The organism is Pseudomonas sp. MOIL14HWK12:I2, from assembly GCF_000510745.1.
Taxonomy (GTDB): domain Bacteria; phylum Pseudomonadota; class Gammaproteobacteria; order Pseudomonadales; family Pseudomonadaceae; genus Chryseomonas; species Chryseomonas oryzihabitans.
In genome coordinates this window covers 224,109-279,697 of the sequence record NZ_KI783313.1, presented here as the reverse complement: position 1 = coordinate 279,697, position 55,589 = coordinate 224,109, and the positions used below count along the sequence as shown (strand labels likewise).

General features: G+C 62.0%; 49 protein-coding genes and 3 pseudogenes (2 of these 52 cut by a window edge). 28 read left to right on the top strand and 24 right to left on the bottom strand.

Going from position 1 to position 55,589, the window contains the following annotated elements:
- Positions 1 to 761, bottom strand: the 5' portion of a protein-coding gene (locus PSK12I2_RS0117575) for a GPO family capsid scaffolding protein (protein WP_027599392.1). The gene continues 85 nt to the left of window position 1, outside the view; 761 of the gene's 846 nt are visible here — the first part of the coding sequence; it begins with the start codon at positions 759 to 761; its stop codon lies off the left edge, out of view.
- 154 nt (positions 762 to 915) lie between these two features.
- Here PSK12I2_RS0117575 and PSK12I2_RS0117570 point away from each other — a divergent pair, with 154 nt between their 5' ends.
- Positions 916 to 2,703, top strand: coding sequence for a terminase ATPase subunit family protein (locus PSK12I2_RS0117570; RefSeq protein ID WP_037007823.1), 1,788 nt, complete (start codon positions 916 to 918; stop codon positions 2,701 to 2,703).
- Positions 2,703 to 3,716 carry a phage portal protein gene (locus PSK12I2_RS0117565; protein ID WP_027599390.1) on the top strand — a complete coding sequence of 338 codons (1,014 nt, stop codon included), beginning with the start codon at positions 2,703 to 2,705 and terminating at the stop codon, positions 3,714 to 3,716. Before PSK12I2_RS0117570 ends, PSK12I2_RS0117565 begins: the two co-directional genes overlap by 1 nt.
- Positions 3,717 to 3,812: 96 nt before the next feature.
- Here the strand turns inward: PSK12I2_RS0117565 and PSK12I2_RS24675 are convergent, their stop codons facing one another.
- A complete protein-coding gene (locus tag PSK12I2_RS24675; RefSeq protein ID WP_084222113.1) occupies positions 3,813 to 4,715 on the bottom strand; it encodes an HNH endonuclease in 903 nt (300 codons plus the stop codon).
- Positions 4,716 to 6,180: 1,465 nt separating this feature from the next.
- Positions 6,181 to 6,501, bottom strand: coding sequence for a phage baseplate assembly protein V (locus PSK12I2_RS25300; RefSeq protein ID WP_256203996.1), 321 nt, complete (start codon positions 6,499 to 6,501; stop codon positions 6,181 to 6,183).
- Positions 6,502 to 6,623: 122 nt separating this feature from the next.
- On the opposite strand from PSK12I2_RS25300, the gene PSK12I2_RS24670 reads away from it, so the two are divergent.
- Positions 6,624 to 7,643, top strand: a complete 1,020-nt coding sequence (locus tag PSK12I2_RS24670) for a DUF4062 domain-containing protein (protein WP_084222112.1) — start codon at positions 6,624 to 6,626, stop codon at positions 7,641 to 7,643.
- Here the strand turns inward: PSK12I2_RS24670 and PSK12I2_RS25610 are convergent.
- From PSK12I2_RS25610 to PSK12I2_RS24060, 4 genes are all read right to left on the bottom strand, one after another.
- Positions 7,596 to 8,399 (bottom strand): phage virion morphogenesis protein, encoded by an 804-nt coding sequence (locus PSK12I2_RS25610; protein ID WP_371100680.1) that lies wholly within the window; start codon positions 8,397 to 8,399, stop codon positions 7,596 to 7,598. The two genes, PSK12I2_RS24670 and PSK12I2_RS25610, sit on opposite strands and share 48 nt — an antisense overlap.
- 124 nt (positions 8,400 to 8,523) lie before the next feature.
- On the bottom strand, positions 8,524 to 9,582 hold the full coding sequence (locus tag PSK12I2_RS24915; RefSeq protein ID WP_156930159.1) for a hypothetical protein: 1,059 nt from the start codon (positions 9,580 to 9,582) through the stop codon (positions 8,524 to 8,526).
- Complete coding sequence (locus PSK12I2_RS0117540) at positions 9,579 to 10,064, bottom strand: phage virion morphogenesis protein (protein ID WP_051398748.1); 486 nt, start codon at positions 10,062 to 10,064, stop codon at positions 9,579 to 9,581. Before PSK12I2_RS0117540 ends, PSK12I2_RS24915 begins: the two co-directional genes overlap by 4 nt.
- Positions 10,018 to 10,356: a phage tail protein gene (locus PSK12I2_RS24060; protein ID WP_256203995.1), complete on the bottom strand. Its 339-nt coding sequence runs from the start codon at positions 10,354 to 10,356 to the stop codon at positions 10,018 to 10,020. The genes PSK12I2_RS0117540 and PSK12I2_RS24060 overlap by 47 nt, the downstream gene beginning before the upstream one ends.
- Before the next feature lie 20 nt (positions 10,357 to 10,376).
- On the opposite strand from PSK12I2_RS24060, the pseudogene PSK12I2_RS24055 reads away from it, so the two are divergent.
- Positions 10,377 to 11,108, top strand: a pseudogene (locus PSK12I2_RS24055) (phage portal protein); the annotation flags it as partial.
- Between the two features lie 5 nt (positions 11,109 to 11,113).
- Here PSK12I2_RS24055 and PSK12I2_RS24665 read toward each other — a convergent pair.
- On the bottom strand, positions 11,114 to 12,031 hold the full coding sequence (locus PSK12I2_RS24665; RefSeq protein WP_084222111.1) for a DUF4238 domain-containing protein: 918 nt from the start codon (positions 12,029 to 12,031) through the stop codon (positions 11,114 to 11,116).
- An 89-nt stretch (positions 12,032 to 12,120) separates the two neighbouring features.
- The gene (locus tag PSK12I2_RS24910; protein ID WP_156930158.1) at positions 12,121 to 12,825 is read right to left on the bottom strand and encodes a hypothetical protein; all 705 of its coding nucleotides are present in this window, start codon (positions 12,823 to 12,825) and stop codon (positions 12,121 to 12,123) included.
- A gap of 1,566 nt (positions 12,826 to 14,391) precedes the next feature.
- Here PSK12I2_RS24910 and PSK12I2_RS24405 point away from each other — a divergent pair.
- On the top strand, positions 14,392 to 17,301 hold the full coding sequence (locus tag PSK12I2_RS24405) for a PAS domain-containing protein (protein ID WP_177324654.1): 2,910 nt from the start codon (positions 14,392 to 14,394) through the stop codon (positions 17,299 to 17,301).
- Positions 17,302 to 17,325: 24 nt separating this feature from the next.
- Here the strand turns inward: PSK12I2_RS24405 and PSK12I2_RS0117520 are convergent, their stop codons facing one another.
- Together PSK12I2_RS0117520 and PSK12I2_RS0117515 are read right to left on the bottom strand one after the other, a co-directional pair.
- Positions 17,326 to 17,745, bottom strand: a complete 420-nt coding sequence (locus PSK12I2_RS0117520) for a response regulator (protein WP_255211793.1) — start codon at positions 17,743 to 17,745, stop codon at positions 17,326 to 17,328.
- 31 nt (positions 17,746 to 17,776) lie between these two features.
- Positions 17,777 to 18,142, bottom strand: a complete 366-nt coding sequence (locus tag PSK12I2_RS0117515) for a response regulator (RefSeq protein ID WP_027599386.1) — start codon at positions 18,140 to 18,142, stop codon at positions 17,777 to 17,779.
- A gap of 122 nt (positions 18,143 to 18,264) precedes the next feature.
- On the opposite strand from PSK12I2_RS0117515, the gene PSK12I2_RS0117510 reads away from it, so the two are divergent.
- The 3 genes from PSK12I2_RS0117510 to PSK12I2_RS0117500 all read left to right on the top strand — a co-directional run bounded on the left by PSK12I2_RS0117510 (position 18,265) and on the right by PSK12I2_RS0117500 (position 20,437).
- Entirely contained in the window at positions 18,265 to 18,591 is a 327-nt protein-coding gene (locus tag PSK12I2_RS0117510; protein ID WP_027599385.1) for a hypothetical protein, read from the top strand.
- A 158-nt stretch (positions 18,592 to 18,749) separates the two neighbouring features.
- Positions 18,750 to 19,178: a hypothetical protein gene (locus PSK12I2_RS0117505; protein WP_027599384.1), complete on the top strand. Its 429-nt coding sequence runs from the start codon at positions 18,750 to 18,752 to the stop codon at positions 19,176 to 19,178.
- Positions 19,175 to 20,437, top strand: coding sequence for a Y-family DNA polymerase (locus tag PSK12I2_RS0117500; protein WP_027599383.1), 1,263 nt, complete (start codon positions 19,175 to 19,177; stop codon positions 20,435 to 20,437). The genes PSK12I2_RS0117505 and PSK12I2_RS0117500 overlap by 4 nt, the downstream gene beginning before the upstream one ends.
- Positions 20,438 to 20,452: 15 nt before the next feature.
- Here PSK12I2_RS0117500 and PSK12I2_RS24660 read toward each other — a convergent pair whose 3' ends face one another.
- From PSK12I2_RS24660 to PSK12I2_RS0117475, 6 genes and pseudogenes are all read right to left on the bottom strand, one after another.
- Positions 20,453 to 22,231: an NACHT domain-containing NTPase gene (locus PSK12I2_RS24660; RefSeq protein WP_084222110.1), complete on the bottom strand. Its 1,779-nt coding sequence runs from the start codon at positions 22,229 to 22,231 to the stop codon at positions 20,453 to 20,455.
- A 9-nt stretch (positions 22,232 to 22,240) separates the two neighbouring features.
- Positions 22,241 to 22,822 (bottom strand): annotated as a pseudogene (locus PSK12I2_RS24045) (phage late control D family protein); the annotation flags it as partial.
- Positions 22,823 to 22,848: 26 nt separating this feature from the next.
- Positions 22,849 to 23,349: a signal peptidase II gene (gene lspA / locus PSK12I2_RS24040; protein WP_037007821.1), complete on the bottom strand. Its 501-nt coding sequence runs from the start codon at positions 23,347 to 23,349 to the stop codon at positions 22,849 to 22,851.
- A 238-nt stretch (positions 23,350 to 23,587) separates the two neighbouring features.
- Complete coding sequence (locus tag PSK12I2_RS0117485) at positions 23,588 to 24,151, bottom strand: fasciclin domain-containing protein (protein WP_027599382.1); 564 nt, start codon at positions 24,149 to 24,151, stop codon at positions 23,588 to 23,590.
- 74 nt (positions 24,152 to 24,225) lie between these two features.
- Positions 24,226 to 24,930: an anti-sigma factor domain-containing protein gene (locus PSK12I2_RS0117480; protein ID WP_027599381.1), complete on the bottom strand. Its 705-nt coding sequence runs from the start codon at positions 24,928 to 24,930 to the stop codon at positions 24,226 to 24,228.
- A complete protein-coding gene (locus PSK12I2_RS0117475) occupies positions 24,927 to 25,502 on the bottom strand; it encodes a sigma-70 family RNA polymerase sigma factor (protein WP_152643654.1) in 576 nt (191 codons plus the stop codon). The genes PSK12I2_RS0117480 and PSK12I2_RS0117475 overlap by 4 nt, the downstream gene beginning before the upstream one ends.
- Before the next feature lie 345 nt (positions 25,503 to 25,847).
- On the opposite strand from PSK12I2_RS0117475, the gene PSK12I2_RS0117470 reads away from it, so the two are divergent.
- The 14 genes and pseudogenes from PSK12I2_RS0117470 to PSK12I2_RS0117410 all read left to right on the top strand — a co-directional run bounded on the left by PSK12I2_RS0117470 (position 25,848) and on the right by PSK12I2_RS0117410 (position 39,632).
- On the top strand, positions 25,848 to 26,588 hold the full coding sequence (locus PSK12I2_RS0117470; protein ID WP_027599379.1) for a response regulator: 741 nt from the start codon (positions 25,848 to 25,850) through the stop codon (positions 26,586 to 26,588).
- 2 nt (positions 26,589 to 26,590) lie between these two features.
- Positions 26,591 to 27,649 carry a HAMP domain-containing sensor histidine kinase gene (locus PSK12I2_RS0117465; protein WP_027599378.1) on the top strand — a complete coding sequence of 353 codons (1,059 nt, stop codon included), beginning with the start codon at positions 26,591 to 26,593 and terminating at the stop codon, positions 27,647 to 27,649.
- Positions 27,650 to 27,750: 101 nt separating this feature from the next.
- Positions 27,751 to 28,353 carry an EF-hand domain-containing protein gene (locus tag PSK12I2_RS0117460; RefSeq protein WP_027599377.1) on the top strand — a complete coding sequence of 201 codons (603 nt, stop codon included), beginning with the start codon at positions 27,751 to 27,753 and terminating at the stop codon, positions 28,351 to 28,353.
- A 309-nt stretch (positions 28,354 to 28,662) separates the two neighbouring features.
- A complete protein-coding gene (locus PSK12I2_RS0117455; RefSeq protein WP_051398745.1) occupies positions 28,663 to 30,204 on the top strand; it encodes an ABC transporter substrate-binding protein in 1,542 nt (513 codons plus the stop codon).
- Positions 30,201 to 31,136, top strand: coding sequence for an ABC transporter permease (locus PSK12I2_RS0117450; protein ID WP_027599375.1), 936 nt, complete (start codon positions 30,201 to 30,203; stop codon positions 31,134 to 31,136). The genes PSK12I2_RS0117455 and PSK12I2_RS0117450 overlap by 4 nt, the downstream gene beginning before the upstream one ends.
- The gene (locus tag PSK12I2_RS0117445) at positions 31,133 to 31,954 is read left to right on the top strand and encodes an ABC transporter permease (protein ID WP_027599374.1); all 822 of its coding nucleotides are present in this window, start codon (positions 31,133 to 31,135) and stop codon (positions 31,952 to 31,954) included. The genes PSK12I2_RS0117450 and PSK12I2_RS0117445 overlap by 4 nt, the downstream gene beginning before the upstream one ends.
- Entirely contained in the window at positions 31,951 to 33,423 is a 1,473-nt protein-coding gene (locus PSK12I2_RS0117440; RefSeq protein ID WP_027599373.1) for an ABC transporter ATP-binding protein, read from the top strand. Before PSK12I2_RS0117445 ends, PSK12I2_RS0117440 begins: the two co-directional genes overlap by 4 nt.
- A 963-nt stretch (positions 33,424 to 34,386) precedes the next feature.
- Positions 34,387 to 35,694, top strand: a complete 1,308-nt coding sequence (locus PSK12I2_RS0117435; RefSeq protein WP_256203994.1) for an OprD family porin — start codon at positions 34,387 to 34,389, stop codon at positions 35,692 to 35,694.
- A 127-nt stretch (positions 35,695 to 35,821) separates the two neighbouring features.
- A pseudogene (locus PSK12I2_RS25605) lies at positions 35,822 to 36,592 on the top strand (MCP four helix bundle domain-containing protein); the annotation flags it as partial.
- Positions 36,584 to 37,447 (top strand): methyl-accepting chemotaxis protein, encoded by an 864-nt coding sequence (locus PSK12I2_RS25600; RefSeq protein ID WP_371100805.1) that lies wholly within the window; start codon positions 36,584 to 36,586, stop codon positions 37,445 to 37,447. The pseudogene PSK12I2_RS25605 and the gene PSK12I2_RS25600, both read left to right, overlap by 9 nt.
- Before the next feature lie 278 nt (positions 37,448 to 37,725).
- Positions 37,726 to 37,938 carry a hypothetical protein gene (locus PSK12I2_RS0117425; RefSeq protein ID WP_037007817.1) on the top strand — a complete coding sequence of 71 codons (213 nt, stop codon included), beginning with the start codon at positions 37,726 to 37,728 and terminating at the stop codon, positions 37,936 to 37,938.
- A 107-nt stretch (positions 37,939 to 38,045) separates the two neighbouring features.
- Positions 38,046 to 38,429, top strand: a complete 384-nt coding sequence (locus PSK12I2_RS0117420; protein ID WP_085982650.1) for a response regulator — start codon at positions 38,046 to 38,048, stop codon at positions 38,427 to 38,429.
- Between the two features lie 94 nt (positions 38,430 to 38,523).
- A complete protein-coding gene (locus PSK12I2_RS0117415) occupies positions 38,524 to 38,769 on the top strand; it encodes a hypothetical protein (protein WP_027599369.1) in 246 nt (81 codons plus the stop codon).
- Entirely contained in the window at positions 38,769 to 39,632 is an 864-nt protein-coding gene (locus tag PSK12I2_RS0117410) for a formate/nitrite transporter family protein (RefSeq protein WP_037007038.1), read from the top strand. Before PSK12I2_RS0117415 ends, PSK12I2_RS0117410 begins: the two co-directional genes overlap by 1 nt.
- 56 nt (positions 39,633 to 39,688) lie before the next feature.
- Here PSK12I2_RS0117410 and fabI read toward each other — a convergent pair whose 3' ends face one another.
- The 3 genes from fabI to gloB form a co-directional block, all read right to left on the bottom strand.
- Complete coding sequence (fabI, locus tag PSK12I2_RS0117405; protein ID WP_027599367.1) at positions 39,689 to 40,489, bottom strand: enoyl-ACP reductase FabI; 801 nt, start codon at positions 40,487 to 40,489, stop codon at positions 39,689 to 39,691.
- A 194-nt stretch (positions 40,490 to 40,683) separates the two neighbouring features.
- Positions 40,684 to 42,318 carry a lytic transglycosylase domain-containing protein gene (locus PSK12I2_RS0117400; RefSeq protein ID WP_027599366.1) on the bottom strand — a complete coding sequence of 545 codons (1,635 nt, stop codon included), beginning with the start codon at positions 42,316 to 42,318 and terminating at the stop codon, positions 40,684 to 40,686.
- A 145-nt stretch (positions 42,319 to 42,463) separates the two neighbouring features.
- Positions 42,464 to 43,243, bottom strand: coding sequence for a hydroxyacylglutathione hydrolase (gloB, locus tag PSK12I2_RS0117395; RefSeq protein ID WP_027599365.1), 780 nt, complete (start codon positions 43,241 to 43,243; stop codon positions 42,464 to 42,466).
- An 83-nt stretch (positions 43,244 to 43,326) separates the two neighbouring features.
- Between gloB and PSK12I2_RS0117390 the strand changes: the two genes are divergently transcribed.
- The 5 genes from PSK12I2_RS0117390 to nudC all read left to right on the top strand — a co-directional run bounded on the left by PSK12I2_RS0117390 (position 43,327) and on the right by nudC (position 48,252).
- Positions 43,327 to 44,103, top strand: a complete 777-nt coding sequence (locus PSK12I2_RS0117390; RefSeq protein WP_007161712.1) for a methyltransferase domain-containing protein — start codon at positions 43,327 to 43,329, stop codon at positions 44,101 to 44,103.
- Positions 44,096 to 44,560 carry a ribonuclease HI gene (gene rnhA, locus PSK12I2_RS0117385; protein ID WP_007161713.1) on the top strand — a complete coding sequence of 155 codons (465 nt, stop codon included), beginning with the start codon at positions 44,096 to 44,098 and terminating at the stop codon, positions 44,558 to 44,560. Before PSK12I2_RS0117390 ends, rnhA begins: the two co-directional genes overlap by 8 nt.
- 18 nt (positions 44,561 to 44,578) lie before the next feature.
- Positions 44,579 to 45,313 carry a DNA polymerase III subunit epsilon gene (dnaQ, locus tag PSK12I2_RS0117380; RefSeq protein WP_027599364.1) on the top strand — a complete coding sequence of 245 codons (735 nt, stop codon included), beginning with the start codon at positions 44,579 to 44,581 and terminating at the stop codon, positions 45,311 to 45,313.
- 414 nt (positions 45,314 to 45,727) lie between these two features.
- The gene (locus PSK12I2_RS0117375; RefSeq protein WP_027599363.1) at positions 45,728 to 47,428 is read left to right on the top strand and encodes a hypothetical protein; all 1,701 of its coding nucleotides are present in this window, start codon (positions 45,728 to 45,730) and stop codon (positions 47,426 to 47,428) included.
- Entirely contained in the window at positions 47,425 to 48,252 is an 828-nt protein-coding gene (gene nudC, locus PSK12I2_RS0117370; protein ID WP_027599362.1) for an NAD(+) diphosphatase, read from the top strand. The genes PSK12I2_RS0117375 and nudC overlap by 4 nt, the downstream gene beginning before the upstream one ends.
- Here nudC and PSK12I2_RS0117365 read toward each other — a convergent pair.
- Both PSK12I2_RS0117365 and pobA read right to left on the bottom strand, forming a co-directional pair.
- On the bottom strand, positions 48,220 to 48,996 hold the full coding sequence (locus PSK12I2_RS0117365) for a TSUP family transporter (RefSeq protein ID WP_027599361.1): 777 nt from the start codon (positions 48,994 to 48,996) through the stop codon (positions 48,220 to 48,222). The genes nudC and PSK12I2_RS0117365 overlap by 33 nt on opposite strands.
- A gap of 78 nt (positions 48,997 to 49,074) precedes the next feature.
- Positions 49,075 to 50,259, bottom strand: a complete 1,185-nt coding sequence (gene pobA / locus PSK12I2_RS0117360) for a 4-hydroxybenzoate 3-monooxygenase (protein ID WP_027599360.1) — start codon at positions 50,257 to 50,259, stop codon at positions 49,075 to 49,077.
- A 146-nt stretch (positions 50,260 to 50,405) separates the two neighbouring features.
- Here pobA and PSK12I2_RS0117355 point away from each other — a divergent pair, with 146 nt between their 5' ends.
- Positions 50,406 to 51,290, top strand: coding sequence for a helix-turn-helix domain-containing protein (locus PSK12I2_RS0117355; RefSeq protein WP_037007914.1), 885 nt, complete (start codon positions 50,406 to 50,408; stop codon positions 51,288 to 51,290).
- On the opposite strand, the gene PSK12I2_RS0117350 is transcribed toward PSK12I2_RS0117355, so the two are convergent.
- On the bottom strand, positions 51,250 to 54,321 hold the full coding sequence (locus PSK12I2_RS0117350) for a hybrid sensor histidine kinase/response regulator (RefSeq protein ID WP_027599358.1): 3,072 nt from the start codon (positions 54,319 to 54,321) through the stop codon (positions 51,250 to 51,252). The genes PSK12I2_RS0117355 and PSK12I2_RS0117350 overlap by 41 nt on opposite strands.
- A gap of 42 nt (positions 54,322 to 54,363) precedes the next feature.
- On the bottom strand, positions 54,364 to 55,589 hold the 3' portion of the coding sequence (locus PSK12I2_RS0117345; RefSeq protein WP_027599357.1) for a 3-phosphoshikimate 1-carboxyvinyltransferase. It continues 43 nt past the right edge of the window; only the last 1,226 of its 1,269 coding nucleotides appear in the window; its start codon lies off the right edge, out of view — the gene reads right to left on this strand; it ends in the stop codon at positions 54,364 to 54,366.

Below are 55,589 nucleotides of genomic sequence, written 5' to 3'. Positions count from 1 at the left end.
AGCTGCAGGGCGGCGAAGTCGGTCTGTAGCTGCTGGTGCTTGCCGGCCAGGTCGGTGAGGGCGGCCTCGGCGCGGGTGAAGCGCTCGTCCTGCTCACGAACGTGCTCGGCCACGGCGGTGACCGCGGCGCCGAACTGGGCGAACTCGCCTTCGGTCTGCGCCTCCTTGCCCTTGAGCAGCTCCTGGACCTTGGCGAAGAGCAGGGCGCCCAGGCCGGGCTTGTCCTCGACCTCGTCGAAGGTGAGGGCGGTTTCCTCGGCCACGGTGAAGAGGTTGTCCGCGTGCAGCTTGCGGCTGGCATAGGGGTTGGCCGCCGGATTGGCTGCGGCGAAAGACAGCACGTCGGTACCCAGGCTCGCCGGGCTGTCGGTGATGCCCAGGCCGACCAAGTAGGCGGCGCCGGTGTCGGCGAACTTGGGCGAGATCTCGATCGAGGTGTAGATCTTCTGCTTGGCCTTGTTCATGGCCACCAGGTCGGCGGTGGGCTCGATCTGGGCGAACAGGGCCAGCTTCTTCTGGCCGTTGATCTCGACTTCCTCGGCCTTCACCGCCACCACGTCGCCGTAGGCCTTGAAGGGGCTGTCCGCCACGCTGCTGCGGATGTGCTCCATCCAGATGCGGGCGCCGTAGGTCTTGGGGTTGTAGCTGGCCGCGGCCTGCTCGATCCAGGCGCGCTCGATCTGGCGGCCATCGCTGGTGGCGCCCTCGACGGCGACACGGAAGAAGGGAGAGCGAAGTTTCGGGGTCTTGGGGTCGGCCATGCCGGGGATCCTCAAAGGCTTAGCGGGAGTGCTTGGGCGATGAGGGGCATGGTCGGGACGCGCGCGCGTCCCAGCAACGAGGGACCGTTGTAGCGGCGCGCTGTACAAATTCGCGCGCTATGGAGGAGGGAGCCGGGCCGGCAGTCTGGCGGCCATGAAAAGCCTACCTGAATCCAACTCCCTGCCTATCCTGTCCACCGACCTGCTGATGGACGTGCGCCGCCGCGCCAAGCATCTCTACTGGATGGGCTGGCGGGTGACAGAGATCGCCGTGGCGATCGAGGAGAAGGAAAAGACCGTCCACAGCTGGAAGGCCAGGGACGAGTGGGATCGGGCCGACAACGTCGAGCGGATCGGCGGGGCGCTGGAAGCGCGCCTGGTGCAGCTGATCCTCAAGGACGCCAAGTCCGGCGGCGACTTCAAGGAGATCGACCTGCTGCACCGCCAGTTGGAACGCCAGGCAAGGATCCAACGCTTCCAGGGCGGCGGTACCGAGGCCGAGCTCAACCCGAAGCTCGACAACCGCAACGCCGGCCCCAAGAAAAAGGCCGCTCGCAACGAATTCACCGAGGAGCAGATCGAGGCACTTGAAAGCGCCTTCCGCGATCAGTGCTTCGGGTACCAGCTCGACTGGTACCGCGCGAGCCAGCAGCGGACCCGCGCCATCCTCAAGAGCCGGCAGATCGGCGCCACCTTCTACTTCGCCCGCGAGGCCTTCCTGGACGCCCTGATCACCGGACGCAACCAGATCTTCCTGTCGGCCAGCAAGAACCAGGCGCATATCTTCAAAGCGTACATTCAGGCCTTTGCGCGGGAGATCTGCGGTGTCGAGGTGACAGGGGATCCGATCATCTTGGCCAACGGCGCCGAGCTGCATTTCCTGGGTACCAATGCCCGCACCGCCCAGGGCTACCACGGCAATTTCTACTTCGACGAATTCTTCTGGACCTTCCGCTTCGAGGAGCTGAACAAGGTGGCCAGCGGCATGGCCATGCAGAAGCAGTACCGCCGCACCTACTTCTCGACACCGAGCTCCATGGCCCACGAGGCCTACATCTTTTGGACCGGCGAGCGCTTCAACAAGGGCAAACCTGTCGCCCAGCACCTGAAACTGGACGTCTCCCACGACGCCCTGCAGCAGGGCCGGCTATGCGAGGACCGGATCTGGCGGCAGATCGTCACCATCCTGGACGCCGAGGCGCGGGGCTGCGACCTGTTCGACCTGGAGGAGCTCAAGCTCGAATATTCGGCCGAGGCCTTTCAGAACCTGCTGATGTGCCAGTTCGTCGACGACGGCGCCAGCATCTTCCCGCTGGCGATGCTGCAGCCGTGCATGGTGGACAGCTGGGTCGAATGGGCCGAGGACTACAAGCCCTTCGCGGCCCGGCCCCTGGGCGATCGCCCGGTCTGGGTCGGCTATGACCCCGCCGAGACCGGTGACACCGCCGGCCTGGTGGTGGTCGCTCCGCCGGCGGTAGCGGGTGGCAAGTTTCGCGTGCTTGAGCGCCACCAATTCCGCGGCATGGACTTCGCGGCCCAGGCCGAGGCTGTCCGACAGGTGTGCCAGCGCTACTGGGTGAGCTACATCGGCATCGATGTCACCGGTATGGGCAGCGGCGTGGCCCAGCTGGTGCGCCAGTTCTTCCCGGGGCTGACCACCTTCAGCTACTCGCCCGAGGTGAAGACCCGCCTGGTGCTCAAGGCCTACGACGTGATCAAGAACGGCCGGCTCGAATTCGACGCCGGCTGGACCGACGTCGCCCAGTCGCTCATGGCCATTCGCAAGACCACCACCGCCAGCGGCCGGCAGTTCACCTACACGGCCGGACGCAACGACACCACGGGCCACGCGGATCTCGCGTGGGCCCTCTTTCATGCCCTGCACAACGAGCCGCTGGAAGGGCAGACCGCCCGCAATACCGGCGTCATGGAGATCTACTGATGAGCGATTCCACCGCCCTGGTCAGCCCGGCCGTCCACGCGCCTGGCGTAGAGGCCTTTACCTTCGGCGACCCGGCGCCAGTGCTCGACGGCCGCGAGGTCTTCGACTACTTGGAGTGCTGGTTCAACGGCCGCTACTACGACCCGCCGCTTTCCCTCGATGGCCTAGCCAAGGCCACCCGAGCGAGCGTCTATCTGGACTCAGGGCTCAAGTTCAAGCGCAACCTTCTGGCCCGCACCTTCATCCCGCATCCGCTGCTGAGCCGCGCGGCCTTCGAGCAGTTGGCCTTGGACTACCTTTGGTGCGGCAACGCTTACCTAGAGCGTCGCCAGTCACGCCTGGGCACGCCGATCAGCCTGCAGCCGCCGCTGGCTAAGTACATGCGGCGAGGGGAGGAGGGCCGCTTCTTCCAGGTCAGGGGCTGGCAGGACGAGCACGAATTCGCCCCTGGCACCATCTGCCACCTCCGCGAGGCCGACATAAACCAGGAGATCTACGGTATGCCCGAGTGGCTGGCAGCCATGCAGTCGGCGCTCCTCAACGAGTCGGCCACGCTGTTCCGCCGCAAGTATTACAACAACGGCAGCCACGCCGGCTTCATCTTCTATATGACCGATGCGGCGCAGAAGGAGGAGGACATCGACTCCCTGCGCACCGCGCTGCGCTCGGCCAAGGGCCCGGGCAACTTCCGCAACCTTTTCGTCTACGCGCCCAACGGCAAGAAAGACGGCATCCAGCTGATCCCCGTCAGCGAGGTAGCGGCGAAGGACGAATTCAACTCGATCAAGAGCATCACCCGCGACGACATGCTCGCCGGCCTGCGCATTCCGCCGCAGTTGATGGGTATCGTGCCGCAGAACGCCGGTGGGTTCGGATCGATCAAGGAGGCGGCGGAGGTGTACGCCGCCAATGAGCTGGAGCCACTGCAGGCGCGGCTGGCCCAGGTCAATGAGTGGTTGGGGGAGGAGGTGATCCGCTTCCGGCCATACGAACTCACGCAACTCCCTCGGTAGAGGGAGCCCATTTACGTAGTCATGGTTTGCTGAGCAGGTGGTAGGTTTTTCCCTTCCGCAAATATAGATTTCCTACGTCTACACATCACGTGGCAACTAGCCTTCGAAGCTATATTTTTGCCGATGCCTTTTCAGATAGGCTTTCGTTTTATCTGAAAGGGTGCCTAGAGAATCGTCGCTCGACAGGCCAAATACTCGTCTGGCATTTTCATTTAGCTGATCGCTTATCAGGATTTTCCCGCTATCGGAAAATGATATCAGGCCTTTGTCAAAGAGTTTGTCGATATGCGTGGCCAGGAGCAGTCCGTTGTGAACATCTAGTCTTTCCTCGTTGGAGCTGGCCGACCACGGAACGATATGTGACGCAATCAATAAGCCAGGCATATCCAGGCCGGTAAGACAGCATTTGCCATCCCATTGAGCGACCAAGTTATCTCTGAATCGCCCTTGGCCTATGCGGGCTAGAACGATGCTTTCTCGTGTGGTTTCGCCTACCGGCTCAGCGCTCCCGTCATCAACGATCTTGTCGATGAAATGTCCGAGTGTGTTCGTGGCCTCGAGCAGAAATTGACCCGCTTCATTGCTAAGCTTCGACATGTATATCTGGTTGAGACCACCACTTGTATTAAATAGTGGTGGATCGCAGTAATCATTAAATTGATCAATGAACTGATCCGCAATTTCGGCTTTGAGTACAGGTCGGGCATTGAGATCAAACGTCACATCTACCCGGTTACCTTCGTCGTTCCATTCTTTGAACTCTCTATTGGCAGGGCGAGCAGTGATATAAGCATCGCTTGCGGCTACGGCTACCTTCGAAAGGAAGCGGTTGTAAGCGCAAAAAATTACGTCTCCCTTCTTTATCTCGGACACTACCTCCCAATGACGTAAGGTCCTAGTCCTTCCTGATTCAGATTTCGACTGGGTTGGGGCCCAAAGAAAGCTGCCCTGTAGAGCTTCGTTGAATGTCTTTCCGACATTCACCCAAAAGAAGTTCATCTGATAACGGTCCTCGGTTGCCGTGGGCTGTCCAATCCAGCCCTTTCGTTTCACGGTAGCAGTTCATTTGGGCCATGCTCGATTTTTGAGCGGGCACGCCATCACCTGTGATTTTCACTCGCTGCGACGAGCGCCTACGCTGCTAAAGGACTCGTTGCGCGTGGACCAGGGTGAGAGCCGGCCAAGCCCAGCGCGCGCCGTCGTCCCCCCGCCACGCCTGCGGGCTAAATGTCTCCCTTTTTCTGCAGCCCTGCACCTGGGCCCGCCCTGCGCAGCCACTGGCGCTGTATCGGTTTCTGCAGACCTGAAAAACCCTGCGAATCCCTGCACCACCAGCCCATTTCCGCCGACGTGATCCGGCCCAATTCCTATACGGGGTGGTGAGAGGCGTTACTTCCGTTACTTGGAGTGCGACAAGTCATTGGGAGCCCGCGTCGTTGCTGGCTTTGAGACTGATTTCTCGACCGTTACTCAGCCGTTACCACTGCCGTTACTTTTTCTCAAACCATTGATCTAGAGGGGTTTTCAATTTCTCAAAAGTAACAGTGAAAATTGTTACTTAGGAACGGTGAAGTAACGGAAAAGTAACAGCAGCCGGACTGGCTGGAAGCCTTGCAGGACGGGCCTTGGCACGCTGAAAAGCGTCCAGGTAACGGAAGTAACGCCATCCCCTTGCCCGAACATAAATTCGGGATCCAGCCCAATAGACGCGCAAAAGGTCCGTCGCTCGCACAGAGGCTTTCTCACATTCGTAAACGCTCACACACCCGCGCTCAGGCGTTGGCTGACGCAATGAAGAACAGGCCGGATAGGCAGCTGAGAGAGGGAAAAAGGCGGGGAAAGGAGAGGCGTTGCTACAAATTTGCTACGAGCCGAAGTGGGAGGCTCTGGAGATCGCGCCAGACGGGCGTTTCAGCTTCAGTCGGCCCGATCCATCATGGGCGCCACGGAAAAGCGGCGGGACGGCTCAGGGCGCGTGGTTGCTGGGTTTGAGGCGGTTTTGGCAAGCATTCGGAGACTTCGTTTGTAGCATTGTTCTGCCCGGTTTCAGCGTGCTTTTCCTGGCTTGGTGCTGAGTTTAAGCACTCGGAAAAATCGTGCAGCGCTCGGTGGCAGACGGGAAGGATGGCACGGCGAGAAGGCGCCAGGGCGTGAATGTTTATGCCCTGATCCGACTGCGCCGCGAGCGGGAAACAGTCTAGCAAGAATCCCGGGTGCTGCGCGGGCGGCGACGGTCCTGGCTCTTGTAGCGAACAGCTGAAGCGACTAATGCGATGGGAGCCCCAGATTTCTAGCAGCACGACTGCGCGCCGATTGGCGTTGGCTATCGCCTTGCCCAACACGCTTACGCTGCTGATCTATTCCTTGGTGGTTGAGCGAGGTGCCGACGTTGACACCGCCGGCGGGTAGGATGGCGCGTGAGCTATGGACCAAGCTGTCGTATTCAGCGACGGCACCGTCCGGGTTAGGTGCGGCGCTGCAGATCGCCACGACCGCCGTTGGCAGGAATGAGCGCGCTGAATAGGCCGGTGACGACGATGTCCTGGGCGGTCTGGCCGCTGGGGCTGAGGACCAGGACCTGCTCGCCCATGGGGGGCGGATCCCAGTCACGGGTGGTGCCGGCGCGCCCGGCGGTAAAGGGCAGCCAGCCGGTCAGCAGCTCGCCACTCTGAACCCGAATCCGGGCAGGATGCTTGTCTGGGAGACTGCCATGGTCGACCTCGGCAACGGTGCCGAGGCGGATCAGGTTCTTGATGAGGCGGGAGAGGGCGGCGATGTCGGTCATGCCGCGGAGAGTGACTATAATCTTCAGCTGGAGCACTGCCCCATATTTGTACAGGCTCAAGGTACATGTTTGGCTGAGCAGTCGTTAACTTAGATTTGGCTGTTGTTTTGATCTGGAGCGTTATGGAAAAGCGATATCAGGTTTTTGTTAGCTCTACATATGCAGACCTCAAAGATGAGCGAACAAAACTAATCCAGGCTTTGATGGAAATGGACTGCATTCCCGCAGGTATGGAGCTGTTTCCCGCTTTCGATGAGGAGCAATTTGAGTTTATCAAAAGGATTATAGATGATTGTGATTATTATGTCTTGATGATTGGAGGTAGATACGGGAGTACAACTCCTGAAGGCTTAAGTTTTACGGAAAAAGAATATGATTATGCTGTTGAAAAAGGGATCAAGGTGATTGCCCTTATTCATGAGTCTCCCGAAAGCATAGCCTCGGGGAAGACTGAGCAAGATCCAGTATTGCAAGGCCGGCTAAAAGAGTTTAGAGAGAAGGTAAAAAAAGGAAGATTAGTTAAGTTTTGGAGCGCTGCTGATCAGCTTCCGGGTATATTAGTTCTAAGCCTAATGAAAACTATAAAGACCTATCCTGCCTTAGGTTGGGTGCGCGGCGGGATAAGCACCTCAAAGGAATTGCTTGAAGAGATTAATGAGCTTCGTAAAGAGAATGAAATTTTGAAAAACAGGGTTTTGTCTGTGTCGAATAGTACCATTCCGACTATTTCTGATCTGGCGACACTCGAGCATATATATATAGTGAGGGTTACCTTTAGAACTAGCATGGGAGCCCCAAGGCTTGATTTTTCCCTTGATCTTCCGTTTTCCAAGTACTTTTCCTTAATAGCGCCTCATTTGATGGAGCATCCGACAGACTCAACGGTCAAGTCTACGCTGTCTCGGAGACTGGTTTCTGTTTATAATGCAAAGGCTAACGTCCATACCGCGTCTATTAATGATGAGGATTATCAAACGCTGAAGTTGCAATTCAAGGCGTTTGATTTGGTGGATTTGAATTATACTACGTCAGGGTCTGGTGATAAAACGCTAGTTTGGACTCTAACTGATAAAGGTCTCTCTACATTGATGTCATTAAAGGTTGTTCGGAACGCCTTGGCTGACGATCAAGTCATTGAATAAATCATTGAGAGAGAATAAGTCCCTCCTACTTAGTCCAAGTATCTCTCGCTTCGCATATCGTATGACCGGCAAGTTTCTTTCTGCTTGGTCCGGTAAGCCGTACTGGTGGACGCGGGCGATACGGGAGACGCGCCCGGCGAAGCCGATCACCGCTTGCTGCGGCGAACCCTTGGCCTTGAGGTAGCGGCCCATCTTGAGCTTTTCGAACATGCGCCGCTTGATCCGTCTCTTCTTGTCGCGCAGATCCCGCGGTTTGCGCGCCTCGAACGGTGAGCCATCCGGGTTCACCTGGGTGCGGATCCGCTGGTGCTGACTGCGGCGCAGCTGCAGGGCGGGCTTGCGAGCTAATTGTGCCTGGCCGCGACAATTAAGCTTCTGCAATAGCGTCGATAGCCAGGTTTCCAGCGCCTTGAGGTCAGCCACGGCTGACGCCAGTATTCGACGACGGCGCCGTCCGGCGCGATCGCCGTTGGCTGGGATAAGGGCGCTGAAAGGGCCGCAAATCACGACGCCCTGGGCGATCTGGCCGCTGGGTCTGAGGACCAGGGGCTGCTCGCCCACGGTGGGCGGATCCCAGTTGCGGGTGGTGCCAGTACGCAGAGCGCTCCAGGGCAGCCAGCCGGTTAGCAGGTCGCCGCTCTGAACCCGAGCGTGGGTAGGACGCTTGTCTCGGAGACTGCAATGGTCAACCTCGGCAACGATGCCGAGGCGGATCAGGTCCTCGATGAGGCGGGAAAGGGCTGCGATGTTTGTCATGCCGCGCAGGATGGCTTTCGTGCAACGGAGATGCAGCTAAAAGAAGGTGTGGCTGCATATGTTACAGATAGGTTGTAAAAAGCATCATTATGTTAATGATCTTAACAGAAGCTGTGCTCCTACTTCAGAAGTCAGCCTCTATGTATCGACCTAATACTTTGTCAAGGAGCGTTTGGATAGCCTTGAGAGGAAGTTTCTCTATGCTTATGTCATTGCCATGAATCAATCGATCTCTGATGTCCTTAATGCGGTCGAACTCAATGCGATCGTTTACCGAGAGATTTAGCAAAGATGCTAGGATGGCGAACTTGTCATTTGCTTTTAATCTGTTATCGCTTAGCGTTTTTAGTCTGCCTATAAAGTATTCGACATGACTGTCATCGGATCTTAATTTCTGCTCATATAATTTTTTTTCTAGTTTCTTGGAGTTCTTGTTTATAAGTATTTCCAGGCTGTTCCACGCGGCTATGAATGCCATCAGCTGATCGGCATCTTTGTCGAAAGATTTTGATAGTAGCCTTGCTGTATTGGCGAGCTCTTGATGGGTTGTAAGTTTTTGTGCAAACCTCGTTATGTCTTTAATGTGCTCGTCTGTAAACGGAATTAAGGTGAATCCTCCTAATGTAAAATCAAATGGAAAAACGTGCAGCGGTCTACCTTCCCTATAAATTACGGTTGTTTGATACACCAGCTTATGTCCCTGGTATCTCGGAATTGCTAGCGATATAGATGACAGCAATCCATCAATGAATGGCTTATGTCTTCTCTCAATCTCTTTGTAGGGGATGGAAGTGTCTAGGGTGAGGTCAAAGTCCTCAAAAGACGCCATTCGCATGGCTGCTTCAATGGATATTTCGCCGTCGAACTCAAATGATACGCAACATACCCCTTTTTTGCTGTCTTTGTCTTTTTTTATTTGGATGTCATTTTTTATTAGTTGATCTTTAGATATGGGCCCCTTGTCTATGTATGGGCCGTAAAAAAGAACGTCTCGGATCGCCTCGCTCCAATAAACGTAGTCTGGGACTTGATCTAGTGTGGCATGTAGATATGATTTGGTATTTTGATTGGTTAGTATGGGGGCTACATTTGAAGAAAAAGGCAGCGCGCCGCCAATAATGTCATAACAAAAAAAATGCTTGTATGGGAACGTTATCTGGGTTTCTGGCTTGCTACTCATCATTTGAAAAGTTCCATAATCTCTAATCGCAAAAACAGTAAGTCGCTGTCGGTAAGACCAAGCAGCTTGCGCGCAGCGTACCTCACCTGCGGCGCGCCGCGTTCAGCCCGGTCGGCCAAACCGTATTGATGGATGCGTGCGATTCTTGAAACTCGGCCAGCGAAGCCGATCACGGCCTCCTGCGGCGTACCCTTAGCCTTGAGATACTGAGCCATCCTAAGCTTCTCGAACATCCGCCCCTTGATCCGGACCTTCTTGCCACGCAAATACCGCGGTTTGCGTGGTGCATAGGGCGAACCGTCCGGGTTCACCTGGGCGCGGATCCGCTGCTGCTGGCTGCGGCGCAGCTGCTGCGCAGCCTTGCGGGCCAGTTGGGCCCGGCCGCGGCCGTCCAGCTTTTGCAGCAGCGGCGAGAGCCAGGTCTCCAGCGCCTCAAGGTCAGCCACGGCTGCGGCCTGGCTGCGGTGTTTCCAGAGCCAGGGCATCGCCGGCGGATCCGGATTGCCATTCGGCCAGGAGCTCGTCACCGGCGAAGACCTGCCACTTGGGCGGCTCCTGGTACTCGGTGTACTGCAGCTCCGGCGCGTGACTGAGCTGGTAAGTGCCATCGGGCTGATGCTTGACGACCACGCGCTCGGTGAGCGGCAGGGTGATGGCCAGATCTACCTTGGAGTTGTCCAGGATGTCGGCCTCGAAGCCGATGCCCTGGGCGGACTTGTCCAGGTTGACCAGGAGCTCGGACTGGTTCGTCCGGACCCAGGCCAGCAGCGGTAGCATCACGGCATCCGGGTGGCCGGTTTGAGCAACTGGCCCTGGACTACCTTTGGTGCGGCAACGCCTACCTGGAGCGCCGCCAATCGCGCCTGGGCACGCCGATCAGCCTGCAGCCGCCGCTGGCCAAGTATATGCGGCGAGGGGAGGAGGGCCGCTTCTTCCAGGTCAGGGGCTGGCAGGACGAACATGAGTTCGCCCCGGGTACCATCTGCCACCTCCGCGAGGCCGATATCAATCAGGAGATCTACGGCATGCCCGAGTGGCTCGCCGCCATGCAGTCGGCGCTCCTCAACGAGTCGGCCACGCTGTTCCGCCGCAAGTACTACAACAACGGCAGCCACGCCGGCTTCATCTTCTACATGACCGATGCCGCGCAGAAGGAAGAGGACATCGAATCCCTGCGCACCGCGCTGCGCTCGGCCAAGGGCCCGGGCAACTTCCGCAACCTCTTCGTCTACGCGCCCAACGGCAAAAAGGATGGTATCCAGCTAATCCCGGTCAGCGAGGTGGCGGCGAAGGACGAATTCAACTCGATCAAGAGCATCACCCGCGACGACATGCTCGCGGGCCTGCGGATCCCGCCGCAACTGATGGGGATCGTGCCCCAGAACGCAGGTGGTTTCGGCTCGATCAGGGACGCCGCCCAGGTGTATGCCGCCAACGAACTGGAGCCGCTGCAAGCGCGGTTAGTTCAAGTAAACGAATGGATAGGTCAGGAGGTAATTCGGTTCTGTAAGTACGAGATTTTGCCGTGATCGCATCAATCAAACTCGGAATATATAACGAGCTCTTCTCGGCTTTTCGCGAAAATTTTTTCATGTGAATCTTTTGCAATTTTGCGATTTAATTCGCCTGCCCAGCCTTCATCTACTGAAACTTCGATAGCAGCGTTGTTCTTGGATATAAGTATGGCAACTTTTGGAGATATTGGATAATAAAACTCTATATCTTTAGGTAGGTCGTTGTCATCCTTTTCCTCAGAAAGATTTATGACAGGCTGGTCGCCAGTTATAAAAGGAGTGGTCGAATTATTGATAAGAAATGCCGGTTTGTATATGGCTCTGTCGCGATAAAGTGAAGCTCCGATGTTTGTTGAGAAGATTGCTCTTAGCGCTCCCAGCGCTCTGTCTGCAAAACCAGGAATGGTACTTATATGGAACTGGGTAAGGCGGACTTTCATGTTTTTTGTCCTTAGATATTGCGTGGCTAGAAAAAATACGAAGTCACTGTAGTATTCTTTCGATGAGAAGATTTTTTTGTCTAGTGCAAGTAATCGTTCTATTATTGGGTCGGCTGTTTCCTCGATTTGAGAATGCAGGCTTTCCTCGATGCAGGTAATCAAATGATCGATTGTTGGCTGGTATATTTCTTCTTTCAATCCGAGATCATTGAATAGCTGGCGAGCTTTGAACGGTCGCTGGAATGCCTCTAGCCATCTAAGGTTGATTTCTTTTTGCTCTTTGGGTATGTATGAGGCAAGTATTAGAGCTTCAAGATTTTTTACATCGTCAGTTGTAAGTTCTTTAAGCTTGTAAAAGTCTCGCTCTTGTCCGATATTCATTAAAGCCGCAGGGAATATGGAGCCATGTCTACGGCACCATATTTTTCCTCCGCTCGTCCATGCTTTAAGATAGCGGCGCCAAACATAATGATGTCGCCTGGGTGTAAGGTTGGTCATTTTGATGCTCAGCTAGCATTGATTAAATTCATTTTATAAGTCGTTTATTCATATGATGGAAATAATCGAGGTTAGTGTGCGGAGTTCGTTTAGGCCTCATCGATGGAGGACTTGGGCTTGGCTTTTAGGCGCTTTTCCAGAATCAGCACAACTCCTGGGAACAACCAGCTTTTGTTCACATACTTGCATTCGCCTATAGAGGGAAACACATAGGCGAAGGAAGTTTCTTTTTTTCGCGGGCTACGAAAGTCTCTAGTCTGATATAACCATCTTGCGACACGCTCGCGGACCTTTATAGCACAGATGCCCGAGTCCATTCCCTCAGGACAAAGATCGGTTAATCTTATTGTGGGGAGCGCGAACGTAGCGGCATATCGAATGTCACCTTCACGACTTGTCAGATGGCCTACATCATCCCAGGCTTTGTCCATCGCTTTGTGTAGATGAAGCAATGGTTTCGCCTTATCTCCCGTACGCTGACGACACTGCTTCGCTTCGAAGGCAAAGGTTCGAATCGTATCATCTGTTCTAAATGCTATGTGCAGATCACAGCGGCCGTGCCGGAGCTGATCTCCTTCCACTCCCTCCACGAATGCTTTAGGGCGCTTCGAAGTACTGTACTCTTCCAATGCGACGGCTCGCCTTGTCTCCCACGCTGCAGCGGCCAAGACGCTCAAGCTAGCTCGTTCGTTGTACCACCAGCAGTTGTCGCCCTCCTGAAAGCTGCAATAGCGCAAAACCGTCTTGATCCATGAGCGCAGCAGAAGGTCAATGTGCACATCCCCATCGAACACGTGCACTCTTGTCAAATTAACAGCTTCCACAAGCACACCTATTAAGATCCTTTCGGACCTATTTCGGCTTGAATGTCCTTTACTGTAGGAATGATTCTGCCGAGGTGGATTCGAGCGCGCGCCGTCGTCCCCCCGCCACGCCTGCGGGCTAAATGTCTCCCTTTTTCTGCAGTCCTGCACCTGGGCCCGCCCCGCGCAGCCACTGGCCCTGCACCGGTTTCTGCAGACCCGAAAAACCCTGCAAATCCCTGCACCACCAGCCCATTTCCTCGGACGTGATCCGGCCCGATTCCTAGACGGGGTGGTGAGAGGCGTTACTTCCGTTACTTGGAGTACGAGAGGGCAGTGGGAGCCCGCGTCTTTGCTGGCTTTGAGGCTAATTTCTCGACCGTTACTCAGCCGTTACCACTGCCGTTACTTTTTCTCAAACCATTGATTTAGAGGGATTTTCAGTTTTTCAAAAGTAACAGTGAAAATTGTTACTTAGGAACGGTGAAGTAACGGAAAAGTAACGGCAGCCGGATTCGCTGGAAGCCTTGCAGGACGGGCCTTGGCGCGGTGAAAAGCGTCCAGGTAACGGAAGTAACGCCATCCCCTTGCCCGAACATAAATCCGGGATCCAGCCCAATAGACGCGCAAAAGCTCCGTCGCTCGCACAGAGGCTTTCGCACATTCGTAAACGCTCATACACCCGCTCTCATGCGTTGGCTGATGCAATGAAGAACAGGCCGGATTGACGGCTGAGAGAGGGAAAAAGGCGGGGAAAGGAGAGGGCGTTGCTACAAAGTTGCTACGAGCCGAAGCGGAAGGCTCTGGAGGCCGCGCCAGATGGGCGTTTCAGCTTCAGTCGGCCCGATCCATCATGGGCGCCACGGAGAAGCGGCGGGACGGCTCAGGGCGCGTGGTTGCTGGGTTTGACGCGGTTTCGGCAAGCATTCGGAAACTTCGTTTGTAGCACCGTTCTGCCCGGTTTCAGCGTGCTTTTCCTGGCTTGGTATTGAATCTAAGCACTCGGAAAAAACGTGTAGCGCTCGGCGGAATACGGGAAGGATGGCACGGCGAGAAAGGGCCAGGGCGTGATTGTTTATGCCCTGATCCGACTGCGCCGCGAGAGGGAAACAGTCTAGCAAGAATCCCGGGTGCTGCGCGGGCGGCGACGGTCCTGGCTTGGCCAGAGAGCGGTTGAAGTGACTAACGGGGTGGGAGAGAGCTATGACTGCAGGTTTGCACTGTCACTAGGGCCGTCTTGCCCGTCTGAGGTGATTTCCTTTGGGCTCGATCGGGTCACCGTTGTTGACGCCGCTCGTGCCGGTCATGGCTGTAGCGCGCCGGTGCGACAGCAGCGAGGGGATGCGCAAGGAGGTTTCCAGGCTTGGTCATGGATGGCTCCGTCAGACGTCCTGGCGCATGGCGGCCCTACTGTTATGTGGGACTCCAGCGCCTCGCTGTCGCAGTGCGGCTTCGCCATTCGTATGACGTTTTTGCCTCCTGTCGTCTCGGACAGGAAATGAACAGGCTGCTGCTTGATAATCCGCGCGTCATCCCTCCCTGCCCATGCCCCTGTTAATGAACAGCCGAACCAACACCTCTGATCAGACCCTTATCGCGCTTACCATTGAAAACGATCGCCTGCGGCAGGAGCTGGCCGCGGCTGAGCAGTTCAAGGCCGACTCGGCCTTTCTTCGCAGCATCCTGGCCGCTTCGGGGGACTGTATTAAGGTCCTCGATCTCCAGGGGCGCGTCGCCTACATGAGCGACGGCGGGCAGGCGCTGATGGAGGTCAGTGACTTCAATTCGATCAAGGGCTGCCCTTGGCCGAACTTCTGGGAGGGTGAGGGGCACGAGGATGCTAGGCGGGCGCTACAGGCGGGGCGTGAAGGGCGGACGGGGCGCTTTCAAGGCGAGGCCAAGACGTTCAAGGGCAACGCGAAATGGTGGGATGTTCAGGTCACACCCATCTTCGATGAGGCTGGTCAGCCCCGGCGGATCCTGTCCGTGTCACGCGATATCACCCAGGCCAAGCTGAACGAGCTGGAGGTGGCTGAGCAGGAGGCGAACTACCGCAACCTCTACAACGCCATTGCCATCGGCTTCTGCATCGTCGAGGTCCGCTGCAACGACCAGGGCGCACCGGAGGACTATCGTTTCCTCAAGGTGAACAAGGCGTTCGGCGAGATCACGGGCCTGACCGATATCACCGGGCGTTGGATGGGTGAACTGGCGCCTCAGGGTGAGTCTCCCTGGGCCGAGCGGTACGCCGAGATGTTGGCTACCGGTAAGGCCGTGCATTTCGAGCACCTAGCCTCGTCACTGAATAATCGGCACTACGACGTCTATGCCTATCCCCTGGGGCAGCAGGCACCCAACCAGGTTGCCGTGCTGTTTTCCGATATCACTGCACGGAAGCACCGCGATGCTCAACGTGCCGCGCTGATCGAGCTGAGCACTCGGCAACATGACTTCGACAGTGCCGCCGATATCGCTTATCTCGCGGCGGAGATCACTGGTCGTACCTTGGGGGTGAGCCGAGTCGGCTATGGGGTCATCCAGCCGGGTGGGCTGACGCTGGTCATTGAGCGCGATTGGACGGCGCCGGGGATTCCCTCCGGCGCCGGTCTACATTTTCTGAACAGCTACGGCGAGGCCTTAACCGGGCTCGACGAGGGTAAGGCGATCGTGGTCAACGATGTCGCCGTTGACCCCCGCACCCGGCGCGGTGCTGCGGCCTTTGCTGAGGTAGCCGTGTCGGCACTGGCCAACATACTGCTCTTCGACGGGGGCAAGCTGGAAGCCGTCTTGTTCGTCAACAATGATCGGCCACGCGTCTGGTCTGAGGACGAGCTGAATTTCATCTCAGACGTGGCAAAGCTCGCCCAAGCGACCATAGAAAGACGGCGATCAAAGCGGCAACTCCGTCAGCTCGCAACGTCGCTGGAGGGGCAGGTCGCCGAGCGGACCCGTGACCGTGATCGTCTCTGGCGGCTCTCTGGCGATCTCATGCTGGTAGCCGACGCTGAGGGACGCATCATCAGATCGAATCCGGCCTGGAGCGAGATCCTTGGCTGGTTGCCAGAGGAGCTCATAGACGTGAGCTTTTTCGACCTTATTCATCCTGACGACATCGCTCATACAGAGCAGGGTGCAATAGATGTAATTGAGCACGGTATGCGATTCACCGGGTTCGAGAATCGCTATCGCCGCAAGGGCGGTGACTACCGGTGGATCTCCTGGACCGCACAGGCCGGGGAGGGCGTCATTATTGCGGTGGGACGCGATATCACCGAAGACAAGGAGCAGGCGGTGGCCTTGGCCGCTGCCGAGGACGCCTTGCGCCAGAGCCAGAAGATGGAAGCAGTGGGCCAGCTCACCGGCGGCCTGGCACACGATTTCAACAACCTGCTGGCGGCCATCAATGGCGCCATGGAGCTGCTAAGAATGCGGCTCAACCAGGGACGGCTGAAAGACCTGGATCGCTATATTGGCGCGGCCCTGGGCGCCTCCAGCAAGGCGGCTGCCTTGACGCATCGCCTCCTGGCATTCTCGCGCCGGCAGGCGCTCGATCCGCGGTCGACGGACGTCAATGCACTGGTGGCGGATATGGCTGACCTCATCAGCCGCACGGTGGGTCCGGAGATCGAACTCGTGGTCGTCGCCGAACCCGAGCTCTGGCATGCGCGGATCGATCCGCCCCAACTGGAGAACGCGCTGCTCAATCTCTGCATCAACGCGCGGGACGCGATGCCTGGCGGGGGCCGCATTACCATCCAGACCGCCAATCACCACTTCGAGGATCCCGCCGCCGAGAATCTGGATCTGGATCCAGGTGATTACCTATCTTTGTGTGTGATCGACACCGGGACCGGCATGCCCCCTGAGCTCTTGAGTCGCATCTTCGATCCGTTCTTCACGACCAAGCCGGTCGGAGAGGGTACCGGGCTGGGCCTGTCGATGATCTACGGTTTCGCCAAACAGTCCGGCGGCTGGATCACGGTCGATTCGACCCCAGGTGAAGGCACGACCATGTGCTTGTACATGCCGCGGTGCAATGAGCATGACCCGGCGAGTGATTGCCTCGGTGAGACAGCAGCAGAGCCGGAAAAGAAAGGGCGCGGTGAGGTGGTGCTGGTCGTTGAGGATGAGCCGGTGCTGCGGATGCTGGCCACCGAGATCCTCGGGGACCTGGGCTACACCACGCTCGAGGCGTCAGGAAGTGCGGGCGGGCTGGAGATCTTGAATGCTGATGGCCGGATCGATCTGTTGATCACGGACGTGGGCCTGCCGGGTCTCATGAATGGTCGGCAATTGGCCGAGACTGCGCGGGCGGTGCGCCCGGCGCTCAAGGTACTCTTTGTCACCGGCTACGCCGATACGGCCTTCCAAGACGAGGGTCAGCTCGGATCAGGTATGGAGGTGCTGGCGAAGCCCTTTTCCGTTGAAGCCTTTGCTGCTCGAGTTGATCGGCTGCTGGGCAACTAGCCGTTCAGCCGGACAGTGCGCTGCTCAGCTCAGCGCCTGGGCTATCGCGGACTCCAAGGCGGCTGGCATCCAAGGCTTCTGGAGATAGACCACGTTGGCTGGCAGATCGGCCTGGATCTCGAAGCCATAGCCGGTGGTGATGATGACTGGCAGCGTTGGCCAGCGGCTGATGAGCAGGTTGGCCAAGTCGCCGCCGGTCAACTGTCCAGGTACCAGGTGGTCGGTGATGAAAAGATCGGGTTGCCCGCTGCGCAGAAGGGCTACCAGTGCATCGTCGGCGGTCAGATATTTCGTGCAGCAAGCGCCACGCTCTTCGAGCAGGTCTTCCAGAATCTGGCCCAACATCGGGTCGTCTTCGACCACGGCAACCCGAAAGGACGTCAAATTCAGCATCAGACTAAGACCAGCCGTGAGTAAAGGACGGACTGTATCAATAATCAGCATTAACAGCTTCGCTTTTACAGAGGCCTTGCTGCTACTGCATGACAGCGCGTACTGCGTCCTCAAGCTGCTGATACGACCAGGGCTTGGCTACGAAGGTGGCGTTGGGTGGCAAACGGTGGGTACTGGCATCCGCGTAGCCCGAGGTGATGAGCACCTTCAAGTGGGGCCAGCGCAGAGAAGCGATCTGAGCGAGCTGGTGGCCGTTCAGACTGCCTGGTGTAAGGATATCGGTGACCAGCAGGGCGATGTTATCGGCGTTTGATTCAAGGCAAGCAAGCCCTGCGTCGGCCCGGTCGCATTCGATCACGCCATTACCCAGATCGCTCAATACGTCCTTCATCAATTCCCGGACGAGGGGCTCGTCTTCCACGAGCAGGATCTGGAGCTGGTTGTTCATCACGCCACGATAAATGTCTTGCTGGAATACTAAGAGCGAGACGATTCAGCAAGGTTTTACCCACCTGACGACCGGGCTAACAGGTGCGACCGGGAGCGTTTACGTGGTGTGATCAGTAGGCGATGGATGGCGCTTTCCACAGGCGATTGCCTGGGATCGGCGCTGATACCATTTTCCGCTCCACCATCCTTCCGACTGTAAACGTGTCTGCTGATCTTCCCTTTCCGAATCAAAAAGTCGAAGCGTCTGTGACTTCGCTCCTCAATGACATCCAGCGAGCAAGCGACCTTGCATCGTTGGACCTTCACCATGGGCGTGCAGGTGCGTACCTGGCGGCGCTTCGCGATCTGGAGGTCCTGGCTCGCGAAGACCTGGACGGTGTGTTCCTGGTGCTAGATCGCCTCTATCAGGCCCAGTTCAACCGCCTTGGGATGCTCGGCGCGTTGTAGAGGATTTGTGCTCGTCCCATCGTCCGCGTCTGCACCGTTTTGCAGGCGGTTTCGAGCCTGTCCCTTCCTGCCCCGTGCACCACTCGTCGCTTCGTCTGTTGACCTATTTCTGATGCCGTCACCTATACTGTTTAAACGTACAGTATCAAGGTGCCACCATGGACGCTTTCCAGACACGGGGTCGCAGACTCGCCCAGCTCGCGCTTTCCCAGGCGCGGTTGAAGATCACCGGCTTCCAGAGCCCGGCCGAGGATCACGCGCAGCTGCCACTCTCGATCGATGAGGCGATTGGCTGGGGCGCACCCAACCTCTGGCTCTGGCTGGTGAACAGCGAGGCCCTCGCGGGGTTGAGCATCCATCAAGGTGACGTCCTGGTCGTGGACCGTGCCGGCGATGTCGAGCCAGGGCGAGCGGTGATCGTAGTGGCCGACTGTGAGCACCGGCTCTGCACGGTGCTGACCACCCAGGAGCGGCAGCAGCTGCTAGCGACGATAGGGCGTGATGGCCACCCGCGGCCCCTCGACCTAATCGGCGAGGTCGAGCTCTGGGGCGTAGTGGACTTCCTGATGCGAGACCTGCGGCCATGAGCGTCTACGCGTTGATCGACTGCAACTCCTTCTACTGCAGCTGCGAGCGGCTGTTCCGGCCTGAGCTGAACGGGCGGCCGGTGGTGGTGCTGTCGAACAACGACGGATGCGTGATCGCCCGGAGCCGGGAGGCGAAGGCCCTGGGCATCGGCATGGGTGTGCCGTACTTCCAGAATCGAGCCTTCCTGCGGCAGCACCACGTGGCCGTCTTCAGCTCCAACTACGAGCTCTATGCCGACGTGTCGAATCGGGTGATGCGCACTATCCAGGGGATGGTGCCGGACCTGGAGGTGTATTCCATCGACGAATGCTGGGCGGATCTCACCGGTATGCCGGGCGACCTCGACGCGCTCGGCCGGGAGATCCAGGCGCGGGTCCGGCGCTGGGTCGGCATCCCGGTTGGCGTCGGGATCTCGACCACCAAGACGCTGGCGAAGCTGGCCCAGTGGGCGGGCAAGACCTGGCGCGCGACCGGCGGGGTGGTGGATCTCACCGACGCGCTTCGGCAGGGCCGCCTGCTGCCGCTGGCACCGGTGGGTGATGTATGGGGCGTGGGCCGCAAGCTGACCACCCGCCTGCAGGGGCTCGGCATCACCACCGCCCAGGACCTGGCCCGGGCGGATCTGAGGATAGTGCGCAAGGAATTCTCTCGCGTGCTGGAGCGGACGGCGCGGGAGCTGCGCGGCGAGCAGTGGATGCGCCTGCACGAGGCGCCGCCTCTGAAGAAGGAGATCATCAGCTCGCGGATGTTCGGTCACCGGGTGTACCGCCTGGAGGCGCTGCGCGAAGCCATGGCCACCTACGTGACCCGGGCGGCCGAGAAGCTGCGTGAGCAGGGGTCGCTGTGCTCCACGCTGCTCGTGAGTGTGCAGACCGGCCAGCACGAACCCGAGGAGCGCCGCTATTACCGCAGCCTGGGCATCCAACTGGCGCACCCGACCGACGATACCCGCATCCTGGTCCAGGCCGCCCTGGCCGGACTCGACCCTATCTATCGCGAGGGCTACGCGTACTCGAAGTGCGCCGTGGTGCTGGGCAGCATCGTGCAAACGGATGAGTTCACGCCGGACCTCTTCGCCCCGGCCGGCCAGGGGCGCCCGAGCGAGCTGATGCAGGTGGTGGACCGTATCAACGCGCGGTACGGGCGGGCGGCGCTGCATGTCGGGCGGGTGCCAGCCGATCCGGGCTGGCAGATGCGGCGGGAGCTACTGTCGCGGGGGTATACGACGCGGTGGGGAGAGTTGCCGCGGGCGGGGTAAGATTATGTTTCAACGCTAATCAAGATGACGCAATAGAAGCTCGATTTTCTTTCGAGGATTTCTATGGCGTTCGAGCAGGGCTTTATAAAAATCGAATAGGGATTCTAAATAGCTTATTGAGAAAAATCCGCCATCTTGTGATAGGTCTATTATTAGCGGAGAGCGGATAGAAAGGGAGCTTAACATAAAGCGTGAGTCGCCAGCTGTGCTTCCGTATTTATCAAAAAACTTCAGATCCAAATCATCTTCGTCACGTCTTGGGAACCCGTAGGGATTGTAGTTTCTATTAATTAATATAAGTAGCTGGCGGAATTCTTTATGTTTCGGTGATGATGATGCCCTAATATCGTTATATGCTATGGTTATATCGTTGTAGCATAGCTTCATGTATTTTAAGAAGTGGGTTATTCCTACGTTCTTTCTGAGGCCGATCATTTCGAAAAATTTGGCTAGCGATGGTATGATCACCTCCCGTTCAAGTAGTTCGTTATCAAGCTCAAAGAGTAAGTTGAAAATTTCATCTCTATTCCGGTCTGGCCAGAATGCTTCAATGAGGTACTTCTGTGTTTCAGGGCTAGAGTTCTTTATTTGAAGTGCGGTGAAGTATTCCTGAAATGATCTGTGCGTAAAGGAAATTGTAAGCCCGTCTTCGATTAGTAAACAGACCGAAACGAGCAAGTCGGTCAAGAAATCCGAGTCGTCGAAAGTAAATCCGACAGCTTCTCTGCTTTTTCTTATAAATCTCAACGTCTCTGTCTTGGGGGCTTTGATAATTCCACGATGATAAGTCTGCAGGCAAAATATCGAGAAAACTTTACTGAAGTCTTGGATGTCAAGATTGGTAAGCCTTTCTCGCCGGAAACCTTCTTTTAGTGCATCGTGCCTCTGGAATAGTACTTCAAATGCTTGGTTATAGAAGACTGAAAGCTTGGCTGGAATCTCAGCGTTCTCTCCATAGGTCAATAACATTATGGATAGGAGCAGAGGGTTGGATAGAAAAGATTCGTGACTTTCGAATAAGTCAGGGATTTCTGCGACAAATCGACTTTTTAGGGAAGAATCTACCGGTAGTTTTGATATGAGCGCCGTGGCGGCTTTTATGCTCAGCGGTGCTATTTGAAAAACATCGAACCCAGAAAGACCATAAAAAACATCATCGGGTCTGGATGTTATGAGGATTGGGCACTTTGAGAATTTATTTGAAAGTGTCTTGATGTCATTTATAAGCTTCTGCCGTTGGCTTATAATTACTTCGTCGTATCCATCTAGAAAGAAAGCTAGATGCCCTTCGGTTTTCGCTAAATTAATAAATTCTCCTGAAGTCTCAAAGCCAAGGCTGTTTAGATTGTTCTCGATTAGCTGAGATAAACTTTCTTGGCTTTGGTTAAGGTCTCGGAGCTCTACTAGTACAGGTACGTATTTGCCTTTGCGGATTGAGTCGAGAAATAAGTGTTTCAAGAGAATTGATTTTCCGCTACCACCATATCCAGTAATTGCAATGTGTTTTGCGTGGGCTAGACAGATTTCTATGTCAGGGTTTTCAATTATTACGTCGGCGCATGTTATTCCTGAGGAGACGTAATAAGTGTACAGGTCGGGAGATTTATTTCTGAAGAAAAAAGACTTCGATTTTGATACTTTCGAGTAGCTGTTTTTCAAGTACTCTCTATATGCCAGCCTTATCTTGACTCTTAGTTTTCCATCTAGTCTCTGTAATCCTTCGGATAGCAGTTTCAACACCTTTTCGGAATTGCCAAGGATTTGGTCGGCGAGAGTTTTCTCTAAAGATTCCATTATGAATGCTCATGTCAAATTATGAGTTTGCATCCTTTTCCATTCCCTTTCCACCGCCCGCTTCGCCGTTGCTTTGCTGGCGTACAAATGCCGTAGGCGCCGCGGTTTGCTCTGGTCGCCGGCGGTGAGGGTGTGCTCCTTGCCGGTCTTGGGATCGCGGTAGTAGGCGATGATGCCGGTGTAGTCGCCCTGGATCTCGTCGACCAGGTCGGCGACCAGGTCTTCCGGCAGCTTGGCCTCCAGCTCCAGCCGAGTGGTGTAGCCGCCGTCCGCGGTGAGGCTGTGCTGCACATTTCCCCCGTACCAGATGATCGCGTCGATCTCGGCCTTCACACCCTGCAGGGTGTAGGTGAGCTCGGGCATGAGCTCCGGCCTGCCCAGGGCGAGCTGGTAGGTAAGGGTGGCGGTACCACGCTGTAGGCGGTTCCATTCGGCCCGGGCGGCGCGCAGCGCGGAGAGCTGGTCGGCGTAGGTTTGGCGCAGGTCCTTCACGTTGTCGCCGCCGGCGATGGCCTCCTGCTTCTTGGCACTGTTGACGTCGTAGTAGAAGGCGCGCACGGCGTCGTAGCGCTCGCGATCAGCCTGCAGGTATCAGCGCTGGTCACTATCCCGGCAGATCAGGCTAGCGCCTTCTGTTCTTTCGAAAATCCTGACAGGGCCAGGTAGGCCACACCTGCCATGATCGCTACGTCTGCGAGGTTGAAAACGCCCGTATGGAGTGAGCCTAGGTTCAGGACCAGGTAGTCGACGACGTGGCCATCGCGAAAGAATCTATCGATGAGATTCGAACCGCCTCCGAGAGCGATCAGGTATAAAGCCGCCGAGCCACCTGGGGACTGCTTCCAACGCGAGAGTGCCCAGTAGATAACGCCTGCCACCGCTGCCAGCGCGCAAAGGAAGATCACTGATTTCACTGTCGGTGGCAGATCCTGACCGATGCTGAGGAAGGCGCCAGGATTCAGACTTAGGACCACATCCATCCATAGGCTAGCGGTGCCAAGTCGATAGGAAATTGCTGCAAGCTGAGCCAACGCAGCGAGCTTGATCAGTTGGTCTACCGCTACGAATGCCAGTCCCGCCCATATAACAGCCCAGAGGGTCCAAGTGCTCTGCTTCATCGAAATCTCCATCTATGTACGTTAGCCAGCGGCATGATCGCATCAAAGCTGCCTGTTAGCTTTGCAGATGGGTATTCCGTCGAGCATCCAAGAGGCGGAGGGTCCGGTCGCGTCTCGCGCAGCTGATAGTCAAAATGCGGTCCGGTATTGCTTGCGACCGGAAGAGGTAACCGCCCCGCATGTCGATACCAAGTAAAACGCGGACACCCCTCAGCGGTGTCCGCACGCCGCCTGCCCGTTACTTCGGCATCAGCACGGTATCGACCACGTGGATCACGCCGTTGGACTGCATCACGTCGGCGATGGTGACGGCGGCCTTGCCACCCTTGGCGTCGACCACCCAGAGCTTGCCGTTGTGCAGCTTGATGGTCAGGTCTTCCCCCTGAACCGTCTTCAGCTTGACCATGCCACCGTGCGCCTTGGCCTCGGCCATCAATTGCTTGGCGGTGTGGGTGCCGGGTACCACGTGGTAGGTCAGGATCTTGGTCAGGTCGGCCTTGTGCTCGGGCTTGACCAGGGTATCGACGGTGCCGGCCGGCAGCTTGGCGAAGGCTTCGTTAGTCGGGGCGAAGACGGTGAAGGGGCCGCTGCCGTTGAGGGTGTCGACCAGACCGGCCGCCTTGACGGCCGCCACCAGCGTGGTGTGGTCCTTGGAGTTGACCGCATTCTCGACGATGGTCTTGGACGGGTACATGGGTGCACCGCCGACCATGACGGTATCGGCGGCGAAGCTGAGCGGGGCGGTGGCACCTAGGATCGCGAGACTGGCTACGATGGCGATGCGCTTGAGCAAGGTGTGCATGGTGCGTCTCCTGAGTTCTTCGGCCCTCCGGATGAGGGTGATGAATGTACGGAGCGGCCCGGCAAACGGATGCATCACAGCGCGATTATTTTTCCCTGGGCGATGACCGGTCCCGTGGGCGCGCCGGTCAGCGAGCCGGTTCGCGGTTCAAGGGAGACCGCCAGTACCGCTCCAGGCGTTAGTGCCGGTGCGAGTCCCGCGGGTACGGCCAGGGTCACGGCCGTGGCGTCCTGGAGCAGACCGAGCGAATGGGGTTTGCCATCCGCCGTGATGATCCAGGCCTCGGGACTCCTGTCTGGCCAATCCGGTTTACCGGCGGGTACGAACAGCAGTTGCCGACCATTCCCCTGCAGGGTAACGCTGAACGCCAGGCTGCCATTGCTCTGTTCCAGGCGGGCGAGCAGGGCGGGCGTCGCGACCTGGACCGGGCGCAGCAGCACGAGCAGCGCCAGCACCAGGGCAGCGGCCAGTGCCAGCCCGGTCGTCCAGCGCCACAGGCGCGGGTTGTTCCAGCGGCGGGTCGGCTCGAGTGCCGGTCGCTCCGTCGGAAAGAGCCGTTGCTGGATACCGTGCCAGACGTGGGCTGGCGGCTCGACGACAGGAAATTCATCGAGCCAGTCGGCGAAATGCCGTTGCCAGGCCGCCAGTTGCGCCTGGTAGGCAGGCTCCCGCCGCACGAGTTCTTCCACCTCCAGGCGTTCTTCGGCGGACAGTACGCCGAGGGCGTATTCCGCGATGAGCAGCGCGTGCCGGTCGTTAGGAGGGATGTCGTCGTTCATAGGCCCAGGCACGCTCGCAGTTGCAGGAGGCCACGCCGAATCCAGCTTTTCATCGTGCCGAGCGCGATGCGGTGGCGGGCGGCCAGTTCGGCATAGGAATAGCCTTCAAAGAAGGCGACCCGGATATAGGTCTGCTGGTCCTTGCCCAGGGTTTTCAGGCAGAGATCGATCTGGCGACGCTGGCGATGGGCTTCGAAGTCTTCGGCGACGGACTGGGTTGCCGGCCACTCGGCCAGGCTGTCGAGCGGCTCGTGCCGACGCTGGGCGCGGCGGCGATCGATGGCCTTGTGGCGCACCAGGGTCGCCATCCAGGTCAGGGCGCTGGAAAGTGTGGCGTCGAAGGTGCCGGCCTTGAGCCAGATGGCGGTATAGGCCTCCTGCAGGACCTCTTCCGCCTCCGCACGATCGCCCACGTACTGCAGGCATACGCCGAACAGCCGGCTCGAGGTCACGCGGTAGAGCGTTTCGAAGGCCAGGCGATTGCCCTGGCCACAGGCCTGCAGCAGGACATTGAGCGCGACGGGCTCCGGGTTCGTTTCAGGGCTGGCCGATACGGCTGATCTGCTCGTCAAGGATGGCGTTCCGAAAGGAGGCACGGCAGTGTCTTGTTTTTGTTCGCTAAGGGCCGCGTTTCGCTGAGCGCTGAAGCGCGAGTCCTGACGGCTTTACTCTCCCAGCCCTCTAGAGGACGAGGGGCGATGGGTCCGATGTACCATCGAACGAATGGCTTCGCAATCGCGATCATCGTCGTGCGCCTACGGCGTCTCGCCTGCGGGTGGTTGGCTGCCTGGCAGGCTCTGGCTCCGTATCCGGCTCTTTACCACCTTTACACAAGCCTACATGCCAGGCCGTAGCTGCCCTGCAGGCTGAGCGGCTAGCATGCACGTCCAGATCGTCCGACTGTTCAGGTAGCCCCGATGTCGCTGTCATCCGAATCCCCGCGCTGGACCTCGCGCATCCTGCTCGTGGATGACGATCCGGCGATCCGCGAGTTGATCTGCGGCTATCTGGCGCGCTTCAGCATCAATGCCCGCGGGGTGGGTGATGGCTTGGAGATGCGCCGGGCGCTGGCGGAGGAGGCCTTCGACCTGGTGGTGCTGGATCTGATGCTGCCGGGGGAGGATGGGCTTTCCCTCTGTCGTTCGCTGCGGCGCGACAGCGGCATTCCCATCCTGATGCTGACCGCCCAGTGCGAGCCGGCGGATCGCATCATCGGCCTGGAGCTGGGCGCCGACGACTATATGGCCAAACCTTTCGAGCCCCGGGAGCTGGTGGCGCGGATCCAGTCGGTGCTGCGGCGGACCCAGGATGGCCGCGTGCCCCAGCGCAAGGCGCCGCGGACCAGTGTCAGCTTCGATGGCTGGAAGCTCGACGGCGTCCTGCACCAGCTGCATTCGCCGGCCGGGGTGATGGTGCCGCTGTCCAATGCCGAGGTACGGCTGCTGTGGGTGTTCATCGAGCAGCCGCGCCAGGTGCTGAGCCGCGAGCAACTGCTCGATGCGACCCGCGGGCGGGCGATCGAGGCTTTCGATCGCAGCATCGATCTGCAGGTGTCGCGGTTGCGCAGCAAGCTGGGTGATGACCCGCGGGCGCCGCAGTTGATCAAGACCGTGCGCGGCGAAGGCTATCTGTTCGATGCCAGGCAGATAGGGCACTAGCCGTGCGCCGCCTGGATACCCTGTTCGCCCGCCTGTTCGGGGTCTTTCTGCTGGCCATCCTGCTGGGCCATCTGCTGGCCTTTTTCTGGTTTCGGCATGGCCTCGGCGAGCGACCGCCGCCCCCGCCGCCGCCCATGGAGGGCGAGGCCGGCTTCGATCGGCCACCTCCGCCCGGGCCTTTCCCGCACCGGGAACCCGGCGTGTGGCGGCACATCGAGTGGTTTCTCGGCGGCCCGCTGATCTTCCAGCTGGGCTCGCTGGTGATCGCCGCCTGGCTCGGGGCGCGCCTGTTGACCCGGCCGCTGCGCCAGCTGACCGAGACCGCCGAGCACCTGAGTCACAACCTCGACGGTTCGCCCATTCCCGTCACCGGGCCTTGGGAGACCCGCGAGGCCGCACGGGCGCTCAATCGCATGCATCAGCATCTGCTCGAACAGCTCCAGCAGCGCGGGCGCATGCTCACGGCCATCTCCCATGACCTGCGCACGCCCCTGGCGCGGGTGAAGCTGCGCATCGAGGACATCGACGATCCGCGCCTGCACGCCCGGGTCAGCCAGGACGTGGACGACATGATCGAGTTGCTCGACGGCACCCTGAGGTACCTGCGCGAACAGCACCGCCAGGAGCGGCCCATCCTCTGCGACGTTCAGGCGCTGGTCGAGGCCATGGCCGAAGACGCGGCCGAGGAGGGCGCCCAGGTCGCCGTCCAGGGTAGCTGCCAGCCGCTGAAGGTGGCGCCCATGGCGCTGCGCTCCTGCCTGGGCAATCTGCTGCAGAATGCCCTGCGCTACGCCGGCCAGGCAGAGATCCGCCTGAGCGAGCAACCGGAGCGGTTGATTATCTCCATCCTCGACCGCGGGCCGGGCATACCGGCCCAGTATCGGGAAGCGGTGTTCGAACCCTTCTATCGCCTGGAGGGGTCGCGCAACCGATCCTCTGGCGGGACCGGGTTGGGGCTGGCCATCGCCCGGGAAGCGGCGGCGCACATGGGCGGCGAGCTGACCCTCGGCGAAACCCCCGGCGGCGGCCTGACCTGCCAGGTGGTGCTGCCACGCCCCTGATGTATCGCCCGGCATACAAAGTGACCAAACGGCTGACATCTACCCAGCGGATACTGGGAGGCGCGGAACACTGATGTCCGCATTTCCCGGGAGAGACATCCATGATCAGCGGAATAGGCGGTGGCTACTCCAGCTACTACAGCAGTGCCAGCGCGATCAAAGGCACTGGCGCGACAGCGTCCGGCAGTAGCGTCAGCGGCAGCGAAGATGGTAATCCGTTGAAGAAGCTGTTCGGCAAGCTCGACAGCGATGGCGACGGCTCCATCAGCAAGAGCGAACTCACCACCGCCGCCAGCGCGGCGAGCGATACCCAGACGGATACCGACGAGAGCGGGGATATCGACGTCGACAAGCTGCTCGGCATGCTCGACCAGGATGGCGATGGCAGCGTCGGCGAAAGCGAATTCGCCTCGGCCTTCGCGCCGCCGCCGGGTGGGCCTCAGGGGCAGAGGGGCACCGAGCAATCCGGTGATTCCAGCGATGCCGGCGTTGCCGGCCTGGGCGGTTCAGCGCCTCCGCGCATGCCGCCGCCACCGCCACCGCAGGGGGCGAGCGGGCAAGGGGACAGCGAGGCCGACTCCAGCACTCAGGACGCGTCGAGCCCCTACACGCAACTGGTCCAGGCGGTGTTGCGCCAGTACCAGAGCATTGGCAGCAACGGCAGCAGCACCGCCACGGGCAGCACCTTGAACGTGGCCGCCTGAGCAAAGATTGGCAGCACAGGGCAGGGCGGCCAGGGGCCGTCCGGTCCATGCACTCAGACTGCACTCGACTTCCTGCACGACTCCGCATGCCTCCAATGGCGCTCACCCGAGCCTTCGGCCAGGTGAATTCGGCGTCGCCCTCTGACTAAGCTCCTCAGCAAATTCTCCAGCTGTTTCAAGATGTTGCCATCACCAGCTGGCCTTGGATTCTCACGAAAACGTTATGATATAACGTGCGCCTTCATTGGCTTGGCCGATGCCCAGCTGTCGGCGGCGGGTATCGGCGCTTTCGCTCTGCTAAGGACTGTCATGCCTGTATCCCGCTCCCTTCGCCTGGTGCTGACCGCTTCGGCCCTGGCGACCCTGGTCGCCTTGGTGCCACCGCTGTCCAGCGCTGAAGAACGCGTCTTCGACGTAGTCGGCCCCTTCGAGATCGGTGGGCTGGACCCGTCGATTTCCGGTTTCGTCTTCCAGCGCATGCAGATCACCGAGACCCTGCTCGAAGCCGATGCCCAGGGTAAGCCGATTCCCGGACTGGCAGAGCGCTGGACCGAATCGGCGGATGGCCTGACCTGGCGACTCGCCCTGCGCCAGGGGGTGAAATTCCATGACGGCAGCGCGCTCACGGCCAAGGCCGCGGCGGCTGCTCTCGATGCGGCGCGGGGCAAGCCGGGGGTGCTCAAGCAGGCGGGCATCGAGTCGGTCATCGCCGAGGGCAACGAAGTGGTGATCCGGCTGGCGAAACCCTTCAAGCCCCTGCTGGCACTGCTGGCGCATTCCTCCACCAATATCCTGGCGCCGGCCGCCTATGACGCCGAAGGCAAGGTGCAGAAGATCATCGGCACGGGGCCGTACCGGCTGACCCTGCTGGAACCGCCGCAGCGCCTGGCCGCCGAACGTTTCGAAGGCTACTGGGGCGCCAAGCCGGAGATCGCCCGGACAACCTACCTGGCCGCCGGCCGCGGTGAGACCCGCACCCTGATGGCCGAGAGCGGCGGTGCCGAGCTGGTGTTCCAGCTCGACCCGCCCAGCATCGCCCGCCTCAAGCGCTCCAGCAGCCTAAAGGTGCTGATCGAGCCAGTCCCGCGGGTGGTGTTGCTGACCCCGAACTCCGGCGCTGGTGCCACGGCGCCGGTCGAGGTCCGGCAGGCGCTCAGCCTGGCCATCCAGCGCGACGGCGTCGCTGCCGCCGTGTTGCGGGCGCCGGGTACCGGGGCGACCCAGTTGTTCGCGAAGAACGTGCCCGCCTGGCACGACCCCGCGCTGGCGCCGCTCGCCTACGATCCGGCGGCGTCACGCAAGCTGCTGGCGGGGCAGGGCTGGACCCCCGGCGCCGATGGCATCCTGCAAAGGGACGGCACGCCACTCAGGCTCAAGCTGCTGACCTATTCCGACAGACCCGAGCTGCCGCTGATCGCCACCGCCCTGCAGGCGCAGTTGCGCGAGGTGGGTGTGGACGTGGAGGTCGCGGTGCAGAACTCCAGCGCCATCCCGGCCGCGCACAACGATGGGTCGCTGCAACTGGCGCTCTATGGCCGCAACTTCGCCCTGGTGCCGGATCCCCTGGTCACTTTGCTCAATGACTTCAGCCATGGCGGCGCCGAATGGGGGCCGCTGGGCTGGCAGAACCCGGCCTTCGACCAGGCCCTGGCCGCGCTGCTGGCCAGTGATGATCCGTCTGAGCAACAGCGCCAGCGCTATGCCGCCATGGCCCAGGTGCAAAAGGACCTGCCGGTGATTCCGGTGGCCTGGTACCGCCAGACGATGGCCGTCTCCAATGCCGTCGAAGGCGCTGCCATCGATCCCTTCGAGCGCACCTTCGGCCTGAGCACGCTGCGGTGGGCCCAATGACCCGGCTGCTCGCCTTTCGCCTGCTGCAGGCGGGCCTGGTCGCCCTGCTGGTGGGCGGTCTCACCTTCCTGTTCATGAACCTGCTGCCGGGCGATGCCGCCTACCGCATCGCCGCCGGACGCTACGGCTATGACCTGGTGGATACCGCCGCGGCCGAGGCGGTGCGGGCCGAGCTGAATCTGGATCAACCGTTGCTGTGGCGTTTCTTCGCCTGGATCGGCGATCTGCTGACCCTGGATCTCGGTCATTCGCTGGTCTCCGGCAAGCCGGTGATGGACGTCGTCGCCCACGAACTGGGCAGCTCCATCCGTTTGGCCATCGGCGCCGTGTGCCTGTCGCTGCTGCTGGGTCCGCCGCTGGGCGTGATGGCCGGTCTGCGCCCGGGCGGCCTGCTGGACCGCGGCCTGCTGGTGCTGACCACGGCGATCCGCGCACTGCCGCAATTCGTCCTGGGCGTGATCTTCGTGCTGCTGTTCGCCATCTCCTGGCAACTGTTTCCGGCGGCCGGCCACGGTACCTTCTGGCACAGCGTCCTGCCCACGCTGACCCTGGCGCTGGGACTGGCCGCGGTGTCGTCGCGGGTCGCCCGGGATGCCACGGTGGAGGTGGCCGCATCCGCCTACTACCGCTTCGGCCGCCTCAAGGGCCTGAGAGGCGCCGGCGTCTTCCTGCGCCACGGCCTGCGCAATATCGGCGTGCCGGTGGTGACCTACCTGGGCGTGCAGCTGGTGTATCTCATCGAAGGCGTGGTGGTGGTGGAGACGCTGTTCGCCTGGCCGGGCATCGGCCACGGCCTGGTCCACGCCATCGTCCAGCGCGACGTGCCCATGGTGCAGGGCACCGCCCTGGCGATGGGGCTGCTGTTCGTCATCCTCAATACCCTGGTCGATCTTGCCAACCACCTGATCGATCCGCGTGGGAGAGCCTCATGAATCTCGACGCTACCGTCGCTTCGGCGGCGCCTCCGGTCAAATCCTCCGCGCGTGGGCTAGGCCTGGGTCTGCTGGCGGCCCTGATCGCCTTTGCCGTCCTCACCCCGTTGCTCTGGCAGGGCGACATCGCCCGCCAGGACTATGAGGCGATCCTCGCGGCGCCCAGCAGCGCCTATCCGCTAGGCACCGATCACCTGGGTCGCGACATGCTGGCGCGGCTGGCGGTCGCCATCCGCTTCTCGCTGGGGCTGGCCTTCATCAGCGTCTGCACCGCCGCCATTCCCGGTGTGCTGCTGGGCATCCTGGCCGCCTGGAAAGGCGGGCTGGTGGACAAGCTGCTCGGCGGCCTGGCCGAGCTGTTCCTGGCGCTGCCGGGCCTGCTGCTGGTGCTGCTGATCGTCGCGGTGTTTCCCGGCTCCTTCGTCGCCCTCTACAGCGCCGTGGCCCTGGTGCTCTGGGTGGAGTATTTCCGCATGACCCGGGCGCTGGCGCGTACCGTGCTGGCCTCGCCGGCGGTGGCCGCCAGCGGGCTGCTGGGCTTCGGGCCCGTCTACATCGTGCGTCGGCATCTCTGGCCGCAGCTGGCGCCGGTGCTCCTGACCATCGCCGCCTTTGGCGCGGCTTCGACCATCATGGCCATCGCCGCCCTGGGTTTCGTCAGCATCGGCGTACGCCCGCCCACCGCCGAGCTGGGGCTGATGATCACCGAGTTGCTGCCCTATTACGCCGAGGCGCCGCTGGTGATCGCCCTGCCGATCCTGGCGATCTTCCTGACCGTGCTGTCGCTGCTGCTCATCACCGGAGGCCGCAAGCCATGACCGTCGCGCTCACCACCACGGCGCTGGAGATCCGTACCGCCGATACCCAGCTGGTGGAACCGCTGTCCATCCGCCTGGCGCCGGGTCAGGTGTTGTCGATCATCGGCGAGACCGGCTCGGGCAAGAGCCTGTTCGCCCAGGGCGTCGTCGGCAATCTGCCGGCGGGGCTAGAGGCTCACGGGCAGATAGGCCTGGCGGACGGCTTCAGCGAAGAAGGCCGCCAGAGCGGTCGCCGGGCGCATTGGGGCAGGGGGCTCGCGGTGCTGCCCCAGGAGCCCTGGCTAAGCCTGGACCCGACCATGCGGGCGCTGTCCCAGGTCGCCGAGACCTATACCCAGGTGGTCGGCGTCGGTCGGACCGAAGCCCGCGATAGGGCCAGCGCGGATCTGGCGCGGCTGAACCTGGCCGGCGCCGAGCGCAAGTATCCCTTCCAGCTGTCCGGTGGCATGGCCCAGCGCCTGGCCTTTGCCGCCACCCATGCCGGTGGCTCGCCGGTGCTGATCGCCGACGAGCCCACCAAGGGGCTGGATCGCGACCGCATCGACGAGGTCATCGACCTGCTCAAGGCCATGCTCGCCGAAGGCGGCAGCCTGCTCATCATCACCCATGACCTGGAAGTCGCGCGCCGGCTGGGTGGCGAGGTGATGATCATGCTCAAGGGACGGGTCATCGAAGCCGGTCCGGCCGAGCAGGTGCTGGGCCAGCCGCAGCATGCCTATACCCGCCAGCTGCTGGCCGCCGATCCCGCCCAGTGGCCAAGACGTCCGTCGCGGCCCCTTACCGGCGAAGCCGTGGTCGCGGTGGAAGGGCTCGCCGCCCAGCGCGGTGGCAGGCAGCTGTTCGAGGAGTTGTCCTTTACCGTCCGGCCCGGGGAAATCCTCGGCGTGACCGGGCCGTCGGGCTGTGGCAAGTCGACCCTGGGCGACGTCCTGCTCGGCCTGGCCGCGCCCAGCGCCGGGACGATCCGCCGTCAGCCGGGGCTCGGTCGCTTCGCCTTCCAGAAGCTGCATCAGGATCCGGTGGCCGCCTTCGCGCCCTCGGCGACCATCCGTCAACTGCTAACGGATCTGGTGCGACTGCATCGGCTGGATGCGACGCGCATCGGTCGGCTGATGCAGCGCCTGCGCCTCGACGAGCGGCTGCTGGATCGACTGCCCGGCAACATTTCCGGCGGTGAGCTGCAGCGCTTTTCCCTGCTGCGGGTGCTGCTGCTCGATCCGGCGCTGATCTTTGCCGACGAACCCAGCTCGCGGCTGGATCTCATCACCCAGAAGGAAATGATCGAGCTGCTGGTTGAAACCGCCGATGAATCCGGAACCGCCATCCTCTTGGTCAGCCATGACGAGGACCTGGTGAATGCCGTCGCCGATCGGCGCATCCATCTGGCAGATCCGGCGCTTGCGCGGAGTCTGGTGGATCGGCAATCCCGTTCCAGGGGGATGGAGGTGGTCTCCACCGCTCAGGAATAGGGTTTTCGCCGGCATCCCTTGGCGCCGGCTTCACCCTCCCAGCCAAGAGCGCCTCCTGACACCCGGCGGCCACAGTCGCGTGTTGCGTGCAACGGCCGCGGCTAACAGCCCTGAGTAGCGGGCAGGAGGTGGCCACACCCTGCTTCGAGCGCCGCAGATTCAACTTGGTATTACTTTATTGCAAGTTACCGGTAATGCGCTTTGGGTCAGTTAGAGCGGAATCTCGGTTGGCGGCACAACCACTGGGCGACTTGATCTAGGTTTTTCGTCGACCTTTGTTTGGTTGGGGCGTCCACTGCGAAGTTCGTAAGTTTCCACTGTTCAATTAAGGCATTCTTATAATACGTCCGCTTTTTATCGTCAGTGCTAGTTGGTTGTCGGCGGCTGTTGGCGCTAAAAGCCTTGGTGTCTCAAATGTCCAAATTTGAATTTTGAGTGAAAGAGCGCCTTATTACTTGACGCATGCTGAAAAGAAAAAGCAGCATTATGCATCCCGTGTAGACGTGCCCCTCTTGCAATCGACTGCGCCAGGCGATTGCAAGGCGGTGTCCGTACAAGAGAACGCTCTAGCAATGAAGTTCATGTGACGACTGATTTCTACACCCTTGGTTGGGCAAGAGTACAAAAGTTTATGTGGCCCATTTTGACAAGGGCCTCAAGTTCTAGCGAAGGGCTGAATTAGTCAGCCTGCAACTCCGCTTTTTGGCGCTAAGGAACTGATGATTCTTATATCCGCAGTCTTTTCTTTCTGGTAGTCGATTCGCCAGCGCCATGACCTGATTTTAGAGTCCGTACTGGGGAGTGCGGGCTCTCTTCAACGCGCATATCAAGCCTCGCCGGTGCGGCTTTGCTCTCCGGCGCGCGTCTGGCTGCGCGTCTTCAACCACTAGTAGTCGCCGACAATGAATAGGGGAAGTTATGCAAAGCTCGCGTTATCAGAAAGGAGCGATATCCAATAGCCCTTTGACCAGTTTCAGCCGATTCTTCGGCCGCTGGACGCTTGGGGTGGTGGGCGGCTGTACGCTGCTGCTTGGCTGCAAGGCAGCCTTCGCCGAGGGCTTGGTTGACGACAGCAAACTGGTGCTGACGGTACGCAACTTCTACTTCAACAGTGACCGCGCCAACGGACGGGCGAACCAGGAAGACTGGACTCAGGGTTTCCTGCTGGACTATCAGTCAGGGTTCACGCCGGGCCCGGTGGGGGTCGGGGTCGATGCCTTCGGTTATCTGGGCCTCAAGCTCGATGCCAGCCCGGGGCGCCGTGGCACCGGTAACCTGCCCGTCCATGCCGGGAACGAGCCGGCTGACGAATATTCCCGTGCCGGCGCTGCGCTGAAGCTGCGTCTGGGCAATACCGTGGTGCGCTATGGGCAACAGGCGCCCTCGGCGCCGGTGTTCGCCATCAGCACCAGTCGCCTGCTGCCGCAGACCGCCACGGGTTGGAGCCTGCTCAGTAACGACGTGACGGATCTGTTGCTGGAGGCAGGGCATTTCACCTCTTCCACCGACCAGGTCAGCACCAACCGCAACGGGGATCTCTGGGCCGGATACGCACGGCAGCGCGCCGATCACATCGATTTCGCCGGTGGCAAGTACAGCCCGGTCAAAGGGGTCAGCCTGTCGCTCTATGCGGCGCAGCTGGATGACATCTGGAACCAGTACTACGGCAACCTGAATCTGGTGAAGGCGCTGTCTGCCACCCAGGCGCTGACCTTCGATGCGAATCTCTATCGCACGCGGGATACCGGAGCGGCCAAGGCGGGTCCCATCGACAATACCTCCTATAGCCTGGCCACCGCCTTCAGCCAGGGGCCGCACACCTTCACCCTGGGCTGGCAGCAGATCCATGGGGATACGCCGTTCGACTATGTGGCCCTGGGCGACAACGACCGCCTCGGCGGCGGTATCTTCCTGGCCAACGCCGTCATGCTCTCCGATTTCAATGCCCCGGGCGAACGCTCCTGGCAGGCGCGCTACGATCTCAACTTCAAGACGCTCGGCGTGCCCGGCCTCAGCCTCATGACCCGCTACCTTGAGGGCAGTGGTATCGATGGCCGTGATCTGCCGGCCAACAGTGCCTATCGCGGGCTCTATGGCGCCGACGACCACGAGCACGAAGTCGACCTGGAGGGTCGCTACGTGCTGCAGTCGGGCGTGGTCAAGGGGCTGTCGATCCGGGTCCGCCAGGCCTGGCACCGCGGCTCGCCGTCCACCGGCGGTTCGGTCAATCAGCTGCGGGTCATTCTCGACTATCCGCTGCAATTGCTCTGACGCTACCGTCCTCCAAATGGACGCCGCAACCGCTGGCAAGCGGTTCGCGGCCGTCCGTCGCCGCTGGCTTAAGGGGGCTCCGCTGCGCCGATATCCCTAATAGTCAATTTATCAGGGATGCCCACCCATGAGTCTTCGCAGCCTGAACGTCGCGCCCCGCGCCGTGCTGTTCTTTTCCGTGATCGTCCTGATCGTCTTCGCCCTCGGCGGCGTCGCCGTGGTGCAGATGGGCAGGCTGTACAATGCGGAACAGGAGGTGGAGACCAATTGGCTGCCGGGCAATCAGCTCGCGGCGAAGATGAACGGCGGATTGCTGCGGCTGCGCCTGGAAAGCCTCAGAGCCACCACCACGCCGGATCCGCAGCTGCGGGCCCAGACCGTCGCGGCCTTCCCCGGCTATCGCGAGGCCTTCTTCACCGCGGTAAAGGACTACGAAAGGACCGTGGCCGACGCGGAAGATCGCCAGCTGTACACCGCCGTGGTCAAGGGCGCCGAAAGCTACCGGACACTGCTGGATACCTTCGAGCCCAAGCTGCGCGCGGGTGACAACGAAGGCGCGATTGCCCTGATCAACACCTCGATCCGCCCCCTGACCAACGCCCTTGAAAAGGACATCGCCGCGCTGAATGCCTTCAACGAACGCGGAGCACAGGCGGCTGGGCAGGCAGCGGGCGCGACCTATGCCAATGGCCTTTTCTGGGTCTATGGACTCATAGGCCTGACCATCGTAGCGACGGTCGTGCTCGCGGCACTGTTGATCCGCAGCATCACCCTGCCGGTGGGCGAAGCCCTGCGCATCGCCCAGCGGATCGCGCGCAAGGACCTCACCGAGCGCATCACCGTGGTCGGCCGTGACGAGGCTGCGGGGATGTTGCAGGCGCTGGCCCAGATGCAGGGCAATCTGCGCGACACCGTTTCCCATATCGCCGACAGCTCGACCCAGCTGGCGTCCGCCGCGGAAGAAATGACCGCGGTGATCGATGAAGCCGGGCGCGGTTATGTGCGGCAGAACGACGAGGTCAATCAGGCTGCCAGCGCCGTGACCGAGATGAGTTCGGCGGTGGAGGAGGTCGCGCGCAACGCCGCCGATGCGGCCAGCACCTCGCTGCATACCCAGACCCTGACCAGCGATGGCCTGGACAAGGTCACCCGCACGGTCCAGTCGATCGAGGCACTGGCGCAGAACGTGGCCAGTACCAGCGAGCAGATCCAGGCCCTGTCCTCCCGTGCCCAGGACATCAACGCCGTGGTCGAAGTCATTCGCGGCATTGCCGAGCAGACCAACCTGCTGGCGCTGAACGCCGCCATCGAGGCGGCCCGGGCGGGCGAGCAGGGCCGTGGCTTCGCCGTGGTCGCCGACGAGGTACGGGCGCTGGCCCATCGTACCCAGCAGTCGACTCGCGAGATCGAGCAGATGATCGGCGCCATCCAGAGCGATTCGTCCCTGGCCGTGAAGGCCATGGCCGAGAGTCAGCAACTGGCGGGCGAGTCCACCTCGGTCGCCCAGCTGGCCAATGTGTCCTTGGAGCAGATCGCCGAATCCATCTCCCAGATCAACGACCGCAACGCGGTCATTGCCACCGCCGCCGAGGAGCAGGCCCAGGTGGCTCGGGAGATCGATCGCAACATCACCAGCATCCGCGACCTGGCGACCCAGAGCGCGACCGGAGCCACCCAGACCGCCAGCGCCAGCGCCGAGGTCTCCAAACTCGCCACCGGACTGAATCGCGTGGTGCGGGAATTCGCCGTCTGACCTGGCAAAGTCGCGCCCTTCCCGCCTAGCCCAGGCGGGAAGGGCGCGCAGCCTCCCGCTTTATCTTTGCCCCAGGTCAGCTGTGCTGCAATAGCCTGACTACTACCCGCCGCGCGGTACTCCTCCAAGCGGCGGCAGGGCCTCTGGCACGCCCGCTTGGCGCTGGCACCCCCGCCCGACTGTCTTTAGTATCCCGTTACATCGCCTCTGGCATCCGGTAGAGAACGAATCGGCGCTTGGCCTGCCTAAACAGTGTCCAATCAACCCGGAGTCCTACCATGAACGCGAAGAAAATCTCTGCCCTGATGTTTGCTGGTCTGATCGCCGCCAGTGGCGCTGCCTTCGCCACCGAAGGTGCAGGCAATCCGCCGAAGGCCAACAGCGCCGGTATGGGCACCCCGGCGGGTCAGAAGACCGGTGAAGGCGCAGGCGCCGCTACCGGTGCTGGCAAGACCACGCTCAACGATCAGGGCCAGAAGCAACAGCAGTAAGGTCGAAGGGTCGCTGGCACCGCCGGCGACCCTGAACCTGCGTCTAGAATGGAACTTTACAGGCCCCTTGTGTCCAAGGGAGCCGAGCGTGTGGGTACAGGGGTCAGATGGTGAGTGCGGAACAGAGCAAGGTTGTCCTGGTCGTCGAGGATGAGCCGCAGATTTTGATGATTCTGGCGGATTATCTTTCCGAACTGGGCTACACCGTCTTGCAAGCCCCCTCGTCGCTCGAAGCCTTCCGGATCCTGGCCGGGCGGCCACGGCTGGATCTGCTGATCACCGATTTTCGTCTGCCCGACGACGTGTCCGGCGTGATGATCGCCGAGCCGGCGCTCAAGCTGCGCCCCGACCTCAAGGTCCTCTTCATCAGCGGCTATCCCGCCGAAATCATCGACACCGGTTCGCCGTTGCTGGGCAAGGTCCCGCTGCTGACCAAGCCTTTCTCGCTCGAGCGTCTCCACCTCCAGGTGCAGAAGCTGCTCGGCGCCTGATCCTCGCTATAGCCACAGATCGTTTTCCTGCCTGGGCAGTCTATTGATCAGGTGCGACCAGTCCGGTCGCCTCAGGTTGGAGACATCGGCGTCCATGGCTATCAAGCATTTCGATCATCACGAAGCGATTTCGTCTGCCGTTCCGGCTGAACAGGGTTTTGAAGCGGTCATCGCCGTCAAGGCGCGGCGCGATGACGCCCGTCCGACCTTTCACAAGGTCGCTACCGAGCGGCATTTCGATCTGGCCTCGGAAGCGGAAGAAGCCGCTGATGCCGCGCTCAATCGGGTGACGGAAATCGGCGAGAACGATGAGCTTCTCTGGGACGAGCAGGCCGTCTGATGAAGAGAGACCAGGAGCAGGGCGAAGAACCTCGACAGACCCAGGAATCCACTCCGGAAGATCCGGAGCTGAGTCGTGAAGAAGAGGAGGATGTCGGCGAGAGTCAGCTGCCTCGCGCGGTGGTTCTCCACGAGATCATCCGCACCCAGGGTGATCATGAACTGGAGCGGACGATCGCGGCGTTGTTCTGGTCGGCACTAGCGGCCGGTTTGACCATGGGCCTGTCGTTGATGGCGATGGGATTGCTCAATGCCAACCTCCCCGAGGGTGGCTACAGCAAGGTTATTGCCAGCTTTGGCTATTCGGCCGGCTTTCTGGCGGTGATCCTGGCTCGTCAACAGCTGTTCACCGAAAACACGCTTACGGCAGTCCTGCCGGTGATGAGCGAACCAACGCTGCACAACTTTGGCCGTCTGGCCAGGCTGTGGAGCATCGTGTTGGTGGGCAACCTGATCGGTACCATCTTGGTGGCCTATGTGGTCCTCCACCTGCCGCTGTTCGACGCCAAGACCGACGCGAAATTTCTGGAAATCGGCACCCATGTCATGGAGAACGACGCCTCGGCGATGTTTGCCAAGGGCATAGTGTCGGGCTGGATGATCGCGACCATGGTCTGGATGTTGCCAGCAGCAGAAAACGCCAGGATCTGGATCATCGTGCTCATCACCTACCTGATGGCCCTGGGTGACTTCACCCACATCGTGGTGGGTAGCGTCGAGGTGGCCTATCTGGTCTTCGCAGGTGAGGCGAGCTGGAGCGATTTCCTGCTGACCTTTGCCGGGCCGACCCTGGCCGGCAACATCGTCGGCGGCAGCCTGATCTTCGCGCTGATCAGCCACGCCCAGGTACGCAGTGATACCTGAACGCAAAAGGGCCGGCAAATTGCCGGCCCTTCGCAGTGATCAGGCAGCTGCCGCGATTACTCGTCGTCGTTCAGCTGACCCATGGCGGTGGTGTTGAAGCCACCGTCGACGTAGAGGATCTCGCCACTGATGCCCGACGCCAGGTCGGAGCAGAGGAAGGCGCCGGCATTGCCGACTTCGTCGATGGTCACATTGCGACGCAGGGGCGTCTGACGCTCGTTTGCGGCTAGCATCTTGCGGAAGCTCTTGATGCCCGAGGCGGCCAGGGTGCGGATGGGACCGGCGGACACGGCGTTGACGCGGGTGCCTTCCGGGCCGAGGCTGCCGGCCAGGTAACGGACGCCGGCCTCGAGGCTGGCCTTGGCCATGCCCATGACGTTGTAGTTGGGCATGGTGCGCTCGGCGCCCAGGTAGGACAGGGTCAGCAGGCTGCCGTTACGGCCGCGCATCATCTCGCGACCGGCCTTGGCCAGGGCGACAAAGCTGTAGGCGCTGATGTCGTGGGCGATCTTGAAGCCGTCACGGGTGGTCACGGCGGTGAAGTCGCCGTCCAGCTGGTCGCCCGGGGCGAAGCCGACCGAGTGGACGATGCAGTCCAGACCATCCCACTTCTTCGCCAGCTCGGCGAACACGGCTTCGATCTGGGCGTCGTCGGCAACGTCGCAGGGGAAGCACAGCTCGGGATTGGAACCCCAGCCCGCGGCGAATTCTTCGACGCGACCCTTGAGCTTCTCGTTCTGGTAGGTGAAGGCCAGCTCGGCGCCTTCGCGGTGCATGGCCGCGGCGATGCCGGAGGCGATGGACAGCTTGCTGGCGACGCCGACGATGAGAACGCGCTTACCGGCGAGAAATCCCATGGTTTTTTCCTCTTCTGTGTTGATTCCCGGGCAGCAGCCTTGGGCTGAGGTCCGGGTTGGGCAGGGCTCTGCGCAGGTCAGAGCGAGATCTTGGCCTGACTCCGCTAGGGGTCAGGCACGGGTGGGGCGGTAAGGTAGCAGGTCGATACCCGGGACAAAAGCGCTGGTTGACCGCTGCGGTGAGCGGTCGCGCCTCAGTTGAGGAACAGCGTCAGGGTCTGACCGGGGGTCAGGGCGGAGGCGATGCGCGGATTCCAGTCCTGCAGCGCCTGCACGCCGATGTTGTAGCGCTTGGCGATCTGGTAGAGCGAATCGCCGGCCTTGACCCGGTAGTAGGTGGGCGCGGCCTTGGCGGTCTTGGTCGTCTTGGCGGCGGCCTGGGTGGTCTTGACGGTATAGGACGCCGGCATCGCCACGGCGGTGGCGGTGCTGCTGCCCGTGCCGTGCAGCTTCAGGGTCTCGCCGACCTTGAGGCCCCGCTTGCCGAGATCGTTCCAGCGCTTGAGGTCGGCCAGTTCCACCTCGTTGGCCCGGGCGATGGACCAGAGGCTGTCGCCGGTCCGCACCTTGTAGGTCCGCACCACGGGCTCTTCGGCCACGGCGATGGTTTCCAGCGGGGTGGTGGTCTTGCCGGTCTCGCGCCGCGGGATCATCAGTTCCCGGCCTGCGGACAGGCGGCTGCTGCTGCTGAGCTTGTTGAGGGCGGCGAGCTGCTCGACGCTCACGCGATTGCGCTTGGCCACGCTGCGCATGGTATCGCCGCGGCGCACCCGGTATTCCTGCCACTGCACCACGGCGTCGGGGGTGATGTTGGGCAGGGTCGCAACCAGGCGCTTGGCCTTTTCCGCCGGCACCAGCAGGTGCTTGGGGCCGTCCATGGTGACGCGCTGGGTGTAGGCGGGATTCAGGCGATAGAGTTCGTTGGCATCCAGGTCCGCAAGCTCGGCCACCCGGGCCAGGTCCAGGTGCTGCTTGATGTCCACCACTTCGAAGTAGGGCTCGTCCGGGATGGATTCCAGGGCCAGGCCGTAAGCGTCCGGGTTGCGCACGATCTGGGAGACGGCGAGCAGCTTGGGCACGTAGTCCTGGGTTTCCGGCGGCAGCGACGACAGATTCCAGTAGTCGGTGGGCAGGCCCAGCGACTGGTTGCGCTCGATGGCGCGGCTGACCGTGCCTTCGCCGGCGTTGTAGGCGGCCAGCGCCAGCAGCCAGTCGCCGCCGAACATGTCGTGCAGCTTGCTCAGGTAATCCAGGGCGGCATTGGTCGAGGCGGTGATGTCGCGGCGACCGTCATAGAAGCGGGTCTGGCGCAGATTGAAGTACTTCCCCGTAGTGGGGATGAACTGCCACAGCCCGGAGGCGGCGCTGCGTGAGAGGGCATTGGGGTTGAAGGAGCTTTCCACCACCGGCAGCAGGGCCAGTTCCAGCGGCATGTTGCGCTCTTCCAGGCGCTCGACGATGTAATGCAGATAGGGCGCACCACGACTGCAGGACTGCGCAAGGGCGGCTTCGTGGCTGGCGTACCAGAGGCGCTGGCGATCGATGCGCGGGTTGGTGCCGTTGTCGCCGGCGCCCTGCAACTGATAGCCGTCCCGTACCCGGTCCCAGATGTCGCCACTGGTCGCTGCCGCGGTCGGCGCCTTGCGCAGCCATTCCGGCGGGCGCTGGATCTTGCTGGGCGTCATGTGCAGATCGGCCTGGTAGGCACGATTATCGGGCTGCTGATTGCTCTGACAGCCGGCGAGGAAGACGGCGAGGCAGAGCGCCGAGACTTTGAAGGAGGTGGCCAGCACGTCTATTTCGCGGGTTTTCGGCGTCGCTGGCGGCATCGGTCTGGGCTTTCCGGGAGCTGAAGGATGGGCGATTCTAGGAACCGCATCCCGGGGGGTCAAGGAACAAGCCCTTGGCCTGTGACCTGTACGACGACCGAAAACCCTGGGTTTCAGCGCTCTGGCAGGATCTGGGCAATTGGTGTCAGAACGTGTCCTTCCAGCCGCGCAAGGCGGCGAAATAGGTATCCTCCGACGCCTCGGCCGGCACCCCGCGTTCTTCCTGCAGGCGTTGGCGCACGCTGCTTTCGCCGGTTCTCAGGAAGGGGTTGATCTGGCGTTCGCGGCCCAGGCTGGAGGGCAGGGTGGGGCGCTCGGCGTCCCTGAGTCGCCGGGTCTCGGCCAGGGCCTCCCGGACCGCGACATTGTCCGGCTCCACTGCCTCGGCGAAACGCAGGTTGTTCAGGGTGTATTCATGGCCACAGTAGATTTCGGTGGCGTCCGGCAACTCGGCCAGGCGCTGCAGCGAGCCGAGCATCTGGCTGGGCGTGCCTTCGAAGAGGCGGCCACAGCCGGCCGAGAAGAGGGTATCGCCGCTGAACAGCAGGGGCCGCTCGCCAGGGACATGGAAGGCGATATGGCCGGCGGTATGGCCAGGCACGCGCAGGACTTCGAAGCGCGTACCCAGCACCTCCAGTTGCTGGCCGTCGGTGAGCGGCAGATCGACCGCGGCGATGCGTTCGTCGGCTGGCGCGCTGACCCGGGCGCCGCTGCGCTGCTTGAGGGCGGCGATGCCACCGGTGTGGTCGTTATGATGGTGGGTGATCAGGATGTCGGAGAGGCGCCAGTCCGGATGGGCGTCGAGCCAGGCCAGGACGGGGGCGGCATCGCCGGGATCGACCACGACCGCCTGTCTTGTCGCGGCGTCCTTGATCAGCCAGATGTAGTTATCGTTGAAAGCGGGCAACGGAAGGATGTCGAACATGGATGGGCTCTCTGGTCGGACGGCTGGCCCCTAGCGTAGCAGTCGGTGGAAGGGCTTAGGCTTCAGTATGAGAGGACCAGACGATGCACGATGAATTCTCCGCCCAGGTCGATCCGCGCTGGCTGAAATTGATGAGCTCGGCACGGGAATGGCTGGCCGGCCCGCTGGGCCAGTTGCTGCTGGAGCAGGAGCGGGTGCTGATCGATGAAGAGCTCAAGCGTCACTTCGGCAGCTATCTGATCCATTACGGTCCGCACCCCGAGGCGCCGGCCAATTGCGGCCAGCTCCGCCATGCGGTGCGCATCGGTCCGCCGCTGGGGGATGTCGACATCGTCTGCGAGGAGGGCGCCTGGCCGCTGGGTGAGCACGCCGCCGACGTGGTCCTCCTGCAACACGGTCTGGACTTCTCCCTGGCGCCCCATCGGCTGTTGCGCGAAGCGGCTCTGAGCGTGCGCCCGGGCGGGCATCTGGTGGTGGTGGGCATCAATCCCTGGAGCCTCTGGGGCATGCGCCATTACCTGGCCCGGGATGCCCTGCGCAAGGCCCGTTGCTTTGGCCCCAGCCGGGTCGGCGACTGGCTCTCGGTACTGGGCTTCGCGCTGGAGAAACGTCGCTTCGGGTGTTATCGTCCGCCGCTTTCATCCCCCAAGTGGCAGCAGCGGCTGGCCTGGATGGAGCAGGGTGAGGCCGAACCCAACTGCGAACAGGCGGCGGGGGCGGGCTTCTATCTGCTGTCGGCGCGCAAGCTGATGTTCGGCCTGCGCCCCGTGCCCCAGGCGCGCAAGGAACCGCGTGGCAAGCTGGTGCCCATGCCGGTGGCCAAGATCAGCCGCCGCGAATCGAGTGAATCCAATGAGTGACGACATCGTCGAGGTCTTTACCGACGGCGCCTGCAAGGGCAATCCCGGCCCGGGCGGCTGGGGTGCCTTGCTGAAATTCAAGGGTGCGGAGCGCGAGCTCTGGGGTGGCGAAGCCAACACCACCAACAACCGCATGGAGCTGATGGCGGCCATCCAGGCGCTGGCGGCGCTCAAGCGCCCCTGCCAGATCCGCCTGACCACCGACTCCGAGTACGTGATGAAGGGCATCACCCAGTGGCTGGTGAACTGGAAGAAGCGCGGCTGGCAGACCGCCGCGCGCCAGCCGGTGAAGAATGCCGAATTGTGGCAGGCCCTGGACGAGCAGGTTCAGCGCCATCAGGTCGAGTGGCGCTGGGTGCGCGGTCACACCGGCCATCCCGAGAACGAGCGGGCCGACCAGTTGGCCAACCGCGGTGTCGATGAAGTCCGGCAGGCCAAGCAGGCCGCCAAGGCGTAACCAGCCAAGAGGTTAGCGATGAGATACGTAGTTCTGGATACCGAAACCACCGGCATGCCGGTGACCGATGGCCATCGAATCATCGAGATCGGTGGGGTGGAGGTCATTGGCCGGCGGCTGACCGGGCGGCACTTCCATGTCTATCTCAATCCGGATCGGCAGATCGACGAAGGCGCCATCGCGGTCCACGGCATCACCGATGAATACGTGGCCGACAAGCCGCGCTTCGCCGAGATCGCCGACAGCTTTTTCGAATTCATCGAAGGCGCCGAACTGGTCATCCACAACGCACCCTTCGACGTGGGCTTCATCAACATGGAGTTCGCCCGGCTGGGCGCCCATCCCGAGCGGGCCGACATCACCCAGCACTGCTCGGTGCTCGACACCCTGGTCATGGCCCGCGGTCGGCATCCCGGGCAGCGCAACAGCCTGGATGCGCTCTGCAAGCGCTATGGCGTAGACAACTCCAACCGCGAGCTGCACGGCGCCCTGCTGGACGCCGAGATCCTCGCCGACGTCTACCTGGCCATGACCGGTGGCCAGACCAGCCTGTCCCTGGCCGCGCACGGCCAGGAAGGCAATGGCGATGGCAACTACGTCATGCCGATCCGGCGGCTGCCGGCCGATCGCCAGCGCACGCGCGTGATCAACGCCAGCAGCGCCGATCTCGATGCCCATGCGGCGCGCATGGCGGCCATCGAGAAGAGCTGTGGCCGGACCCCGCTCTGGCTGGCGGGCGCCGGAGCCGAATAACGCCTTCCTCCCTTCTCCCCAGCGCCCGGTCAGTGCCTGACCGGGCGTTCGCGTTCGTCCGAATAAGCTGAAAGACCTCACAATTTTCAGCTATTGTTCAACTAAGATGCTGCAGGCTGGTCATTTGAGCCCGCATGAAGCCTCGAATTTCGAATTGCGCGGAACTTTCTTGGTTCCTGAAAATCATATGACGATTCGGAATTATCGCTTCGCTTTTGTGGATTTACAGGTCTAGCGTTCCAGAGCAAGGTTCCCTGGCGTGGCGTGAGGTCGAATCCCCGTCCGCCTGGAATGATTAGTGTGGCCCGGTCAGGAAGACGCAGGTACCTAGGCTCCAGTTGGAATAGCAAGCCTTTCTTCCCGTTTTAAAATGGCGTTGGCGAGGTTGTAATGGCGCAGGAGGCGTAAGGCACTATGGTGACCGGAGCAAGAGCTTTGAGCTTGGTCCGCGAACAGCTGTTCGCGACCATAGAGGAAGCTGAATCCCATCTTGAACGATTCATCGTCGAGCGGCACTGCAGCAGCCTGTTGCAGCGCGCGGTCGAGAGTATCGGCCAGATTCGCGGCGCCCTGACGCTGATCGAGCTGGCAGGCGCCCAGTTGCTCGCCCATCAGACGCTGCAGATTGCCAACGACATCCCGGCCGGCGCCGGTCCCGAGCATGACGAGCACCTCATGGCGATCTGCCGTGGGCTGCACGTCCTGCGCCGCTATCTCGAACAGCTGCGCAGCGGCCAGGACGAGATGCCCGAATTGCTGCTGCCGGCGATCAATGCCCTGCGCCTGGCGGGCGGCGAACCCGAACTCCCGGAAAGCTATTTCTTCAGTGTCCGCCTCGACCAGCGCCCGCTGATCAGCGCCACCACGCGCCTTGGCCTGCGCGAGCGTCAGGCCCAGGCACGCCGGATGCGCCAGATGTACCAGGTCGGCCTGCTGGGCTTCCTGCGCGACGTCAATGGCGTAGCCAGTCTGCGCCTAATGGCGCGGGCGCTGGAGCGCTCCGCGGCGCTGCTGCACGATCAGGTCGGCGGCTACCTGCCCTGGGTCGCCGCGGCTACCGTCGAGGGCTTCGCCCAGGGTCGCCTGACCGCCACCCGTGAACGCAAGCAGCTGTTCGCCCGGGTCGATCGCGAATTGCGCCAGATGCTGGGTAACGAATTGCACGAGCCCGCGCGCAGCACTCTCAAGGAGTTGCTGTATCTGCTGGCGCTGGCCGGTGTCGAGGGCGCCCATCCACAGGAAGTCATGAATGCCTACGGTTTCGAGCGACTCGGTTTCACCGACGCCCAGCTCGAAGCCGGCAAGAAGCGTCTCGCCGGTCCGGGCCATGCCGTGATGCATTCGCTGTCGGCCGCCATCCGCGAAGAGCTGGAGACGGTCAAGGACCTGATAGATCTCATTGAAACCGAGTTGCGCAACGGCGCCGAGCAGAATCGGCTGCCACGCTCCGACAACTTCTCCCGGCTGTATGTCCAGGTCGGCCTGCTCGGCAAGACGCTGGAGATGGTTGGCCAGGAGAATGCCGGCCAGGTCCTGCAGCAGTGCCTGCCGAACATGTCCCAGTTCCGCGACAAGTCCCTGGTGCTGGACGATCTCGCGCCCCTGGCCGATGCCCTGCTGCTGGTGGAAAGTCTGCTGGGCCAGCCCGAAGGGCAGGGCTCGCTGATCGACGTGCCGCTGGAAGCCGATGGCGTCCAGGTCAGTGTCGCCAATTACCAGCTGGGCGAAGCCCAGGCGCTGTTGCATCGGGAAGCCTACAAGGGCCTGACCGACGCCAAGCGCGCCATCGGTGCCTTCCTCGATTCGCGGGGCGACGCCCTGCACCTGGCCACCGTGCCCGCGCTGCTGGATACCGTCCGCGGGGCGTTGTTCTTCCTGGGCAATCCCCGGGCGGCCGAGCTGGTGCGTGCCTGCACCGGTTACATCCAGCGCTGCCTGATCGAAGGCGGCCAGGCCTGTGAGCCGGCGACCCTCGAGGTGCTGGCGGATGCCCTCAGCAGCATCGAATTCTTTGTCGAAAGCGGTGGCACCGAGAGTCAGGACGGTACCCCGGAAATCCTCGATATCGCCGCGCAAAGCATTCGCGCCCTGGGCTGGACCTCGGCTGCGGCATGAGTGTCTGGCAGCCCGGCTGGTTCCAGACTGCCCAATCCTCTGGCGGTTGGCTGGTCGTCCATAGCGGCCAGGCGTTTCTGACCTCGGGGGCGGACGTGCTCTTCGCCAGCGACGATCCGCGGGTGCAGGGATTCGAAGGAGAGCGCCACGGCCTCGGCCAGTGGCAGGCCCAGCCGGTCACCCTGCTCGAACTGGATACCCCGCCGGACATCGAAGGCTGCGTCTGGCAACCCTTGCGGCCGCTGATGCTGCAATCGCCCCATGCGCTGTTCAAGTTGCTGGGCTATGCCAATCAGATCGGGACCTGGGCACGCCAGCATCGCTTCTGCGGACAGTGCGGTACCCGCACCTTCGCCCTCGATGGCCAGCGCGGCCTCAAATGCCCGAATTGCCAGCTCACCCAGTATCCGCGCCTGTCGCCGAGCATGATCGCCCTGGTCACGCGCGGCGACGAGGTACTACTGGCGCGGTCGCCCCGTTTCGCGCCCGGGGTCTTCAGCACCCTGGCCGGCTTCGTCGAGCCGGGCGAGTCGGCGGAGGCCTGCGTGCACCGGGAGATCATGGAAGAGGTGGGCGTTTCGGTCACCAACCTGCGCTACCAGGGCAGCCAGAACTGGCCCTATCCGCATTCCCTGATGCTGGGCTATCACGTCGATTACCTGAGCGGCGACATCCGGTGCCAACCGGATGAAATCGAAGATGCCCGCTGGTTCCACCTGCGCGAGTTGCCGACGCTGCCGCCGGCCTTTTCCATCTCGCGCTTTCTGATCGATCGCTATCGGGTCGAGCGCCTAGGCGGCGCTGAACCAGTGCTGCCAGATTAGCTTGACGGTCAGCGCCAGCACGACGCAGATGAACACCGGGCGGATGAACTTGGCGCCACCGGCGATGGCGCTGCGCGCGCCCAGGTAGGCCCCGAGGGTCAGCGACAGACCCATGGTCAGCCCCAGCACCCAGAGCACCTGTCCCAGGGCGATGAACATCACCAGGGCGACCCCGTTGCTGACGAAATTCATGGTGCGCGCCACGCCGCTGGCCTTGAGCAGATCCAGGGGATAGAGCAGCAGGCTGCTGACCGTCCAGAAGGCGCCCGTACCAGGCCCGAACAGGCCGTCGTAGGCACCCAGCGTCAGGCCCTGGGGCCATTGGCGCCGTTGCGGCACGGGCGCATCGCTGAGCACCGGTGCCTTGGGCGTGCCGCCGAACAGCAGATAGAGGGCGCAGCTGAACACCACGACCGGCAGCAGCTGATTGAGGAAGTCCGCGGAGAGATTGTGGGCCACCAGGGCGCCGATCCCCGCACCGAGGGCGGTAGCCAGCAGCGCATGCCGCCACTGACGGGGATGGAACAGCTTGCGGCGGTAGAAGGTGTAGGCGGCGGTAGCGCTGCCAAAGGTCGAGCTGAGCTTGTTGGTGCCGATCGCCAGATGGGGCGGCACGCCGGCCATCAGCAGCGCCGGCACCGTGAGCAGGCCGCCCCCGCCGGCGATGGCGTCGATGTAACCGGCGAGGAAGGCGACCCCGGCGAGCAGCGTCAGGGTCATGGGGTCCAGGGCGAATTCGAGCATGAGGGTAGGGCGCCAGGTGGAACGGGGGCGCCATCATGCATCAGACGCGCAGCCGTCACCACCTGCGGGCGACCTCGATCAATCCAGGGCGGGGAAGGGCAATCCAACGTAGTTTTCCGCGAGAGTGGTGCGACCCGCTCTGGAATCGAGCAGCGCCTGGAGTTCTGCGTCCTGCACCCGCTGGGTGAAGGCATCGGTATCCGGAAAACGGTGCAGGGCGGTGGTCATCCACCAGGAGAAGCGCACTGCCGCCCAGATCCGCTTCAGGCAGAGCGCCGAGTAGCGTTCGAGGCAGCTGGCGTCGCCGCTGCGATAGGCGCGTTCCAGCAGCAGGTGCAGATTGCGCACGTCGCCCAGGGCCAGGTTGAGTCCCTTGGCGCCGGTGGGCGGGACGATATGGGCGGCATCGCCGACCAGGAATAGCCGGCCGTACTGCATAGGTTCGACCACATAGCTGCGCAGCGGGGCGATGCTCTTTTCCAGCGAGGGACCGGTCACCAGCTGGGCCGCCGTCTCGGCCGGCAGGCGCGCCTTGAGTTCCGCCCAGAAACGCTCGTCCGACCAGTTCTCCACCGCGTCCCCGGCTTCCACCTGCAGGTAGTAACGACTGCGGGTCGCGGACCTCATGCTGCATAGCGCGAAGCCACGCGGGTGATTGACATAGATGAGTTCCTCGGCGGCAGGCGGGGTGTCGCTCAGCAAGCCCAGCCAGCCGAAGGGATAGACCCGCTCGTATTCGGTGAGCACGCCGTCCGGGATGCTGCGGCGCGAAACGCCATGGAAGCCGTCGCAGCCGGCGATGTAATCGCAGTCGATGCGCAGCGTCTCACCGGCGACCTGGCAGGTGACATGAGGGCGCTCGCCCTTGAGTTCGTAGGGCTGGACCTCGCTGGCCTGGTAAAAGGTAGGGGCGCCACTGGCCTGGCGAGCGGCCATCAGGTCGCGGGTCACCTCGGTCTGGCCATAGACGGTGACGCAGCGTCCGCCCAGCAGATCGTTCAGGTCCAGTCGCTCGCGCTGGCCGTGGATGGCGAACTCCACACCTTCATGCACCTGGCCTTCCTGTTCCAGCCGCCCGGCGACGCCGGCCTGGCGCAGCAGATCGACCGTGCCCTGTTCGAGCACGCCGGCACGGATGCGGCTGAGTACGTGGTCGGCGCTCTGGCGCTCGACGATGACGTTGTCGATACCCGAGCGGGTGAGCAGCTGGCCCAGCAGCAGTCCGGAAGGGCCCGCGCCGATGATGACGACTTGGGTGCGCATGGAGTCTGTCCTCTTGTCTGGCGTGATCGCCGTTTATTATGGGGCTCCGGTATTTTTGGACGGTTTTCGCCGGTATCGACAGCGACCTTTGCGATACTTTCTGGTACTTTTCAATGATTCGTGCGGCTATCGCCCAGGGACTGACGATGACCACTGCCTTGCCACCCATCTTCAAGCTGTATGGCGAGGCCCAGGCCTGGCCGGCGCCGGACCTGCTGCACTGCGAAACCATCGAGAGTCGCAGTCGGCTGCATGCCTGGCATATCGAAACCCATCGTCATGCGGATCTCGCGCAGCTGCTCTATGTGCGCCAGGGCGGGGTGCGCCTGCAGCTGGAAGACTGGCAGGGCGAAAGGACCGGGCCGCTGCTGGTGGTGCTGCCGGTGTTGTGCGTGCATGCCTTCGAATTCGAGCCTTCGGTGGAGGGCTTCGTGGTCACCCTGCCGGTGCCTCAGCTGGAGCGCCTGAAGCAGCGCTGCCAGAGAGCCGGGCAGGGACTGTTCCTGGCCGCCGGGTGCCTGGACCTGAGCGGACCCGACGCCCCCTGGATCGACCAGTTGATCGGTCAGCTCGTCGCCGAATACGAGGGCCACAAGCCGGGTCGCGAGGTCATGCTCGAAGCCCTGCTCGACAGCCTGGCGATCTGGCTGTTGCGGCAGCATCGGCCCGAACAGGGCGCGACCCTGCCACGACGCGCCGAACAGCACCTGGGACGCTTTCTGGCGCTGGTGGAGCAGCACTATCGCGAGCACTGGAGCCTGGGGCGCTACGCGGCGGCGCTCGGGATCTCGGGAGTACACCTGAACGGCCTCTGCCGGCAGCTGGCCGGAGCCTCGGCGCTGGCCATCGTGCACCAGCGCCTGCTGCTGGAGGCGCGCCGCACCCTGACCTACACCCAGGCATCGGTGGGCGAGATCGCCGATGCCCTGGGCTTTGCCGATCCGGCCTACTTCGCCCGCTTTTTCCGCCGCGGCACCGGCCAGAGTCCGCTCAGTTATCGCCGTCTTGCGGGCCAACAACCGCCGAGCTGAGGGGCAGGGGATCGGCTGCCAGGGTTTCGCCGACGCGCGTGGCCAGGGCGTCGAGATTGAAGGGCTTGGTGATCAGGGTCATGCCGGGATCGAGATAGCCTTCCAGGTGGGCCCCCTCGGCATAGCCGGTGGCGAACAGTACCTTGAGGCCGGGCCGGCGCTGCCGCGCGATCTCGGCCAGCTGGCGACCGTTCATGCCCGGCAGGCCGACATCGGACAGCAGCAGGTCGATGGGACGGCCGCTTTCCAGCAACGGCAGGGCGCCGCGCGCGTCTTCGGCCTGCAGGGTCGCGTAGCCCAGTTCGCGCAACAGATCCACCACCATCTGCCGGACCACGGGTTCGTCTTCCACCACCAGCACGGTCTTGCCGGCGCTGTGAGCGGTGACCGTAGGGGAGGCCAGCCGCGGCGGCTCGACATCGGCGCCCAGGTAGCGGGGCAGGTAGAGGCCCACGGTCGTGCCCTGGCCGGGCAGGGAATCGAGCCGGACATGCCCCTTGGACTGCTTGGCGTAGCCGTAGATCATCGACAGCCCCAGGCCGGTGCCCTGGCCGATGGGCTTGGTGGTGAAGAAGGGGTCGAAGGCGCGTGCCATGACCTCGGGTGGCATCCCGGTGCCGTTGTCCGCCACCAGCAGCGCCACATAGTCACCGGCGCTCACGGCGTCCAGGCCATTGCCACTGTCGCTGAGATAGACATTGCGCGTCTCGATGCGGACGGTGCCGCCATGAGGCAGGGCATCGCGGGCATTGATAACCAGGTTGAGCAGGGCGCTTTCCAGTTGGTGGGCATCGGTGAGCGCCTGCCAGAGTCCGGCGTCCAGCTCGAGCTGCAGGACGATATCGCCGCGCAGACTGCGTAGCAGCAGCTCCTCCATGGAGCGCACGCAGTCGTTGACGTGAATGGGCTGCAGATCCAGCGCCTGGCGCCGGGAAAAGGCCAGCAGCCGCTGGGTGAGGGCGGCGGCGCGCTGGGCGGAGGTCAGCGCCGAATGCAGATACTGGTCGAATTTGTCCTGGCGACCGGCCTTCTGGTGCCGCTGCAGCATGTCGAGACTGCCCATGATGCCGGTCAGCAGATTGTTGAAGTCGTGGGCGATGCCCCCGGTGAGCTGACCCACAGCTTCCATCTTCTGCGCCTGGCGCAACTGCTCCTGCAGCTCCTGCTGCTCGGTGACGTCGCGACCCACGGCGTAAATCAGCTCGTCTTCAGCGCTGGCGGTCCAGTCGAGGATGCGATAGCTGCCATCGCGGCCACGCAACCGCGCCCTGAGATTGGCCGAGCCCTGTTGGCGGCCCAGGCTGCGCAGGGTATCGAAGACCTGGCGCTGATCTTCGGGATGGATGAGTTCGGTGAGCTGGATGCTGGCCAGATCGGTCTCACGCCGTCCCAGCAGGCGGGTGGCGGCGCTGTTCACCGTCTTCACCTCGCCATCGGCGCGGCAGATCACCATGAGGTCATGGCTGATGCGCCACATCCGGTCACGCTCGCGGGTGCGCAGTTCGATCTGCTGTTCCAGCTCCTGGCGCGAACGGGTGAGGACCTCCCGCGCATCGACGATGCTCTGGATATCGGTGCAGGTGCCGAACCATTGTTCGATGCGGCCTTTGGCGTCACGCACCGGTTGCGCCCGGCCGAGCACCCAGCGGTAGCGCCCGGAGCGATGCCGCAGGCGGTATTCGATGTGGTAGGGCTCGCCGGTGCTGAGGCTGTGGTGCCAGACCTTCCAGGTGCGCTCCTGGTCGTCCGGGTGGAAGACGTTGGCCCAGTCTTCGCCCTCCGTGGAGCCTTCCGGCACTCCGGTGAATTCGTACCAGCGGTTGTTGAAATAGAAGTGGTGGCCATCGGGGCGGGTGGCCCAGACCATCTGGTCGATGGAGTTGATGATGGCGCGCAGCTGCGCCTCGTTGCGGGCCAGCTCCTGAGCCTGACGGCGATGATTGCTGATGTCGATGAACAGCACCGCGAAACGATCGCCCGGCAGCTTGTGGGCGCGCACCTCGTACCAGTGTTCATGCTGCAGGTGCAGCAGGATGTCGAACTGGGTGAATTCGGCATCGCCGTTCATGAAGTCGACATAGGCAGGCAGCAGGTCGGCTTCCAGCTGCGGCAGGGATTCGCGCAGCGTCCGCCCCAGGACCTGATCCAGGGGGATGCCGGTGAGGGTGGCGAAGACCGGATTGACCTCCAGGAAACGGAAATCCTCCATCCGGCCAGCGGCATCGCGGATCGCCTGGGCCATGTAGAAGCCCTCGCGCATGCCGTGGTACAGCTCCTGCAGCCAGAGATCGCGTTCGGTGATGGCGGCTTCGTTGAGCTTGCGCTCGGTGATGTCGTAGCACACGCCCAGATAGCGGCCGCCGCCCTGGCTGGTCATCAACTGGCCGCGCCGACCGAGCCAGCGCTCCTCGCCGGTGTCGGCACGGCGAATGCGGTATTCGAGATAGTCGAGGGCGTCGTCGTCCGGCGCCGCGGTCAGGGTTCGCAGGCTGGAGACGTCGTCGGGATGCAGCTGCCGGATCAGCTCTTCCAGGGGATAGCTGCGGCGGACCGGCAAGCCCCACAGCTGGCAGAACCCCGAGGACACCAGCAGTCGGGCCTCGCCGGGTAACAGCTCGAAGGTACCGACGCGCCCGACCTCCTGGGCCAGTCGCACCCGCTCCTCGGCTATCAGCTGATCGGTCCTGTCCTGCAGCACATGCACGAAGCCGAGCGGGTGCTCGGCGTCCTTCAGGGCGGTAGTGGCGATCTCCACCCAGCGTGGCGTACCGCCCTGCACCGTGATCCAGCCGGCGCCCTGGCCGTGCTCGTCGACCAGCGCCTGATGCAGGGCGGTGGTCAGGAAGGCGGCGTCCCGACCCGACGTCAGCAGATCAGCGAAGCGCTGGCCCCGGGCTTCGCTGGCCGGCCAGCCACACAGCAGTTCGGCCCCGCGGTTCCAACGCTCGATGCACCCGTCGCGGTCGGTGATGACCAGAGCGTGGGAGGTCAACTGCAAAAGCGCCTGCTGTTCGAGCAGAGAGGTCGACATGCGGGGATTCCATTCAGCGAGCGGGCGTGTGACGGGCGTTACCTAGGCTTCGATACCCTCGCTCAGCTGGACGTTCAAACTGCGCAGGGCATTCCAGTATTCAGGATAGGTCTTGCCGACGCATTCGGGGTCCAGAATGCGGATGCCTGCCACCTTCAGGCCGGCCAGGGCGAAGCACATGGCGATCCGGTGGTCGGCGTGGGTCTCGATCACGGCATCGGTCCGGGTACCGGCCAGGGCAGGGTCGGCCGCCACCAGCAGGTCGTCACCCTCGACGCTGGCGAGACCGGCGCGAATGGCGTTGAGGCCGTCGTGCAGGGCCGCCACCCGGTCGCATTCCTTCACGCGCAGATTGGCCAGGCCCACGAAGCGCACGGGGGTTTCGTTGAAGGCTGCCAGGACCGCCAGGGTAGGAATGGCATCCTGCATCTGCGAGCCGTCGATGACCGCCGGCAGCCGAGGGAAGGCGGCGATGTGGTCGAGGGCCTTGGCATCGGGCTGGGTGAAGGCGTCGTCGGCCACCCCCAGGTCGATGGTCCCGCCAGTGAGGGCCTGGGCCGCCCAGAGATAGGTGGCGGCGGAGGCGTCCGGCTCGATGAAGTAGTCCCGTGCGACGTAGCCGGTCGGGGCGACCCGCCAGGTGGCGGCGTCCAGCTGCTCGACCTGGGCGCCGAAGGCGCGCATCGCCTCGACGGTGAGATCGACATAGCCGCGGGCACCGATGTCGCTGCCGCGCAGGGCGACGTCCACCGGTTCGCTGCCGAGCGCGGCCAGCATCAGCAGGGCGGAGACGTACTGGCTGGACAGGCCGGCATCCACCTCGAAGCGGCGCGCGGTGAGACGGCCCTGGCCGGTAACGGTCACCGGCGGGCAGCCGCTCGGCGCCTCCACCTGGATGCCATTGGCGCTCAGGGTCTCCAGCAGGGGACCGATCGGCCGCTTCTGCATATAGGTGTCACCGGTCAGGGTGACGGCGCCGTCAACGGTGGCCACCGCCGCGGTCAGGAAGCGCACCGCCGTGCCGGCATTGCCGAGAAACAGCGGTGCTTCCGGTTGCTGCAGGCGCCCGGAGCTGGTCACCACGAAGGTGGTGGCGTCGGGTTCGTCGACGGTGACACCCATCTGCCCCAGCGCCTCGGACATGTGCCGGGTGTCATCGCTCTTGAGAGCGCCGGTCAGGCGGCTGGTGCCCTTGGCCAGCGCTGCCAGCAGCAGGGCGCGGTTGGTGATGGACTTGGAACCGGGTGGGGCGACCCGTCCATGCAGCG

Excerpts from the sequence above, each read along its gene's own strand:
- PSK12I2_RS0117570 (WP_037007823.1), top strand. The coding sequence starts at position 916 with ATGAAAAGCCTACCTGAATCCAACTCCCTGCCTATCCTGTCCACCGAC.
- PSK12I2_RS0117565 (WP_027599390.1), top strand. The coding sequence starts at position 2,703 with ATGAGCGATTCCACCGCCCTGGTCAGCCCGGCCGTCCACGCGCCTGGC.
- PSK12I2_RS24675 (WP_084222113.1), bottom strand. The coding sequence starts at position 4,715 with ATGAACTTCTTTTGGGTGAATGTCGGAAAGACATTCAACGAAGCTCTA.
- PSK12I2_RS25300 (WP_256203996.1), bottom strand. The coding sequence starts at position 6,501 with ATGACCGACATCGCCGCCCTCTCCCGCCTCATCAAGAACCTGATCCGC.
- PSK12I2_RS24670 (WP_084222112.1), top strand. The coding sequence starts at position 6,624 with ATGGAAAAGCGATATCAGGTTTTTGTTAGCTCTACATATGCAGACCTC.
- PSK12I2_RS25610 (WP_371100680.1), bottom strand. The coding sequence starts at position 8,399 with ATGACAAACATCGCAGCCCTTTCCCGCCTCATCGAGGACCTGATCCGC.
- PSK12I2_RS24915 (WP_156930159.1), bottom strand. The coding sequence starts at position 9,582 with ATGATGAGTAGCAAGCCAGAAACCCAGATAACGTTCCCATACAAGCAT.
- PSK12I2_RS0117540 (WP_051398748.1), bottom strand. The coding sequence starts at position 10,064 with ATGCCCTGGCTCTGGAAACACCGCAGCCAGGCCGCAGCCGTGGCTGAC.
- PSK12I2_RS24060 (WP_256203995.1), bottom strand. The coding sequence starts at position 10,356 with ATGCTACCGCTGCTGGCCTGGGTCCGGACGAACCAGTCCGAGCTCCTG.
- PSK12I2_RS24665 (WP_084222111.1), bottom strand. The coding sequence starts at position 12,031 with ATGACCAACCTTACACCCAGGCGACATCATTATGTTTGGCGCCGCTAT.
- PSK12I2_RS24405 (WP_177324654.1), top strand. The coding sequence starts at position 14,392 with ATGAACAGCCGAACCAACACCTCTGATCAGACCCTTATCGCGCTTACC.
- PSK12I2_RS0117520 (WP_255211793.1), bottom strand. The coding sequence starts at position 17,745 with ATGCTGATTATTGATACAGTCCGTCCTTTACTCACGGCTGGTCTTAGT.
- PSK12I2_RS0117515 (WP_027599386.1), bottom strand. The coding sequence starts at position 18,142 with ATGAACAACCAGCTCCAGATCCTGCTCGTGGAAGACGAGCCCCTCGTC.
- PSK12I2_RS0117510 (WP_027599385.1), top strand. The coding sequence starts at position 18,265 with ATGGATGGCGCTTTCCACAGGCGATTGCCTGGGATCGGCGCTGATACC.
- PSK12I2_RS0117505 (WP_027599384.1), top strand. The coding sequence starts at position 18,750 with ATGGACGCTTTCCAGACACGGGGTCGCAGACTCGCCCAGCTCGCGCTT.
- PSK12I2_RS0117500 (WP_027599383.1), top strand. The coding sequence starts at position 19,175 with ATGAGCGTCTACGCGTTGATCGACTGCAACTCCTTCTACTGCAGCTGC.
- PSK12I2_RS24660 (WP_084222110.1), bottom strand. The coding sequence starts at position 22,231 with ATGGAATCTTTAGAGAAAACTCTCGCCGACCAAATCCTTGGCAATTCC.
- lspA (WP_037007821.1), bottom strand. The coding sequence starts at position 23,349 with ATGAAGCAGAGCACTTGGACCCTCTGGGCTGTTATATGGGCGGGACTG.
- PSK12I2_RS0117485 (WP_027599382.1), bottom strand. The coding sequence starts at position 24,151 with ATGCACACCTTGCTCAAGCGCATCGCCATCGTAGCCAGTCTCGCGATC.
- PSK12I2_RS0117480 (WP_027599381.1), bottom strand. The coding sequence starts at position 24,930 with ATGAACGACGACATCCCTCCTAACGACCGGCACGCGCTGCTCATCGCG.
- PSK12I2_RS0117470 (WP_027599379.1), top strand. The coding sequence starts at position 25,848 with ATGTCGCTGTCATCCGAATCCCCGCGCTGGACCTCGCGCATCCTGCTC.
- PSK12I2_RS0117460 (WP_027599377.1), top strand. The coding sequence starts at position 27,751 with ATGATCAGCGGAATAGGCGGTGGCTACTCCAGCTACTACAGCAGTGCC.
- PSK12I2_RS0117455 (WP_051398745.1), top strand. The coding sequence starts at position 28,663 with ATGCCTGTATCCCGCTCCCTTCGCCTGGTGCTGACCGCTTCGGCCCTG.
- PSK12I2_RS0117450 (WP_027599375.1), top strand. The coding sequence starts at position 30,201 with ATGACCCGGCTGCTCGCCTTTCGCCTGCTGCAGGCGGGCCTGGTCGCC.
- PSK12I2_RS0117445 (WP_027599374.1), top strand. The coding sequence starts at position 31,133 with ATGAATCTCGACGCTACCGTCGCTTCGGCGGCGCCTCCGGTCAAATCC.
- PSK12I2_RS0117440 (WP_027599373.1), top strand. The coding sequence starts at position 31,951 with ATGACCGTCGCGCTCACCACCACGGCGCTGGAGATCCGTACCGCCGAT.
- PSK12I2_RS25600 (WP_371100805.1), top strand. The coding sequence starts at position 36,584 with ATGCAGGGCAATCTGCGCGACACCGTTTCCCATATCGCCGACAGCTCG.
- PSK12I2_RS0117425 (WP_037007817.1), top strand. The coding sequence starts at position 37,726 with ATGAACGCGAAGAAAATCTCTGCCCTGATGTTTGCTGGTCTGATCGCC.
- PSK12I2_RS0117420 (WP_085982650.1), top strand. The coding sequence starts at position 38,046 with ATGGTGAGTGCGGAACAGAGCAAGGTTGTCCTGGTCGTCGAGGATGAG.
- PSK12I2_RS0117415 (WP_027599369.1), top strand. The coding sequence starts at position 38,524 with ATGGCTATCAAGCATTTCGATCATCACGAAGCGATTTCGTCTGCCGTT.
- PSK12I2_RS0117410 (WP_037007038.1), top strand. The coding sequence starts at position 38,769 with ATGAAGAGAGACCAGGAGCAGGGCGAAGAACCTCGACAGACCCAGGAA.
- fabI (WP_027599367.1), bottom strand. The coding sequence starts at position 40,489 with ATGGGATTTCTCGCCGGTAAGCGCGTTCTCATCGTCGGCGTCGCCAGC.
- PSK12I2_RS0117400 (WP_027599366.1), bottom strand. The coding sequence starts at position 42,318 with ATGCCGCCAGCGACGCCGAAAACCCGCGAAATAGACGTGCTGGCCACC.
- gloB (WP_027599365.1), bottom strand. The coding sequence starts at position 43,243 with ATGTTCGACATCCTTCCGTTGCCCGCTTTCAACGATAACTACATCTGG.
- PSK12I2_RS0117390 (WP_007161712.1), top strand. The coding sequence starts at position 43,327 with ATGCACGATGAATTCTCCGCCCAGGTCGATCCGCGCTGGCTGAAATTG.
- rnhA (WP_007161713.1), top strand. The coding sequence starts at position 44,096 with ATGAGTGACGACATCGTCGAGGTCTTTACCGACGGCGCCTGCAAGGGC.
- dnaQ (WP_027599364.1), top strand. The coding sequence starts at position 44,579 with ATGAGATACGTAGTTCTGGATACCGAAACCACCGGCATGCCGGTGACC.
- PSK12I2_RS0117375 (WP_027599363.1), top strand. The coding sequence starts at position 45,728 with ATGGTGACCGGAGCAAGAGCTTTGAGCTTGGTCCGCGAACAGCTGTTC.
- nudC (WP_027599362.1), top strand. The coding sequence starts at position 47,425 with ATGAGTGTCTGGCAGCCCGGCTGGTTCCAGACTGCCCAATCCTCTGGC.
- PSK12I2_RS0117365 (WP_027599361.1), bottom strand. The coding sequence starts at position 48,996 with ATGCTCGAATTCGCCCTGGACCCCATGACCCTGACGCTGCTCGCCGGG.
- pobA (WP_027599360.1), bottom strand. The coding sequence starts at position 50,259 with ATGCGCACCCAAGTCGTCATCATCGGCGCGGGCCCTTCCGGACTGCTG.
- PSK12I2_RS0117355 (WP_037007914.1), top strand. The coding sequence starts at position 50,406 with ATGACCACTGCCTTGCCACCCATCTTCAAGCTGTATGGCGAGGCCCAG.
- PSK12I2_RS0117350 (WP_027599358.1), bottom strand. The coding sequence starts at position 54,321 with ATGTCGACCTCTCTGCTCGAACAGCAGGCGCTTTTGCAGTTGACCTCC.